The 49,574-nt window shown below is 50.1% G+C and carries 50 protein-coding genes, 1 tRNA gene and 1 CRISPR repeat array; of the genes, 25 read left to right on the top strand and 26 right to left on the bottom strand.

The window, feature by feature from the left end; genetic code table 11:
• Positions 1-6: 6 nt before the first annotated feature.
• Positions 7-1,323, bottom strand: coding sequence for a hypothetical protein (locus BP727_RS03915; RefSeq protein ID WP_048132615.1), 1,317 nt, complete (start codon positions 1,321-1,323; stop codon positions 7-9).
• A 124-nt stretch (positions 1,324-1,447) separates the two neighbouring features.
• Here BP727_RS03915 and BP727_RS03910 point away from each other — a divergent pair, with 124 nt between their 5' ends.
• Positions 1,448-2,164: an RNA-guided endonuclease InsQ/TnpB family protein gene (locus BP727_RS03910; protein ID WP_273278656.1), complete on the top strand. Its 717-nt coding sequence runs from the start codon at positions 1,448-1,450 to the stop codon at positions 2,162-2,164.
• 18 nt (positions 2,165-2,182) lie between these two features.
• Here BP727_RS03910 and BP727_RS03905 read toward each other — a convergent pair whose 3' ends face one another.
• Entirely contained in the window at positions 2,183-2,410 is a 228-nt protein-coding gene (locus tag BP727_RS03905; protein ID WP_013720598.1) for a TRAM domain-containing protein, read from the bottom strand.
• A gap of 24 nt (positions 2,411-2,434) precedes the next feature.
• Positions 2,435-2,662, bottom strand: a complete 228-nt coding sequence (locus BP727_RS03900; RefSeq protein WP_013720599.1) for a TRAM domain-containing protein — start codon at positions 2,660-2,662, stop codon at positions 2,435-2,437.
• Between the two features lie 128 nt (positions 2,663-2,790).
• Between BP727_RS03900 and BP727_RS03895 the strand changes: the two genes are divergently transcribed.
• The 3 genes from BP727_RS03895 (at position 2,791) to cofH (ending at position 5,318) form a co-directional block, all read left to right on the top strand.
• Positions 2,791-3,696 carry an NOL1/NOP2/sun family putative RNA methylase gene (locus tag BP727_RS03895; RefSeq protein ID WP_273278657.1) on the top strand — a complete coding sequence of 302 codons (906 nt, stop codon included), beginning with the start codon at positions 2,791-2,793 and terminating at the stop codon, positions 3,694-3,696.
• A complete protein-coding gene (locus BP727_RS03890; protein WP_286857489.1) occupies positions 3,659-4,195 on the top strand; it encodes a methyltransferase RsmF C-terminal domain-like protein in 537 nt (178 codons plus the stop codon). Before BP727_RS03895 ends, BP727_RS03890 begins: the two co-directional genes overlap by 38 nt.
• A 61-nt stretch (positions 4,196-4,256) precedes the next feature.
• Positions 4,257-5,318: a 5-amino-6-(D-ribitylamino)uracil--L-tyrosine 4-hydroxyphenyl transferase CofH gene (gene cofH, locus BP727_RS03885; RefSeq protein ID WP_273278658.1), complete on the top strand. Its 1,062-nt coding sequence runs from the start codon at positions 4,257-4,259 to the stop codon at positions 5,316-5,318.
• A 211-nt stretch (positions 5,319-5,529) separates the two neighbouring features.
• Here the strand turns inward: cofH and BP727_RS03880 are convergent, their stop codons facing one another.
• The 3 genes from BP727_RS03880 to BP727_RS03870 all read right to left on the bottom strand — a co-directional run bounded on the left by BP727_RS03880 (position 5,530) and on the right by BP727_RS03870 (position 7,709).
• Positions 5,530-6,375 carry a hypothetical protein gene (locus BP727_RS03880; RefSeq protein WP_273278659.1) on the bottom strand — a complete coding sequence of 282 codons (846 nt, stop codon included), beginning with the start codon at positions 6,373-6,375 and terminating at the stop codon, positions 5,530-5,532.
• Entirely contained in the window at positions 6,365-7,342 is a 978-nt protein-coding gene (locus BP727_RS03875) for a Vms1/Ankzf1 family peptidyl-tRNA hydrolase (protein WP_273270943.1), read from the bottom strand. Before BP727_RS03875 ends, BP727_RS03880 begins: the two co-directional genes overlap by 11 nt.
• Positions 7,343-7,619: 277 nt before the next feature.
• Positions 7,620-7,709, bottom strand: a tRNA-Arg gene (locus BP727_RS03870).
• Positions 7,710-7,883: 174 nt separating this feature from the next.
• Here BP727_RS03870 and BP727_RS03865 point away from each other — a divergent pair.
• From BP727_RS03865 to BP727_RS03850, 4 genes are all read left to right on the top strand, one after another.
• Positions 7,884-8,213 carry a hypothetical protein gene (locus BP727_RS03865; protein ID WP_157863843.1) on the top strand — a complete coding sequence of 110 codons (330 nt, stop codon included), beginning with the start codon at positions 7,884-7,886 and terminating at the stop codon, positions 8,211-8,213.
• Positions 8,214-8,289: 76 nt separating this feature from the next.
• Positions 8,290-8,451, top strand: a complete 162-nt coding sequence (locus BP727_RS03860; RefSeq protein WP_013720606.1) for a hypothetical protein — start codon at positions 8,290-8,292, stop codon at positions 8,449-8,451.
• A gap of 65 nt (positions 8,452-8,516) precedes the next feature.
• Positions 8,517-8,825 (top strand): DUF504 domain-containing protein, encoded by a 309-nt coding sequence (locus tag BP727_RS03855; protein WP_013720607.1) that lies wholly within the window; start codon positions 8,517-8,519, stop codon positions 8,823-8,825.
• Between the two features lie 9 nt (positions 8,826-8,834).
• Positions 8,835-9,575: an MBL fold metallo-hydrolase gene (locus tag BP727_RS03850; protein WP_013720608.1), complete on the top strand. Its 741-nt coding sequence runs from the start codon at positions 8,835-8,837 to the stop codon at positions 9,573-9,575.
• Between the two features lie 102 nt (positions 9,576-9,677).
• Here the strand turns inward: BP727_RS03850 and BP727_RS03845 are convergent, their stop codons facing one another.
• Together BP727_RS03845 and BP727_RS03840 are read right to left on the bottom strand one after the other, a co-directional pair.
• Positions 9,678-9,809, bottom strand: coding sequence for a CxxC-x17-CxxC domain-containing protein (locus BP727_RS03845; protein ID WP_273272316.1), 132 nt, complete (start codon positions 9,807-9,809; stop codon positions 9,678-9,680).
• Positions 9,810-10,007: 198 nt separating this feature from the next.
• A complete protein-coding gene (locus BP727_RS03840) occupies positions 10,008-12,296 on the bottom strand; it encodes a DEAD/DEAH box helicase (RefSeq protein WP_286857485.1) in 2,289 nt (762 codons plus the stop codon).
• A gap of 311 nt (positions 12,297-12,607) precedes the next feature.
• On the opposite strand from BP727_RS03840, the gene BP727_RS03835 reads away from it, so the two are divergent.
• The 3 genes from BP727_RS03835 (at position 12,608) to BP727_RS03825 (ending at position 14,342) form a co-directional block, all read left to right on the top strand.
• Complete coding sequence (locus BP727_RS03835; protein WP_013720611.1) at positions 12,608-13,408, top strand: hypothetical protein; 801 nt, start codon at positions 12,608-12,610, stop codon at positions 13,406-13,408.
• A 292-nt stretch (positions 13,409-13,700) separates the two neighbouring features.
• Positions 13,701-14,111 (top strand): hypothetical protein, encoded by a 411-nt coding sequence (locus BP727_RS03830; RefSeq protein WP_013720612.1) that lies wholly within the window; start codon positions 13,701-13,703, stop codon positions 14,109-14,111.
• A 78-nt stretch (positions 14,112-14,189) separates the two neighbouring features.
• Positions 14,190-14,342 carry a hypothetical protein gene (locus BP727_RS03825; protein ID WP_013720613.1) on the top strand — a complete coding sequence of 51 codons (153 nt, stop codon included), beginning with the start codon at positions 14,190-14,192 and terminating at the stop codon, positions 14,340-14,342.
• A gap of 17 nt (positions 14,343-14,359) precedes the next feature.
• Here the strand turns inward: BP727_RS03825 and BP727_RS03820 are convergent, their stop codons facing one another.
• Genes BP727_RS03820 through BP727_RS03805 form a run of 4 tightly spaced genes read right to left on the bottom strand, consistent with a single transcriptional unit; the run spans position 14,360 to position 16,954 of the window.
• Positions 14,360-14,776 carry a Zn-ribbon domain-containing protein gene (locus tag BP727_RS03820; protein WP_013720614.1) on the bottom strand — a complete coding sequence of 139 codons (417 nt, stop codon included), beginning with the start codon at positions 14,774-14,776 and terminating at the stop codon, positions 14,360-14,362.
• A complete protein-coding gene (locus BP727_RS03815) occupies positions 14,777-15,121 on the bottom strand; it encodes a DUF2073 domain-containing protein (protein WP_013720615.1) in 345 nt (114 codons plus the stop codon).
• A 20-nt stretch (positions 15,122-15,141) separates the two neighbouring features.
• Positions 15,142-15,780: an Era-like GTP-binding protein gene (locus BP727_RS03810; protein ID WP_013720616.1), complete on the bottom strand. Its 639-nt coding sequence runs from the start codon at positions 15,778-15,780 to the stop codon at positions 15,142-15,144.
• Between the two features lie 52 nt (positions 15,781-15,832).
• Complete coding sequence (locus BP727_RS03805; RefSeq protein WP_013720617.1) at positions 15,833-16,954, bottom strand: radical SAM/SPASM domain-containing protein; 1,122 nt, start codon at positions 16,952-16,954, stop codon at positions 15,833-15,835.
• Positions 16,955-17,094: 140 nt separating this feature from the next.
• Here BP727_RS03805 and BP727_RS03800 point away from each other — a divergent pair, with 140 nt between their 5' ends.
• From BP727_RS03800 to BP727_RS03780, 5 genes are all read left to right on the top strand, one after another.
• The gene (locus BP727_RS03800) at positions 17,095-18,270 is read left to right on the top strand and encodes an argininosuccinate synthase (RefSeq protein WP_013720618.1); all 1,176 of its coding nucleotides are present in this window, start codon (positions 17,095-17,097) and stop codon (positions 18,268-18,270) included.
• A 41-nt stretch (positions 18,271-18,311) separates the two neighbouring features.
• Positions 18,312-18,701, top strand: a complete 390-nt coding sequence (locus BP727_RS03795) for a DUF2111 domain-containing protein (RefSeq protein WP_048132620.1) — start codon at positions 18,312-18,314, stop codon at positions 18,699-18,701.
• The gene (locus BP727_RS03790) at positions 18,698-19,168 is read left to right on the top strand and encodes a GNAT family N-acetyltransferase (protein WP_286857476.1); all 471 of its coding nucleotides are present in this window, start codon (positions 18,698-18,700) and stop codon (positions 19,166-19,168) included. Before BP727_RS03795 ends, BP727_RS03790 begins: the two co-directional genes overlap by 4 nt.
• A gap of 419 nt (positions 19,169-19,587) precedes the next feature.
• Entirely contained in the window at positions 19,588-21,441 is a 1,854-nt protein-coding gene (locus BP727_RS03785) for a hypothetical protein (RefSeq protein WP_286857474.1), read from the top strand.
• Between the two features lie 416 nt (positions 21,442-21,857).
• The gene (locus BP727_RS03780; RefSeq protein ID WP_013720622.1) at positions 21,858-23,465 is read left to right on the top strand and encodes a helicase HerA domain-containing protein; all 1,608 of its coding nucleotides are present in this window, start codon (positions 21,858-21,860) and stop codon (positions 23,463-23,465) included.
• Positions 23,466-23,616: 151 nt separating this feature from the next.
• Here BP727_RS03780 and BP727_RS03775 read toward each other — a convergent pair whose 3' ends face one another.
• Entirely contained in the window at positions 23,617-23,835 is a 219-nt protein-coding gene (locus BP727_RS03775) for a dodecin family protein (protein ID WP_273278665.1), read from the bottom strand.
• 134 nt (positions 23,836-23,969) lie between these two features.
• Between BP727_RS03775 and BP727_RS03770 the strand changes: the two genes are divergently transcribed.
• Together BP727_RS03770 and BP727_RS03765 are read left to right on the top strand one after the other, a co-directional pair.
• Entirely contained in the window at positions 23,970-25,367 is a 1,398-nt protein-coding gene (locus BP727_RS03770) for a hydroxymethylglutaryl-CoA synthase family protein (protein ID WP_273278666.1), read from the top strand.
• Positions 25,368-25,526: 159 nt separating this feature from the next.
• Positions 25,527-25,778 (top strand): hypothetical protein, encoded by a 252-nt coding sequence (locus BP727_RS03765; protein WP_276619246.1) that lies wholly within the window; start codon positions 25,527-25,529, stop codon positions 25,776-25,778.
• 29 nt (positions 25,779-25,807) lie between these two features.
• Here BP727_RS03765 and BP727_RS03760 read toward each other — a convergent pair whose 3' ends face one another.
• The 3 genes from BP727_RS03760 to BP727_RS03750 form a co-directional block, all read right to left on the bottom strand.
• Positions 25,808-26,695 carry a sulfide/dihydroorotate dehydrogenase-like FAD/NAD-binding protein gene (locus BP727_RS03760; RefSeq protein WP_273278668.1) on the bottom strand — a complete coding sequence of 296 codons (888 nt, stop codon included), beginning with the start codon at positions 26,693-26,695 and terminating at the stop codon, positions 25,808-25,810.
• A gap of 196 nt (positions 26,696-26,891) precedes the next feature.
• Complete coding sequence (locus tag BP727_RS03755; protein WP_273278669.1) at positions 26,892-27,302, bottom strand: hypothetical protein; 411 nt, start codon at positions 27,300-27,302, stop codon at positions 26,892-26,894.
• A gap of 269 nt (positions 27,303-27,571) precedes the next feature.
• On the bottom strand, positions 27,572-29,281 hold the full coding sequence (locus BP727_RS03750) for an AMP-binding protein (RefSeq protein WP_013720628.1): 1,710 nt from the start codon (positions 29,279-29,281) through the stop codon (positions 27,572-27,574).
• A 347-nt stretch (positions 29,282-29,628) separates the two neighbouring features.
• On the opposite strand from BP727_RS03750, the gene BP727_RS03745 reads away from it, so the two are divergent.
• On the top strand, positions 29,629-29,799 hold the full coding sequence (locus BP727_RS03745; RefSeq protein WP_276621037.1) for a hypothetical protein: 171 nt from the start codon (positions 29,629-29,631) through the stop codon (positions 29,797-29,799).
• A gap of 72 nt (positions 29,800-29,871) precedes the next feature.
• Positions 29,872-31,479, top strand: coding sequence for an FMN-binding glutamate synthase family protein (locus BP727_RS03740; protein ID WP_013720629.1), 1,608 nt, complete (start codon positions 29,872-29,874; stop codon positions 31,477-31,479).
• Positions 31,480-31,605: 126 nt separating this feature from the next.
• Here the strand turns inward: BP727_RS03740 and uvrC are convergent, their stop codons facing one another.
• Positions 31,606-33,165 carry an excinuclease ABC subunit UvrC gene (uvrC, locus tag BP727_RS03735; protein ID WP_273278670.1) on the bottom strand — a complete coding sequence of 520 codons (1,560 nt, stop codon included), beginning with the start codon at positions 33,163-33,165 and terminating at the stop codon, positions 31,606-31,608.
• A 185-nt stretch (positions 33,166-33,350) separates the two neighbouring features.
• Here uvrC and BP727_RS03730 point away from each other — a divergent pair, with 185 nt between their 5' ends.
• A complete protein-coding gene (locus tag BP727_RS03730; protein WP_273278672.1) occupies positions 33,351-33,506 on the top strand; it encodes a hypothetical protein in 156 nt (51 codons plus the stop codon).
• A gap of 68 nt (positions 33,507-33,574) precedes the next feature.
• Here BP727_RS03730 and thiE read toward each other — a convergent pair whose 3' ends face one another.
• The 9 genes from thiE to cas1 form a co-directional block, all read right to left on the bottom strand.
• The gene (gene thiE, locus BP727_RS03725; protein WP_273278673.1) at positions 33,575-34,174 is read right to left on the bottom strand and encodes a thiamine phosphate synthase; all 600 of its coding nucleotides are present in this window, start codon (positions 34,172-34,174) and stop codon (positions 33,575-33,577) included.
• A gap of 40 nt (positions 34,175-34,214) precedes the next feature.
• On the bottom strand, positions 34,215-35,027 hold the full coding sequence (gene thiM / locus BP727_RS03720; protein ID WP_273271965.1) for a hydroxyethylthiazole kinase: 813 nt from the start codon (positions 35,025-35,027) through the stop codon (positions 34,215-34,217).
• 30 nt (positions 35,028-35,057) lie between these two features.
• Positions 35,058-36,635 (bottom strand): phosphoglycerate dehydrogenase, encoded by a 1,578-nt coding sequence (gene serA, locus BP727_RS03715; RefSeq protein ID WP_273466069.1) that lies wholly within the window; start codon positions 36,633-36,635, stop codon positions 35,058-35,060.
• 82 nt (positions 36,636-36,717) lie between these two features.
• Complete coding sequence (locus tag BP727_RS03710; protein WP_013720634.1) at positions 36,718-37,410, bottom strand: flavodoxin family protein; 693 nt, start codon at positions 37,408-37,410, stop codon at positions 36,718-36,720.
• 113 nt (positions 37,411-37,523) lie between these two features.
• Positions 37,524-38,078 carry an NYN domain-containing protein gene (locus BP727_RS03705; RefSeq protein ID WP_013720635.1) on the bottom strand — a complete coding sequence of 185 codons (555 nt, stop codon included), beginning with the start codon at positions 38,076-38,078 and terminating at the stop codon, positions 37,524-37,526.
• A 732-nt stretch (positions 38,079-38,810) separates the two neighbouring features.
• Entirely contained in the window at positions 38,811-39,752 is a 942-nt protein-coding gene (gene cas4a / locus BP727_RS03700) for a type I-A CRISPR-associated protein Cas4/Csa1 (RefSeq protein ID WP_013720636.1), read from the bottom strand.
• Positions 39,753-39,784: 32 nt separating this feature from the next.
• Complete coding sequence (cas4, locus tag BP727_RS03695; RefSeq protein ID WP_048132626.1) at positions 39,785-40,396, bottom strand: CRISPR-associated protein Cas4; 612 nt, start codon at positions 40,394-40,396, stop codon at positions 39,785-39,787.
• Between the two features lie 82 nt (positions 40,397-40,478).
• A complete protein-coding gene (cas2, locus tag BP727_RS03690) occupies positions 40,479-40,757 on the bottom strand; it encodes a CRISPR-associated endonuclease Cas2 (RefSeq protein ID WP_013720638.1) in 279 nt (92 codons plus the stop codon).
• A gap of 31 nt (positions 40,758-40,788) precedes the next feature.
• Complete coding sequence (cas1, locus tag BP727_RS03685; protein WP_013720639.1) at positions 40,789-41,802, bottom strand: CRISPR-associated endonuclease Cas1; 1,014 nt, start codon at positions 41,800-41,802, stop codon at positions 40,789-40,791.
• Positions 41,803-41,898: 96 nt separating this feature from the next.
• Here cas1 and cas3 point away from each other — a divergent pair, with 96 nt between their 5' ends.
• Genes cas3 through BP727_RS03665 form a run of 4 tightly spaced genes read left to right on the top strand, consistent with a single transcriptional unit; the run spans position 41,899 to position 47,717 of the window.
• Positions 41,899-44,301 (top strand): CRISPR-associated helicase Cas3', encoded by a 2,403-nt coding sequence (cas3, locus tag BP727_RS03680; RefSeq protein ID WP_286857452.1) that lies wholly within the window; start codon positions 41,899-41,901, stop codon positions 44,299-44,301.
• A gap of 1 nt (position 44,302) precedes the next feature.
• On the top strand, positions 44,303-46,021 hold the full coding sequence (locus BP727_RS03675) for a hypothetical protein (protein WP_013720641.1): 1,719 nt from the start codon (positions 44,303-44,305) through the stop codon (positions 46,019-46,021).
• Positions 46,018-46,977 carry a DevR family CRISPR-associated autoregulator gene (locus BP727_RS03670; RefSeq protein ID WP_273278678.1) on the top strand — a complete coding sequence of 320 codons (960 nt, stop codon included), beginning with the start codon at positions 46,018-46,020 and terminating at the stop codon, positions 46,975-46,977. Before BP727_RS03675 ends, BP727_RS03670 begins: the two co-directional genes overlap by 4 nt.
• The gene (locus BP727_RS03665; RefSeq protein WP_286857449.1) at positions 46,974-47,717 is read left to right on the top strand and encodes a hypothetical protein; all 744 of its coding nucleotides are present in this window, start codon (positions 46,974-46,976) and stop codon (positions 47,715-47,717) included. Before BP727_RS03670 ends, BP727_RS03665 begins: the two co-directional genes overlap by 4 nt.
• 104 nt (positions 47,718-47,821) lie before the next feature.
• A CRISPR array of direct repeats spans positions 47,822-49,518; the repeat unit is 37 nt; unit sequence GTTTCAATTCCCTTTTCATCGGGATAGGCTCTGCAAT.
• Positions 49,519-49,574 lie beyond the last annotated feature (56 nt).

The following is a 49,574-nucleotide window of genomic DNA, read 5'->3' as shown; positions in this document are numbered from 1 at the left end:
CGGTCTTTAGGCCGGAGTAGTTTGCTCTTCCACGCATTCAACTTCGAGGAATGCAGCACCCGCCTGCAAAACTACCTTTTTTCCAGACCAGACGCAATTCTCTGCGATGATGGTGCTCTGAACGGGATTTGGATCGGTCGTGCAGAAGCACCCACCAGGTGCTACTAGTCGGCAGTTCTTTGCCTCTACATGGGACCGCCCGACAGCATGGATTCCAAAAAATCCTTCCAGTTGGCAATCATCGAATAATACCCGCGAGGACTCATAGATATACGTCGCTCCTCCGGTCGAATCGGTCTTTGCCTTGTCATTTTTCAGGACTGATCTTCTCACCTGTCCGGTTCCGTCTCTGACCACGAGGCCATAGGCATCAGTCGCTGGTGTGCAATCCATATTTATTTCGCTGAGTGTGAAGTCGTTCACCTGCCAGACGGTTATCTGGCTATCGGTTTGGAACTTGGTTGCTGAGACCTGATCCTTTGATCTACTCTTCCAGTCGTTATTTCCATGCAGGCACAGCCCCTCTCTGCAATGCCAGGCTGCACAATCCAAAACATGGCTATTATGGCAGGTATCCAGCATGAAGCCTTCCGCTCCGCAGTTTTGGGCTACCACACTGAAAACCACCGCATCCCTCTCTCTGCCTGATCCATTATTTCCCAAATAGATACCTGAGCCATGCGAATTCACTAACTTGAGGCGATAGTATTTTCCATTGCTTCGCTTAGAGCCCGCCAAGATTAGGGCCTCTCCATCTTGTGGTTGGTCATCTTTTTGTTGCGCCCGGTTGCCGTCCAAAGTCAAATTGGCAACTGTAAAATCGCTATAACCTGGGGAAAGTGGCCCACTCCCCCTGATGATCATCATGGCAACGAGCCGCGAAAGATTGCGTTGATTCGGGGCTAGCTGGATGATAGTCTCATCCACTCCCGCGCCGTAGATGTGCATGGATTTGTCAATTACAGGGATGCAGCAATAGAGAATGTTGCTTCCATTGGGATATAGCGGGACGGCATAGGGCGCAGATAGGACGTAAAGGCCCTTGCCAATGTTCAAGCTGCCGCCATCAGGGACGGCATCGATGGCTGCTTTAAATAGACCCGATGCATCGGATTTGATGGAGGAAGTGGCTATCTGCCTGCCGTCGGCAGTTTCGGCGATGATGGATTGGCCTTGCTGGAAAACATATACATCTGAATTCTCAGTTTCTGGAAATTCAATAACGGGCATTCGACTGTCCAGCGTTTCGTTATACCGGAAATCCAGTCCCGAAGCACTATTGACCAGTGCAGCGAAAAGGATTAATCCAATTATTCGCTCCATTTCTAATCCATCCCGTTGCTTCTTTGGTTCGAGCCATGGCTCGCGAGATAGACTAGCAGGACACACTAGTTATAAATATTGTTATTCGGGACGTTGTTGTTATAGTCAAGAGAGAAGGCGAGAGATGGTTTGCCATAGTCCAGGCCAATCAAGAACCATAATTCTCAGTGTCTTTTGTGCCTTCTGTGGTGAACCGCTATGCTCTGACCCAACCACAGAGGCACAGAGGAACAAAAGGCCATATTCTCTGCCTGGACTCACCCACATAATTCAGCGAAGAGCCAATAATTATAAGTCCCTCAAGGATAAAATCGCTAAGCTACATAAGAGAATCAACTGCCAACGAGATGATTTCCTGTATAAGTTATCTCGGACCTATGTCAATAAATTTTATATCATCTGTGTTGAGGATCTTGATATCAAAGGTCTAAAAGAGAAAGGCCATAATAATGGCATGCATCGCAGCATCCATGATGCATCCTGGTCAAAGTTCATATTTATGCTTTTCTCCTGGACTTCGTCCAGGGGAGCAGCTGACGGAGTCCGCTGCACGTACAAGGCTCAAAGTGCTGATCGAAAGTTGATAAAAGTAGATCCCAGAGATACAACTCAAAGGTGTTCTGCTTGTGGAAGCATCGTAAAGAAAGATCTGTCGGTACGAGTGCATGAGTGCCCCTATTGCGGATTCTCATCTGATCGAGACTACAATGCTTCCAGGAACATACTCATCACAGGGATGGAACAGCCCCTAGCGCCCATAGAGCCAAAACCGCTACATCACATATCAGTGATGCAAGTTTTGGCGATGACGTGGGAAGCCGCGCCCTTCAGGACGCGGTAGTTCACTATTTATTTTCGGTTAGACCTTATGGCCGATGGCAAATCGCCTCATCACCTTATCGATCTGGATCCGGGCGTCGTCGCCTACTTTGGTGTCGGCCACGAAGATCACAAATCCCTCCACCCTGGCAATGCCGTCGCCTTCGCGAGCAATGTCCTCAATATGGACATCATACTCTCCCCCAACCTCTACTGGGGCTGGTGCGCTCAAAGAGGACCTATCTGTATCATAACCTGTCAATTGCATCACCAATCCTACTAGAAAAGCAATTCAGACCTTATGTCCGATGGCAAATCGCCTCATCACCTTATCGATCTGGACCCGGGCATCGTCGCCGACATTGGTATCAGCCACGAAGATCACAAATCCATCTACTCTGGCAATGCCGTCGCCCTCACGGGCAATGTCCTCGATCTTGACATCGTACTCTCCTCCCACTGCAACCGGTACAGCTGGAGCGGATCCGCCATTGGAAGATCCCGTTTCACCTCTGAACAAGCTTTCACCGTCCTTCGCGAAAACCAGAAAACAGTTTTGCGCTGGTCTTGGCCTCGACATCTGACTATTAAATTCTTTTGCTCAATTAGGCCAATTTATTTCTGCTAGAATGCTAGTCTTTCTGAAATATGGAATGGCTGGAGAGATACAGGGATTTGATACCGGACTTCGATGGTTTCCGGGCGGTGCAGAGCCAGGCGCTTCCCAGCTCCTGCCGGATCAATACCCTGAAGATCGAGAGATGTGCCCTGCTGGACCGATTTGCTGAGAATGGGATCGACTATCAGAGCTTCAACTGGTATCCTCTGGGCCTGAAGCTGGATATGGAGAGCCCGGGAAAGCTTGTCGAGAACCTCTCGGGCTTCATCCATATTCAAGAGGAGTTATCCATGGTCCCGCCCCTGGTTCTCGATCCCCAGCCAGGCGAGCTGGTCCTTGACCTGTGCGCCTCTCCCGGCAGCAAGACCTGCCAGATCTCTCAGATGATGAAAAACCTTGGAAGGGTGATCGCCAACGAGCCATCGCTGGCCAGAATCGCTCCATTGCGCTCGAACTGCGAACGGCTGGGGGTCATGAACGTCGCTATCACCCGTTATGATGGCCGCAGATTTCCCTCTCGCCCCGTTCAATTTGACCGGGTCCTGGTGGATGCCCCTTGTTCCAGCGAGGGCCGGGAGAGGAGAGGGCCGGGGGTCTTGTGCAAGAGCAGCAGCAAGAGGTCGATGGACCTGCACAGGCTCCAGGCCGACCTACTCCGGAACGCCATCAGGCTGACCAAGCCTGGAGGCATAGTGGTCTACTCCACCTGCACCTATGCTCCGGAGGAGAACGAGCTAGTGATAGAAAGCGTCCTCGAAACGGCCAGGTTGGAGAGGATATCGATTCCGGGTTTATTGGCCTGCCCGGGAATAACTGAATGGGGCGGCATTAACTTGAACCATGAGGTCGAGAAGACAGCCCGTTATTACCCCCATCTCAATGATACAGGAGGATTCTTTGTCGCCAAGCTCATCAAGAACCAGGAATATATTTGAGCCCCTGGATACGTCATTCGTGGCGGACCTTTGGGGGGAACGGTTTGGTATCCCCTCATCTGCCTTTGCGGGCTTTACCTTCTTTCGAAAGGCGAATAGCGTCTGGGCGGCCAACGAGGCCATCCTCCCCAGGCTCAGTTATGAGGCCATCGGAATGCGCATCATGAACCTGAAAGACCGGCCCTGGAAGCCGACTACCAGCGCCCTGCAGGTCTTCGGCCGGCATGCCACAAGGAACCTCATCCACCTGGATTCAGCGAATTCCAGAAGCTTCATGGAGGGCAAGACCCTGGCCATTGAATCGGACTCGGAATCCGGCTATGTGGTAGTATTTTATAGAGGAGAGGTGCTTGGATGCGGTCTGTACTCGCATGGAAAGCTGGTATCTCAGATTCCAAAAGAGCGGAGGATGGCGAGCTCTAAGAATGGCGCAGAAGAGAGCGCGGATCAGAACGCAAAAGATGAAGTGGCCAGTGAGATGCCGATCGATATGCGATAATTCCATATAGATCGCCATGCAGTTCCGTACTGATATTAACACCAGGGAAGTGTGAGAATCGTTGACCGTCTCAGATCTCTCGGAGATGGAAAGAGCCTGCCTCTCTCCAAAAAGCCCCAGCAATGATCATGATCTGCTGATGAGGCTCTGGTTCGAGCCTCTTAAGCTTTACCGCCTGGCCAATCTATTGCGTCAGAAGAGCGGCAAGGACGAGGTCACTTTTATAATAAACCGGAACATCAACTTCACTAACCATTGCATAGGAAGCTGCAAATTCTGCTCTTTTAAGCATAGCAAGAGATACCGCCTTTCAACTGAGGAGATCCTCAGCCGGGCGAGGGAGGCAGAGGAGCGGGGAGCTACAGAGATCTGCCTGCAGGGAGGACTCTCGCCCGGCATGCTCCTGGAGGACTACTGCGGCATCCTGGAGATCATCCACCGCAGCCATCCCCGGTTGCATCTTCATGCCTACTCTCCCATGGAGGTGTTGCATATGTCTCGCAACTCCAATGTGCCGGTGGAAGACTGCCTGAAGGAGCTGAAGAGGAGTGGTCTGGGATCAATGCCCGGCACCGCAGCTGAGATCCTGGTCGATTCCGTTCGCCAGAAGATCTGCCCAGAGAAGCTGAATACCGGGCAGTGGAAGGAGATCATAGTGGCCGCTCATCATCTTAAGATCCCCTCCACCTCTACCATTCTCTTCGGCCATGTGGAGAGCATGGAAGATCGGCTGGAGCACCTGGCGATCCTGAAGGGAATTCAAAATGAGACCGGAGGGTTCACTGAGCTGGTCCTTCTCCCTTTCATCCCGGAGAATAATCTGCTGGGAAGGACTGTTGCCGGGCCAGATCTCCTCGATCGGCTGAAGATGCATGCCCTGGCCAGGGTCGCCCTCTATCCCGCCGTCACCAACATCCAGGCTAGCTGGACCAAACTGGGGCGGGATGCGGCAAAAGCTGCCATCATGTGGGGGGCAAACGACCTGGGGGGAACGCTTATGGACGAGAGAATCGCCCGCAACTCCAAGGAGGAGCCAGGAATCTCGGCGGAGGAGATCAAAGAGCTGATCGAGAGCTGTGGACGAAAAGCTGTGCAGAGGACCACTCTGTATGAGCTGATTTGACATCCGATAAAGCTGGCAGGCTTCGAATGGTGGTGGAGGAAAAAGGCTTCCTGCTATTTGGTATGGGTGAACTTGAGTCGGAAAAACTCTGTGTCTCCGTATCTCGGTGGTGAACCGCTATGCTTTGACCCAGCCACAGATGCACAGAGGCTATATTCTCTGCTGGACCTCATCCACATAATTTAGCAAAGAGCCAGGAAAAAACGCTCCATCAATCTGCCCGACTCCTGGCCGCCTTCTGCACGCTCTGGTCGGGATCTGTGGCCAATCTCTCGAGCGTCTCAGCCAGTGTATTGGGATTTTTTGCCACCGCTTCCCTCACCATCCAGGACCAGTGGCTAGCGAGCTCATCCAGGAGCTTTCCATCAAGCTTGGGATTGCGGGCTGTTGCCTCTCTGATCTCCCAGCTCCTGTCCCTGGCAAGAGTGACCAGCGACTCTGCGGGAGTGCGGGGATTGAGGGCGGCAGTCGCTCTCACGTCCATGATCCTGTCCAAAGCTAGGTAGGCCAGTAGCTCTTCTGGTGTGGAAGGATTTCGGGCGATATTGTTTCTCACCAGCCAGCTCACATCCTTGACCATCCTCTTCATCAGCTCAGCCGTGAGCAGAGGATTGGATGCCGCGCAAGCCCGGACATGCTCATCGGAGTCGCGGGCGAGGAATTCCAGGGTCTGGGGGTTGATATTGGGGCTTTTTGCCACTGCCTCCTTTACAAGATAGCGATTCTTCTGCAGAGTGGAGTCGTAGTCAGTCATCTCGTCACCGGCCAGAGACTCCAGCATCTCGCTTGTGGCCTGGCGGTTCAGGGCCACAGCCGCTCTCACAAATCCCGAGCTGTCCTCTGCCAGCTGGGCCAGGGTCGAGGACGGGGTGCAGGCATTGCCCGCTACTGCCTCTCTCACCCACTGGACCTGGTCCCGGGCGAGATAGCTCAGGATATCCTCAGAGGTATCGGAATTCCAGGCCAGCTTTCGTCTCACATGCCAGTCCCAGGAGCGAGAGAGCTCTTCTGGATCTTCTTTTAGATCTAGATTGTTTTCGTCTTTCTCAGATAGCATTGCTCCTCTCTGCCTCTATCACATTTATATCAATTCGATAACATTTGAAGCCGTAAACCTCTCTTAAAAGCGAATCCGGATACTTTTCGTCATGCCGCTTCAGCCTCCTTTCCACCAGAGGCAGGCTTATTGAGGGCGCTATCTGTCTGATGAGCCCCTCCTCACCGCCCAGGACTGCATATTTCACTATGCTTCCGTATTTGCTCTGAAGACCGGCGAGCTTCTCCTGGACGGCATCGAGGTGGTTTTTTATGTCCTCCTCGCGCAACCTCTCAAACCTCTTCTGGCTCCATCCTCCCTTGGAATGCTTCTCCTTCACCTGGCTTTCTACCTTTTCATTTACTGCGAAGCCTTCCCTGCTCAAGGCCACTCCCAGGAAGGTGCTTCCCGCGTGTGCTGATACAACCAGGGCAGGAGTGTTCATCATCTCTTCAATCCAAGAGAGCTGAAATGAACTTCCTTCCCACGATATTCTCTCTTTGATGGGAAAGGGAGGAATGAACTGCAAGGCAAAAAGCTGGGGGCAATATATGATTATGCCGCCCCTCTGGGATTTGATCTCCATCGCTACTCTTCTGATCTGCGGCGGAATATCCGCGTCCTTGGGCAGAGAGCCAGGAAAAGCGTAAACCAGCAGATCTTCCCTGGGTGATCGGAATCCCTGGAGCCTCTGAATCAATAGGTCCAGTTCCCTATTGTCCGGCATCCAGGCTTCAGGGAGCCTTGCTTTGGGTCTTTCCGTCTCCGTCTTCTCTGGGGACGAAGCCACCATTGTGGCTGTTTTCTGCTCCATGGCCTTTAGAGCCAGGTTTGCCTCCTGGTTGGCGCTGGTAAGCCTCTTTATCTTCTCCTCGCGCTTCTGGAGAGTGCGCACCAGCTCTTCCTTCTCTCGCTCTTGAACCGCTATGGCTTCTTCCAGCTCGCTTATGCGATCTTCCAGCTTCTTCTTGCCGAAAAGGTCAACCAACTCACGCCCTCCAAGCTAATTTTTAGTTGGCTCCTCGCTATTTGGTATGGATGAACTCTAATCGTATATTCTCTGTGCCTCCGCGCCTCTGTGGTGAACCGCGATGCATTGACCCAACCACAGAGACGCTGAGGAACAGAGGCCATATTCTTTGCCTGAACTCACCCACATAATTCATTGAAGAGCCTTTTATTTCTTATCTGGTCATTTCGTCTCAACTTCCTCTTTAAAAATCCTTTTACAAAAAGAGTCTGTCGCCAATTCAAAGCAGAAATAACGGACTCGCTGGGACTCGAACCCAGGTCAGCGGGTATCTTCGACAAATAGCCACCGAAGCCCGCTAGGATATCCACTACCCTACGAGCCCATCAAATGAGGTAGTCACTGCTTCTAGGCTATTAAGCTTTCCCGCTAAGGTCGACTGTAAGGGCAAGATCCATGTTAAATAAAATTGAACAAAGCCAGGGAAAAAGCTAACATCTCAAAGCACGAATATACCATACAGTCATCTCAATTCAGCTTTCGGAATGGTGAACTGCAATTGTCTGCCCTTAATAAAGCCTGCCCTTTTGTGGATAGGGAATGCCTCGACGGGGGCTGCATGGCCTGGAGGCAGGGAGACTGCCGGCTGATTTCGAAATCTGGGATCTTGAGCCCCTTTGAACTGAAGCTCCAGGACGCTGCTCCTCTGATGTACCGATCTTTACTCGATCTGGTCAGAATCCTGGAGGAATCGTCTAAAGACTGCGGCAAATGCGGCCCCGATCTATGGAACTATGCCCAGCAGATCCGGGCAGGCCTTTTAAACGAGCTGATCCGAGCGGAGCTTGCCGGTGCAGGCATCAGGGCTGAGGATAGAGATGCTGAATAGAAAGAGAATCGTGCAGAATAAGCGTTGGTTGTAGATGCCAGATAGTGCTGAAAAAGAATAAGCCAAGGAGGATCTGATGCCAGGAACTCATTTTCTCACCAACTGCCCCAGATGTGGATATGTGGCGAACGCCCAGAGCATAGATGGACTGACGGTAAAGGTCTGCTGCAAGATGTGCGGCTATGAAGGCACGATCCCCCATCCTGATCTGAAGGATGGAGCCTGGCGGACAGGATAGCAAGCGGGCCAGCATAGATGACGCAGAAGGTAGCAGAAGGCATGCGAAGCAGATAGTGGATTGAGATGAGGACCAGTTACGCCCTTCTGCTCCGCCTCATTCATGATCCTGGGTATGATCTGTCCAAAGCCAGTATAGAGTATCTGGATCGGGGTGCTTCGGGAGACATATCCCTGGTCAAGGGGGAGGATATCATCAGCCTGGAGTCGGGGATCATGGAGATCAGGTCGGATCTGAAAACGAAATTCATACCCATTCACCGCATCAGGCGCATCTCTTATCAGGGAGAGCCGTTATGGGAGAAAAGGGATGCAGAAAATTTTGGGGCCAAAGAGAAGACCGCAAAGGCAAATGCTGACCTATTGACCCAATGAGGCAGATAGATGGAGATAATCTTTCTAGGAACAAACGGCTGGTATGACAGCGACACCGGGAACACCATATGTACCCTGATCAACTCCGAAAAGTATCACATAATCCTTGATGCGGGGAACGGCATCAGCAAGGCAGACCAGTACATCGATGACGATCTTCCTGTCTATCTCTTCTTGAGCCACTTTCACCTGGATCACATTGAGGGGCTGCATATATTAAACAAGTTTCACTTCTCTCAGGGGCTGAAGATATTCGGCCAGAAGGGCACCAGGGAGGTTCTGAACACTATAGTCAATGACCCTTTCACCGTTCCTCTGGAAAAGCTCCCTTATCCGGTTGAAGTTGGCGAGCTTCTGCCCGGGCCCTATAAGATGCCTTTCGCCCTGGAGTGTGAGTTTCTGCTTCATGCCTCTCCCACCCTCGGCTATCGCTTCGATCTGGAGGGAAAGATCATCGCCTACTGTCCAGATACGGGCATCTGCGAGGGCGCAGTTCATCTGGCAGGTGATTCAGACCTATTGATAGCTGAATGCTCCCATAAGCCTGGAGAGTCAAGTCCTGCCTGGCCACATCTCAATCCCCAGGATGCAGCCGATATCGCCCGGCGGGCAGGAGCCAAAAGGTTGGCCTTAACCCATTTCGATGCAGGCAGGTACAGAAGCATTCAGGAGCGTATGGATGCCGTGGCATCGGTAAAGGACTATCAGGACATAATCGTGGGAACGGATGGCTTGAATCTGCAAATTTGAAGATATCAAAAAATTCGAAAAAACTTTCTAAAAATTTGCCTTGCAGGGCTTAAAAAATAACCCCGCTTATACAGCAATCCCCAAAAGGGATGATTTCCCAGTTCAGTATCTTCTGGGTGGTCTGGCTGGTCTATGCTTCTGGTAGCAGTCGCTGCAATAAACTGGCCTGGAGCCATCGGGCTTGAAGGGAACCTGACATGCCTTTCCGCACTCTGCGCAAGTGGCATCGTGCATCTCTCTCGGGCCGCTGCTGTAGCCGCCTCTGCTTCCGCTTCCATATCTTTCCATTTAAACTCACTTACCTTTGGCATCGATTCCGTGAATCGATCCTACATACTACAAAACATCCCATCAAACTCAATTGAAGCGACGCTTATGCAGCATCATCAGAGTGGTTTAATTGCCTTATATACTTGTTGGTTAACACTAATCTCATCCCTTGTACTCAACTCCCACCAGCTCCCGGATGCGCTCAGCGATCTTAGGCCCGACCATGTCCACCTCTTGCAGCTCTTCTTTGCTGGCAGCGATCACTTTTTCAATTGACCCAAAGTGGCGGAGGAGTTTTCTTGCCACCGACGGCCCCACGCTGGGAATGGCGGATATGAGGTACTCCTGCTGCTCTTTTAGCGTTCTGGCGGTCTTGTGGCCATGCAGCTTGGGCTCATGCCCTGCCCTTCTTTCCCGAGCGGCGAGCATGGTGATGACAGATGCCGTATCCTCCTGGTCCTCCGTGGGAATGATGGGCACCCCATAATCAACAGCCACCGAAGTCAATGCTCCCTGAATGGAGCTTGCGCTCACCTGGCGGGAATACAGGTCCCTTCCCTCCAGGATCAAGACCGGCCGCTCGTAGCTCCGGGCAAGATCTGCTATTTGGCGGAAGAGGTTTCTCTCCGGATCGATGATCGAGGCCACGAAATCCTGGGCGGTCTTGCGTTCGATCGCCACTCGATCGCTTACCACATAGTCGCCCACCTCCAGGTTTTTCAGGGTGACCTCCAATCCTCTCCCCTCCAGAAGCCTGGCCATTCCACGCTCTCTGGGGTCGACATAGATCTTGTCCCGTTCCTCATATGCCTCTGTCCAATCCACCAGGCTCTCCTGCCCTTTCCTGTTCTGCCTTTCTGGATTATCTTCGGTTATCTCCAGCTGGCGGGGAAGGAAATCCTTGGAGCTGCTCGAGGGTGACTGGGAAGCCTGGCCGCTCAGAGTTCGCATCTGCTTGTTCATTGTCTTCTCTTTTCGGTCGCTAATCCAGTAGTAGGCTTCATCCCGAGTGCCCCTGGCCATCAGGACCACCACCCTTCCGCTCCTCGCCCTCCCCGTCCTGCCCTTGCGCTGAATGCTGCGAATCTCCGAAGGAACCGGCTCGTAGAAGAGGACCATATCAGTGGCCGGAATATCGATTCCCTCTTCTCCCACCGAGGTGGCGATGAGGACATTGTACTCCCCTGCCCTGAACCTTTGCAGGATCTCAGCCTGCTTCTTCTGGCTCAGGCCCTCATCATCTGCCCGGCTGGACTGGCCCACAAAGCGAACGGCCTTGATCTTGGGATCCTCTTTTAAAAATCGGATGAGGGCAGAGGCGGTGTCCCTGTAATTGGTGAATACCATGATCCGGGACTCGGGCTTGGCCTCGATCTGCTCGGTCAGTATCTTCCTGACCATGGCAGGCTTGGGATGCTCCACCTTCAGCTCCTCTAAGGCCTGCATGGCCTGGCGGAACTTGGAATCCTCCATAATCCGGCGAGAGGCCTTCGAGCCGCTGCGGGAGATGGCCTCACCCTGCAGCCGCTGGAAGTACTTGAGCAGAGCTTCTGTGCCCTGGGTCTCAGCCAGCTCTATGGCATGATAGAGCTTGAGAACTTCTGCCAGGATGGATATGCCCTTGAATGTGGCCTGATTGGCCTGTCTTTTAGCTGAGGACATGAGCATGGCCTGAAGGCCGAGGAGCTCCTTTTTTGTGGCTCTGGGGTCGATCTTCACCGGGCTGATCCCCAGGCGGTTTAGGTCATCTATTCGATCTCTCAGCACCTCCTCTATCGCCGTTCTGATATCAAGTAGCTCCTTGGGAACGGTCAGCTTCACCCATTCGATCTGCTTGGAGTGAACAAAAGGCGCTACATCAGAGTCCTTCTCCGAACGGGTCTGGATATTTTCTATAGAGAGGTTGGTGCAGATCTCGGCGATCTTCTCCTTCTCGCTGCCTGGGCTGGCGGTGATCCCCAGGACCAGAGGATTGGTCCCCTCTCGAGCATAGCGTTCTGCAATATAGACATAAGCATAGTTTCCCACCGCCCGGTGGGCCTCATCGAAGATTATCAGGGAGATATCCTCTAGATCGATCCTGCGGGAGAGAAGATCGTTCTCTATCACCTGGGGAGTGGATACTGTAATTCGCGCAGCTTCCCAGGCTGCTTTCCTCTTCTCTGGCATCATCTCGCCGGTCATCATAGTCACCTCACCTTCATCCTTGAGCACACGGCGTAAGAAGGCTGCATGCTGCTCCACCAGAGGCTTGGTGGGGGCAAGAAAGAGGACCCGTCCCTTGTCCAGCCGGGCGAGAAGAACCATGAGCGCGATGACCGTTTTGCCCAGACCCGTGGGAACCACTATCAAGCTGGAGGACTTAAGGGCGGAGGCAGCCAGGTCCATCTGGAAGAGCCTCTTTTCTACTGTATGCGGCTTCAGGAGTGGATGCTCCAGATAGGTGGACATAATAGATCTTTTAATGGTCATTGTATTAGATATTGTTGTATTGGATATTATTATATTAGATATGATTATTAGATATGATTATATTTAATTTTTTTAAAGATAGGTGGTAGACTAAATGGAGCAAGCCACTGAGATCATCAACTCATACAATTGTGCTTTGATCGTGTATCAAGTGCTTGCTTGGTTAGCCATAAAGTTCAAAGGTTAAATTTATATAATATAAAAGTTAGATACTTGAATTAAGCCAAATTAAACTATTTGGCTAAATAAGCTCAAAATAAAAGATTCAAGAATAGGGGGCGAAAAAAGAAATGAAGGGAGTAGTAATAGTAGCATTGGTGTTAGCAATTGCCCTTGCGGGTTGCGGCACGGTGCTTGCTAATCCTCCACTGGTACCACCAGTGCAGTATGAACAGTTCTGTGAGAGTCAAAAGGTCTCCGGATCGGGCATAATCGACGTCAGCACGTCAATAATTGATAAGAAAATAGCCCTGGAATACTACAATACCATGGCTGGAGATGGTGATCTGGAGCTTGATTCAGAGCATGCTTACTCACAAAATGCAGAGAAGCTGAAGAGAAATGTCTCCTCGGTCAACGGCGGCAACGCGTCAGCTTTCAATCTATTTGAGACCACAAAGATGACCTATCAAGGTGCCACTCCTCTTACCGGAGGCAAATATATTAACTCCAAGGCTTTCTACGGCGGCATTGGAGCTGATGTCCAGGAGATGTTCTCGGTAAATGAGATGGAGAAGGACGAGACAAGCTTCTTCGTCTCCACTACGCCTTATCAGCCCAAGGATAATGTCAGCCCAGAGGATCTGATCAAAAAGCTCAAGGCAGCAGGGAGAAACACTTCTGAGGTAGAAGCCCTCATGACCTCTGCTAGCGGCATATACGATCCGGCCCATCTGATCGGACTGGAGACCAAGAACAGCTTCAACGGCACATGGGGAACGGATGCCACATGGCACAGGATATTCTACAAGGACATAAAGGCCCACGAGATGTTCACAGGAACATTCGAGGCCGAGAAGCTCATCAAGTTCCATGAGAATCCCGTGCCCGAAAGGGACAGACATCCGCCTTGCGACGGCATAGACTGCTAGATAAGATCCAGCAGTCTTTATATTTTTTTTCAGTATCTAGTCATCGGACAGGATTTCATATTTTCTCTTTCCGTCATTTCCCTATAATAGTCTCATTTTCCAATTAGTATCGTCATTCTTAATTTTATATAATTATCATATTATGATTTATATTAGTGTTGTGTAACGGCAGCATACTGATAATGGATTAGAGGAGTGCAGCCTCTTATTGAATAGGCAAAAAGAATAAATGGTAAAAGCCCATGTACGAGAAATCATAGGGTATACACCCTTTCTGAAAGGAGGTTCATAAATGAAGTCAATTCTCACAATCTTCGCTGCCAGCGCTTTCCTATTGGGCATTATGGCCGCTGCCAGCGCTGCGGATGTCATCGAATTGAGTACATTAGGCAAAAAACCCCAGGTAGATGCTATCTCTCTGCCCCAGCTCTCTCCCACCATGCCCACGATTGCGCCTGCTGCTCTGGGAAGCGATATAACAAGCAATGTAATGGATCTCAGCACCCTTGGGAAGAAGGCGGTGTCCACGGTGCCCGCAACTGCCTTAATGGGCGCAACGCCTATCACCATCACGCCCATGTTCGCTGTTAGGAATACCAATACAAGCAATGTAGCAGGAAGCACTGTGTTCACTCTCCCCCAGGCAGTCTCATCCGGTAATTCCGTCTACACCCCTCCAATAGCCATATTCGGTGGAGCCTGAAAGATATAATTCTTATTGATATAATCTAACATCAAATAAAATTCAAAGGCTGAAGAAAGTCTAAGGAATGCGATTGAGATGACTGTAGAGCTGAAGGTGGACGGCAAAGAGATTCCATTGAGCGAGTTCCCTCAAGAGATCATAGGCAATACAGCAGCTGCCATGGCCCAGTCTCTGCGAGGAGTAGATGAGAACTGGAAGGTAATCGAGATCCGTATATCGCAGGATTGACCTGCAAAGATCATCTCTCAATCCTTTTTACTTTTTCTGAATACAGATGTAAGATCGATAAAATAAGTTCCTTCCTTGACTGCCATGATAAGCTCCTCCCTCTCGAATAGGGATGGCAGATTCAACTCATAGGTTCCTGGCGCTGTTATCTTTATGCTCTCTAGCTTTTCACCCTCCAGTTTTTCCCCGTCGCCAAACTCCCTTATCGATGGCTCATCCCTATCTATGGCCAGGGGCTTCTCTCTTTTTTTGGGAGGCATCCTTACCCCCATCGCCCTGGATATTATCCGATCCTGAGAGACGGAAGATATGTCCCCGCCCTGCGGCATCTTGCGCACGAACATGAACTTCTTCCAGCCGCAGGATGGGCAGCCTTTGAGGATATCCTCACCCGATTCGAATACGCTATTGCATCGGGTGCAGATGTGAGGCATTCAATCCCCCACAGAGACCTTTGTTCTGATCTGAAACTCATCCTTCTCAATGGTATGGATCTGATTTGCCGGGCCGATAACTGTCATCCTCCCCTTGAGGCCCTTTCCAAAGATCCGATCTAAAAACGATCCTCCCTTCTTGGATGGGTAGCTCTCTATCTCTATTCCTGAAAACTCATCCACCCTGATCTCAGTCATGGTCATCTCGATGAGTCGCACCTCCTCATCTGGAGTCAGGCCGCTCTCAAGGACCACGATCTTTCCCGTTTTGACCTTGTCCAGGATGAGCCTGATCTTCTCCATAGATGTCATATTCTCCAGTTTCTCCTCGGAGATTAGGTCCATATGCACTTCTCTCATCAAGATCACCCAAAGTGAGTCGCGATTGCCTGATAAAGGTCATCTATATTCGATCCCTCTAAAGCAGAGATTGGGACGATGGAATGCTGGGGAAAGGCAGCGCTGATTCTGGAGGGGGAAGCATTGGGCAGGTCCATCTTATTGGCCACAATAAGAAGAGGCAACTTTCTCGCTTCCATATTGCCTATCACTGTCACATTGACCTGGGTGTAGGGGTCTTCGGTCGAGTCCATAACCAACAATACACCATCCAGGTCGTCTAACCATTTGATGGCCTCTATAACCCCTTCCGTGGCCTCCTTGGCTCTTTTCTTGGATTCAGTCTCTGAGAGCCCAAAGGCCATAAACTCCTTAAAATCGATCTTTGTCGCCATCCCCGGCGTATCAACTATATCCAGCTCGATGCTAGATCCATTGGCATTGATGACAAGCCCTTCTCTCCTCATCGCCCTGCGGGTCTCGTGAGGAATCGGAGAGACCGTTCCAATAGCATCTCCTGTGCTCCAATCCTTTAGTATTCGATTGGCCAGAGTGGTCTTTCCGGCATTAGGCGGGCCATACAATCCGATCCTGGCCCTCTTCTTCTTGAAGATCTTTCTTATCCAGCCTCCAAGGTTCTCCCTGAAGCTGCTCATGAAACCCATATACTACCTCAGATCAGACTAGGACATATCTGTACTAATAATTTTCCATGTCTTATCTATATTTTTTGTCTGATGGAGAGATAGCATGGATGCCCTGGGCCGGACAGCAGGATACAAAGCCATCGAACTGGCCGCTGCTGCGCAACCTCTTCCAGGCGTCCTTAAGCGATACCTCGCGTATATCGTCATAGCTATCCTGCATGTATGGACAGGCCCTGACCCTGCCGTCAACTGCCACATGCATCCATCTCCTTCCCGCCATGCACCCCAGCATCTGGCCTTCGAAATAGGTATTTGCAAAAAGACGGGGACCACCTGGTGTGGAATTGATCTTGCGGTAGATGTTTATGATCTTCTCCCTCTCGATCTGGGTGAGAGCCTGCTCAGGGCTTTTTGGCATGCCCTCCCAAACGGAGAGCTCCTGGACCCCCAGCTCTGTGGCCAGCTCATAAAGCTCCATTATCCTGTCCACCTGGCCGGAGAGAATGTGGCAGGACATGGTTACCAACAGGCCGGTATCAAGAGCAATGCGAATCGCCTCCAGTGCTTTGGCATGAGCGCCTGCAACGCCCCTCACTCGATCGTGCTCCTCAGGATTGATGCTGTAGACCCCGATTATCAGATTATAGAGCCCTGCCTCTCGGAGTTTGACTGCCTTTTCCACTGTCATCTCCAGGCCTGGGGTGAACAGATTAACCACTGCCTTCTCCGGGTCCACATGCCTTATCAACTCAAAGATGTCCTCTCTGAGGAGAGGATCTCCCTCGGTAAAGGTTATGATACATGTTCCCATATCCAGGGCCTGGTCGATGACCCTCTTGATCTCTTCCGAGCTCAGTTCACCCTCGCCCTCTTTTATCAGACAGTGGTCGCATTTGGCGCCGCAGCTCCTGGTGACCTCAATGGAGACGGTCTGGGGTACAGGTCTTCCTATTGCGGTCTTGGCCTCATTTACCAGCAGCCTCTTGAATGGGCCGCTGGGAATGGGTGGAAGCCAGGTGCTGGCAACCAGATCCTTCAGCCTGACCTGGGCAGGCTTCTCCTCTTCTAGCCTCTGGTTTACCATATTCAAAACCGGCTGGATCATTCGCGCCAGGGCGCCCTGGGCTTGCAGGGCCCGAGCGTCCCTATCAAAGTCCACACAAAGAGCGGGCGTCTTGATAAGCTGGGTCATTGGAACCCCTTTTCTCAGTGCAGTTATAGAGTTATCGCCCAGAGGAAGGGCCTGGATGAAGCTATTTAGAGAGCCGGCTGGAATTATAAGAGATAAGATTAAATCGATCCATCCTCCTGTACCAAAATGGTGTTGACAAAGTGTCTGAAGTTGTACTGGCCTATTCCGGTGGCCTGGATACATCGGTTTGCATTCCTCTCCTCCGGGAGCGCTACGGATTTGATAAAATAGTTACCGTTCTGGTGGACGTCGGCCAACCAAGGTCGGATATAGAACGAGGGAACCTGAGGGCAAAGCAGCTGGCAGATGAGCATTATACTATAGATGCCAGGGAGGAGTTCGTGGAGAAATGCCTCTTCCCCCTGATCAAGGCCAACGGCTCATATGAGGGATACGTTCTAGGAACGGCCATTGCTCGTCCCCTCATCGCCAGCAAATCGGCGGAGATTGCTGATAAGCTGGGGATAAAGAACCTGGCCCACGGATGCACCGGCCGCGGCAACGATCAGCTCCGCTTCGAGGCCATATTCAGGGCCACGGATTGTCGGGTGATAGCTCCCATGAGAGAGCTGGACCTGGCTCGCGAGTGGGAGATAGACTATGCGCGCGAGCACGGCATCGATGTGCCTGTGACCAAAGATAAGCCCTGGTCTATCGATGAGAACATCTGGTCTCGGTCGATTGAAGGGGGAAAGCTCGAGGATCCCTACTTCGAGCCGCCGGAGGAGATCTATGGCTGGACGAAGACCCCTAGCTCTGACCGGTCCGCCCAGATAGTTGAGATCGGATTCAAAGAGGGCGTGCCCGTCTCATTGGATGGAAAGCAGATGAACGGCATGGAGCTGATCGAGAAGCTCAATCAGATCGGCGGCGAGCACGGCGTGGGCAGGACGGACATGATCGAGGACCGGGTTATGGGGCTGAAGGCGCGAGAGAATTATGAGCATCCTGCGGCCACCATCCTCCTGACGGCCCATAAGGATCTGGAGCGCCTGGTATTATCTCGCAATGAGCTCCGCTTCAAGGTCATGGTGGACGAATTCTGGTCTGAGCTGGCTTATATGGGCCTGGTGGAGGATCCCCTCTATGCCGACCTGAATGCCTTCGTTGACCAGTCCCAAAAGAGGGTGAACGGCTCGGTAAAGATAAAGCTCTTCTGCGGCAGCGCCATTTCAGTAGGCCGCCAGTCTCCGGATGCCCTTTATTCCCAGGATATGGTCTCCTTCGATTCCCAAACTTTAAGCCAAAAGGATGCAGAGGGCTTTGCCAAGTATCATGGCTTCCAAGCCAGGCTATTGAAGAGGAAGGGAAGGTAAAGGAGAGCATTTATTTGATATCGCCTCCATACAATACCGATATGTCCAAACTGGTGATATCTGAAGAGGCCAGATATGAGGATCTGGCAGATCTCGCAATAGCCCTCAATGAGATCGTTCGGCTTCCTGTAACCATGAGAGGATTGAAATATCCAGGCGTTCGGGTGGAGAACGGCAAGGTCGTGGATGGGAACTATACCGGCCCCATCCTGGAAGAGGTCATAAGAACCGGGAAGGCCATTCGAACCATTCCAAAGAGCGGTGCCTTTAAGGGCGTTCCAGTATCAGTTGCACCCATAGTGGTGGAGGGACGGACTGTTGCCGCCATCGGCATAGTGGATGTGATTGGAACGATCGATATCCCAGAAGTCTTCGGGGCCTATGCTGATGTAGTAGCTCAGGTTAGAGGGAAGGCTCCTGAGAAAAAATGAGGATTCGAAAAGCAGAGCCAAAGGATCTGCCACAGATGGTGCAGATCGAATCGCTCTGCTTTCCGGATGATACAGCCTTTCCGCCGGGGATGTTTGCCTACCTGATCCGTTATGCAGTGGCGATAGTCGCCTGTGAGCCTGAGGATCAGATATTGGGATTCATAATCGGATATAACAGCGGGAATGCAGGAGCGGTCTACACTCTGGATGTCTATACCGGCTACCGAAGGAGGGGAATTGGCAAAGAGCTATTGCTGTCCCTGGAGAAGAGGCTCGCTATGATGGGTGCCAGGGCTATTCGCCTGGAGGCCTCCCTGGAGAAGCCAGAGGCTATCGAGCTCTACCGCAAGGCAGGGTACAGGGAAAGGGAGATTGTCCGGAACTACTACGGCCGGGGATGCCATGCTGTGCGGATGTGGAAGATCCTGCAGCCTTTAAGCTCGCTGCCTGGAATTGATAGTGCATGACTTTTATCTCAAATGCCGCTTATTCTTTCTCTGGTGGGCTTAGCCCTAAATCTGAGACTCTATTAGTTTAATGGTAGTGCTTGCTGGCCTGGATTACCGATAAACTGGGTATCAGGATTCAGATCTGCTATTGAATCGTTTATATAGGTTCTTGAAAAGTATAGACATCGGAGAGAGCGAAAATTAGATATAAATGAGATTGAGAGCAAAAGAAGTTCGGGGTGTGAAGTGTGATAAAAGAATATACTAAAGGCAAGCTTTGCCAATATCTAATAACATTCATTCTCTGTGGGCTGCTGATTCCCAGTAGCGTCTCGGCCCAGTGCGGAGACTGTGACGACAGAAATCCCTGTACCAAGGACTTCTGCAATGGAACGAAATGCGAGCATACTCCTCAGAGCTGCTTTGAGGACTCATTCATGGAATATGATGATTCCGGTGAGACTCTCAATGGCAGCATGGGTAGGAATGCAAGTGGCTACAATGCCACCATGGGAGTGCAGTTCCAGGGGACCGGCGAGGTTCAGACTCCTGCTCCCATAATCTGCGAGGACTACAATCCCTGTACTATCGATTACAGCGGCCCCGCAGGCTGCACACATGATCCTGTGAGCTGCGACGATGGCAATCCCCTAACCACCGATTATTGCACAGCAACAGGTTGCATTAACGATCCAGTGAACTGTGATGATGGCAATCCCTGCACAAGCGATTACTCGAGTCTGGCGGGCTGCATGCACGATCCTGTAAGCTGCGACGACTCCAATCCATGCACTACCGATAGTTGTGGGGCAATGGGCTGCGTTAACGATCCGGTGAACTGTGATGATGCCAGTGAGGATGTTCGCTCATACTGCGGTTGCCCCTCTCAGCCGGACAGGTTTGATGCCGGCTTTCTAACGCCTCAGAATGAGACCCCTTTTGCCATTCAGCCGAATTTGGAGAATTATGCAGATGGCAATGCCACCCAAGAGGAGAATTTCACCCAAGAAGGGAATGAGAGTGGTAGCTTAGAGATGGATGTCAACACCACGGATGAGGGCAATGAAACCGAAATCATCTCCCTGTCCCCAATATGCGACTGCATCAATGACAGCGCTCAGGAATGCTGCAGTAGTGTTGGCTCAAATGGGAATGAAACCTCTGAGAATTCCAGCGCAGCCGATGGGCATCTGATGGCGGCTTCTAACTACACCCAAGCTTCAGACTGCGATGATGGCGATCCATGCACCGATGACCATTTCGTCAATGGCAAGTGCATGCATTATACGAAGACCTGTAACGACAATATACCCTCAAACTTCGATTATTGCTATCAGGGGGATTGCGTTCATTCTCCGATAAACTGCGATGACGGAGACAAATGCACCATCGATTCCTATAACGGGACGGCATGCGTGCATAGCCCAAGGAACTGCGACGATGGCAATCCCTGCACCGAGGACTCCTGCAATAAGCTCGCAGGATGCCAGAATATGGAGATAAATCATGATAACAACTACTGCACAGTGGAATGCGAAAATGGCAATCCGGTCTTCAAGCCGCTGATATGCGATGATGGCAATCCCTGGACCAAGGACTACTGCGATAAGTCCCGCGGTTGTGTTCATGTGCCGATATGCGGTCCATACCGCCATTACTGCAACCCATATAGCCACCATCTGCCTGCAGACTACCACTATCCCTACCTCGATTTCTATTATCCCGTCAACTACTATCCGTACAGGGTTGCACCTATCGTATCAGCACCAAAAGTTGCTGTACCGAGCGCGGCAATATCAAAAGCCGCGGCAACTAGTGCTGCCACTCCTCAGACAAAATCCTATAACATAAGCGCCGGGACGGTAATTACTCTCCCCTGGAATCATACAGTCACTGCCCTTGATGCACTGCAGGTAGAGAATGGTGTCGCCCTCTCAAGCGGATCGGGCATCCGGTTCTCAAGACAGATGGGCATGAGCAAGGTCTACCAGCTTCCGGACAGCCAGAATATCTTCGATCGGGCGGAGATGGTAGGTCTCTCCTGGCCTGCGAACAGCAGCCCATTCACTTTAACTCTAATTCAGCCCAATGGGACCACTCTATCTGTTCAGGATGGCGACGAGAATGCACTGCATCTCACCGGCTCCAACTACAACTACTACTTCCTGAGAAATCCGGCCGAGGGATACTGGACAGTTGTGGTCACGCCCACTCAAACCGCTCCCAATGGGACAGGATTTTCCCTGATCAGCGGGCTGGTGAAGGGAATAGTCCCTCCAAACAAGTCGTGAATAGCAGGCGAATACTATCGAGCGATGAAATAGAAGCTGGGTCATGATCTGGCCCAGTCGGTCTTTTTTCTCTTCCTTAAGGGGCTCTGCGGGCATCAATTCTCCTCTTGGAATCGCCGTATGCATATAGGCCGGCAAAGAGCAATCTTGGACCGGCGAAGAAGACCGCCGATCAGGCCATCCCTGCAATAAGAATACGCATCCTGTAGCCGATACGACTCTCATGTCGGAAGGAGAGGGATCGGTCCACATCTCCGTTTTATAATTATAGTATGCAAGACATGGGCATCAATGATCCGGACTAATCTTTTTATACTTCCAGATCTCTATTAAATCCTGGTTTATAGCAATGGGGGAAATGGAAAATTTTTGAAGAATGTGTTGCGCATGGAAGCGCACGAACGCGGTGATGGTCTTTGAGGTCGATAGTCAAGGGATCTGTGGGCACAATCGTTGGTGAGACCACACCTACTGCATTTAAGTTTCTCATAAGTAAAGAGGTTGGACGGGGCACATACATAAAAGCCAAAGGAGATGGCAGGGAGTGGATCTTAGCCCAGATTGAGGACATAAAAAGGTCTAACACTGCTTATACCGTAAACCAGCTCAATGATGCAGCCAGGAACTACGACTCCAGAGAGATGATGATCGCTGAGTCGAGGGTGATTGGCGTGGAAAGCAATGGCAAGCTGCGCCTCCCCACCAGCCCAGCCCGCCCTGGAGAGTCGGTATTCTTGGCCGATGAGAAGCTGATCAAGGCAACCCTCGGCCTATCTAAAGGCGACATGTACATAGGCATGCTGAAAGGCTACGATATCCGGGTGGAGATGGATGCCAATACCCTGGTGCAAAAGCACTGTAGCGTTCTGGCAAAGACCGGTTCGGGAAAATCCTATACAGCAGCTGTGATACTTGAAGAGCTCCTGGACAGGAAGGTGGCACTGCTGGTGATCGATCCTCATGGGGAGTACGCCTCCATGAAAGAGCCGAACAACGTGGGCGATTTCAGCAAATATAAGGTCAAGCCCCGGGGATATGATATCACTGTCTATACTCCAGGGGAGATGGCCATGAATCCCAGGGCGGACAGGCCATTTCGCTTCAATTCATTGAACCTCTCGGCAAGAGAGGTGGCGAAGATGATTCCCAATGAGAGCAGCAGCAGCGGCCAGCTGGGACTGCTCTATGAGGCCATCAGCGCCTTGAGAGCGGAGACGGATGCCTACACCCTGGAGGATATCATAGAGCAGGTGGTGAGGAGCAACTCCAAGGTGAAGTGGAATCTGGTGGGCCAGCTGGAGTCTCTCCTGGAGCTGGGGCTCTTCTCCGGTACGGCGACGCCATGCGACGAGTTGCTCAGGCCTGGGAGGGCGGCAGTTATCGATATGACTGGGATCATACCTGAGCTTCAGGCCATGATCGTCGCCCGTCTGCTGACCGATATCTTCGAGGCCCGAAAGCGCAGGCTGATCTCTCCTGGAATGGTGGTGGTGGAAGAGGCGCATAACTATATTCCCGAGCGGGGGACAGGAAATGCGGCATCCACCAATATCGTCCGCACCATTGCCGCTGAAGGGCGCAAGTTCGGCCTGGGACTGATGATCATCAGCCAGAGGCCGGCCAGGGTGGACAAGAACGTCATATCTCAGTGCAACACCCAGATCATTATGAGGGTAACCAATCCCAATGACCTCAAGGCGTTAAGCAAGGGCCTGGAGGGCATGACCACTGACCTGGAGGAAGAGATCAAGAGGTTGCCCGCTGGTGTGGCTATGCTGGTGAGCAATGAGATAGAAAGGCCGATCACTGTCAACATTCGACCGAGAAAATCGAGGCACGGCGGGGTCAGCACCGAGATAGTATCCCGGGAGAAGGCGAAAGCCTCCTCCGTCCAGCCAGCAAGAGCTCTGGAGAAGCGATCAAGGCCTCAATCCCCGGAAAGCTCTGGGAACGAGAAGCCAGTTCGAAGCAAGAAGAGCCAGAGCAGCGGTGGGCTGCTAAAAAAGGTCTTCGGCAGGGCTTGAGTCAATCGGTCATGTGCTGCAGAGGGGAGGGCCAGAGCCACCCATGAGGGTGAACTCCTACCAGCTTTCCCTATTCTCTCAAGCCATTTTCTTTGCTCTTTCTTGCCCAATTTTTGCCGGATTACAGTTCAATTGATAGACCTGGCCGGATCTAATCGCTCTCTCCCTCATACTTGAACGAGAGGCGGACCTTCGCCCTGTACTCGGCGATCTTCCCATTATCCAGCCTGACATCCAGCTCCTTGACCTCAGCGATGCGAAGGTCTCTGAGGGTCTTGGTTGCCCTGTCGACAACTGTCTTGACGGCATCTTCCCAGCTGGTGGTCGAGGTCCCAACTAGCTCTATTACTTTGTATACATCTCCGGACATATCCTTCACTCCTTAAATTTTAATCAATTATTGGCTCTTTTAGTTGATATATTTTCCTGATATTTCTCGATTAATAGCAGCAAAAGCCTGAAATAATATCCTTCCAACCTCTGGCCAAAAGGAGAGAGGCTATCTTGACCGGCATTTTTGGCAATTCTTCGAGAAGCAATTCAGTTTCAGACCATTCGCCATTCAAGCAGGCGGTGGGAATTGACGACCTGGCCGTCTATATTCCGCAGCTTTACCTTCCTTTAGAGGGGGAGTTCTCCCGCCGGCGAGAGATCGATCCGGGCAAGCTCACCCGAGGAATTGGAATAGAGAGGATGGCCATTCCCGATGCCCATGAGGACGCAGCCACCATGGCCGCCATGTCACTTCTCGAACTGATGCGCCGCTGCGACCTTTTGCCTGAGGATATCGGAAAAATTCATGTTGGCACAGAGTCTGCGGTCGACGAGGCCAAAGCGATTGGAACCTATGTCATCGGCATGCTGGAGAAGGTATATGGCCCTGGCTCATTTCAGCACTGCTCCACGGTGGAGTTCAAGTCGGCCTGCATCGGCACCACTCTGGCTCTGGAGAGCATCAGCTACTGGGTGGCTGCCGATGAGGGCGAAAGGGTCGGGGTGGTCATAGCCTCTGATGTGGCCAAATACCCACTGGGCTCCTCTGCAGAATACACTCAGGGGGCAGGAAGCGTCTCATTGCTGGTCAAGAAAAATCCGAGGATTGCCGCTTTAGAGCAGATCTATGGCTGCTTTACTCGGGATGAAAACGACTTCTTCCGCCCGACAGGCTGCACAATGGCCACGGTCAATGGCAAGCATAGCAACCAGTGTTACCTCGATGCCATGCAGGGAGCATTTGCATCATTTGCTACCAAGGCGGCTGGAAAAGGAATAATCAGTCCAAAGAATGGGGAGTGCACCACCGACTCAATCGACCACCTTCTCTTCCATATCCCCTATCCCAGAATGATCGAATATGCTTCCGCCGCCATATTCCGGCAGGACTGGAAGAACAGCAGCCGGTGGAGGGATGTTGAGGCGGAGATCGGACCGGAGCCCGAGGCTGGAAATTATGATGATCCCGAGAGCTATCAGCACGACCTGGCCAGCTATGCCCGGAGTTTTGCCCGGTCCAGGCAGTTTCTGCAGGCTTATAATGCCAGGGTTATTGATTCGGCAGCTCTCTCTCGTTCCATTGGGAATATCTATACTGGTTCGATCTATCTGGGCCTGGCCAGCCTCCTGGAGTTGCAGAAGCTCCGGGCGCATGAGAGGCTTTGCTTTGGGGCTTACGGAAGCGGATGCTCGGCCCTGGTCTTCTCGGCGCGGGTCAGCTCGGAGTTCTCTTCTGTACCGTCAAGGGGCCTTTTTGGGAGGCTGGAGAAGAGAAGGGAAATATCCCTGGAAGAGTATGAATTGCTGCATGAGGGAGTGAGAAAGGAGAGCCTGATCCGGCCTTCAGGGGAGTTCGCTCTGGCCCAGATCGACCACCAGGGATACCGGCATTATGAGTATGTGACATAATTGCCGCATTCTTTTTTTTATCTGGCATGAGGCCTGATCGGCAGCAATTCCATCATATCATCATTTGTATCTTATTCATACTTTCTATTATGTAAAAATGGTTTATAGATATTGTTTTTTGGCAAAAGTACTTAACCTTATACGTAGCAGTTGTTCTCCATGGAAGCACTGTCATCCATCATGGAAAAGCTGGCCCGCCCCCAGAAGTATCCCGTCGGCAGCAATTCCCGCCAGGCAGACCAGGCGGCTCTGGAGCTGGAGACGGCAAAGGAGATCCTGGCTGAGGTCTTCAGGATCAGGACGTCGGAGGTGGATGAGATGATTCTGGGCCGTTTAGAAGAGGCTCTAATCATCTCTGATCGCTCGAACGGAGATGGTCTTTGGCCGCGGGAGTTTCGGCTGGATGGCTGAGTGCTCTTTTTGCAGATTTATGTCACTCTTCAGTCCTTTTCCAGCTCCCTCTCCTTTTTCCGGATCACTTCTTCCATTCTGCAGCTGTGCAGCTCAGTTACTCCGTGAGCCTCCAGGGCCTGTACCTCCTCTTCTTGGAAGGACTGCAGCCTTTCCATGAGCAGATCGAAGTTCACTTTGTGGCCGTCGAACTCCGGGCCCTCCACACAGGCCAGCCTCATCTGGCCGTCAACCTCCACCCGGCAGCTGCCGCACATTCCCGTGCCGTCGATCATGATGGGGTTCAGGCTAACTATGGTCTTGATCCCGAGGGGCTTGGTGATCTCGCTAACCCTCTTCATCATGGGCACCGGTCCGATAGCCACCACCACATCCGGAGTCTCCCTATCCAGCACCTCCATCAATAGGTCGGTGACCAGAGCATTGCGTTCAATGGTGCCGGTATCTGTGCAGACCAGCAGCTCATCGGAGACTGTTTCCATCTCTCGTCTCAGGATGATCAGCTCCTCATTTCTTGCTCCGATGATGCTAATCACCCTGCTTCCTCTGCTTTTGAGCTTCCTGGCAATAGGATAGAGAACGGCAACGCCCGTGCCCCCGCCAACGCAAATTGCCGTGCCCGCTGCCTCCACCTCAGTAGGCCGGCCCAGGGGTCCAACCACATTCTGATAGGAGTCTCCCACCTGAAGGGTCTTGAAAAGGGCGGTGGACCAGCCCACAACGGAGAATATGATGGTAATGGTCCCAATCTCCGGATTGGCATCCGAGATCGTCATCGGCACCCTCTCCCCTAATTCATTTGCCCTGAGCATCACAAATTGGCCGGGCTGGGCCACACGGGCGATCTTTGGGGCCTCAATCTCATTGAGCACCATCCTCCCCCCTGCCATCTCCTCTCGCCGAACTATCCTGTTCATTCCGCCTCCTGACGACCTGTCATTCTAGTATCATTCTGTTTTTGCAGATAAATGAAATTGACTCGATTATTGAAAAGCAGTGTATCTTGTTATGAGATATAACAATTAGCTTATGATTCCAAACGGAAGGACGTAGCTTGAGGATCTTGTAGTGAAATTTGTAGAGGTATTATTGTCTGCAGAAAATATGTGCGGCCTAAATCTTAAAAGCCTTAATTCCTCCAATTGTACCTCTATTTTTGTATTCACTCAACTCATTCATCTCCTGCCTCTCCTTATAGAGGGCATAAATCATAAATATAAAGATCAATACATTGAATATCAGAATTAAGATTAACCAGCCGCCTTCGGAGATAATCCCTAATAAACTTGCTCTGCCCACGATAGAAATCAAGAGGCAGAATACCAGGAACATGAGGCATTGGGTGGCTTCTTTTTTAGCCGCCCTAAGAGCGCATTCCAGATGATCGCACTCCTCCTTTTGCTCTGGACAATTTGGCCAGAGCTTGCCACATTCTGTATGATAGGAAGGGTTCTCTCCCCAGCTTGGATAGCTGGTTCTATATGTTCTGATTTCCCCCGTAGCCAAGCGAAGAGATAGTGCCATCCTTTTTCACCCTGATGTTAACTCTGCAATGCTGCAGAGTTCTTCAAGCACTGCCTGCAGTTAAGTCCTCTACATAATTATAAGTACGTTTTGCAGATTCAAGGCATCGAATATAGATATTGAAATATAAACGCTAGAATGATGATGGAACGGATGATATATTCTATGATTTAGGTGAATTGATGAGATGAATGATGTCGAGAAGAGAAATAGATATGGGCCACCGAGGGCTCAAAAATTGAGGAGTAAAAGAGCGTCCACCCCCCCGCTCAGGCCGTCTTCATCTCCGCCGCCTCCTCCAGACCCAGCTCCTTGATCGAATCCTCTCTCATCTTGTACTTCTGAATCTTTCCGCTGACCGTCATGGGGAAATCGTCCACGAACTTGATGTACCTGGGAATCTTGAAGTGCGCGATTCTGCCCTTGCAGAAGGCTTTGATCTCCTCCTGGTTGGCAGATGCGCCATTCTTAAGCTTGATCCAGGCCATCAGCTCCTCGCCATACTTCTTGTCCGGAACGCCGATCACCTGCACATCGCTGATGGCGGGGTGAGTATAGAGGAACTCCTCGATCTCTCGGGGATAGATGTTCTCTCCTCCTCGAATCACCATGTCCTTGAGCCTGCCGGTTATCTTGCAGTAATCGTTCTCGTCCAGCGTCCCCAGGTCTCCGGTATGCAGCCAGCCTTCTTCGTCTATGCACTGCTCCGTAGCCACGGGATTGTTATAGTATTCCCTCATGATCATATAGCCTCGGGCACAGATCTCGCCCGTCTCCCCACGGGGAACGATCTTTCCCGTCTTCGGATCCACGATCTTCATCTCTGTATGGGGCATGGGCTTTCCCACAGTCGAGACCCTCAGGTCCAGGGAGTCATCGGTGGATGACATGGTGATCCCTGGGGAGGACTCGGTCTGGCCGTAGGTTATCACCACTTCACGCATGTTCATCAGGGTGCTCACCTTTTTCATGAACTCAATGGGACAGGGCGATCCGGCCATGATTCCCGTGCGCAGGCTGCTAAGATCGAACTTGCTGAAATCGGGGTGCTCAAGCTCAGCCACGAACATGGTGGGAACTCCATGCACCGCGGTACAGCGCTCCTTTTCTACCGCGGAAAGGGTGGATACGGGGTCGAAGTGCTCTGCCGGCAGGACCATGGCGGTCCCGTGAGTCACAGAGGCCATATTGGAGAGAACCATGCCAAAGCAATGATAGAATGGGACCGGTATACATAGCCGGTCTTCTTCCGTGAATTTCATGCACTCTCCGATGAAGTAGCCGTTGTTCAGTATGTTATGGTGGGTCAGGACCACGCCCTTGGGAAATCCTGTCGTGCCCGATGTATACTGAATGTTGATGGGATCGTCGAAGTCAAGGCTCGCCTGCCTCTCCGCCAGAACCTCATCTGGAATCTCCTCTCCCATGCGGAGCACTTCCTCCCAGGTGTACATGCTGGATTGCTTCTCTCCCCTGATCAGGACAGCTGTTCTCAGGAAGGGCAGCTTCTCGGAGTGGATCTCTCCCGGTTTGCTGGTTTGGGCCTCAGGGCATACCTCATAGAACATCTTGACGTAATCCGAGCTCTTGAACCGGTCCATGAGGAGGAGGACCTGAGCCTCGGACTGGCGGAGGGAATACTCCAGCTCATGGGTCCTGTAGGCGGGGTTGATGTTCACCATAATGATTCCCGCTTTGGCAGTGGCATACTGGGTGATGATCCATTCTGCTATGTTCGTCGCCCATATGGCCAGGCGGTCGCCCTTCTTCAGCCCCAGAGCTATGAATCCCTTTGCCGTCCGGTTTAGCTCCTTTTGCAGCTCGCGATAGGTGTATCTCTTTCCCTGGTGAATGGAGACAAGTGCATCATTATCCGGATATTTCTCAGCAATCTCGTCGAACATATCCCCAATGGTCTTTCCAATAAGCGGTTTTTCTGAGCCGCGAAATGCATAGCTGTGGGAGATTTTGCCTGGCATGGAGCTTTTCTCAATCCCTCAGGGAATATAATTGTATCTGCTCTTTTTCGCTTTTTTCATTTATGAGTCCAGTCCGCTAGCATATGCTCATCCCCGCCCTCGTTATCCCCGTGCCTTTGATTTCTCGGGCATCTTACATATACCAATTTTTTATTATGATGTTTTACGAAATATTCATAAGATTTATGATATGAATAATTATGATCAATTCTCAAAAATAACTAAGTAAAGGCCAGAGAGAGATTTGCTCAGGTGAATGGATCATGAGAGCAAGAGGCTGGACCACATGGGCAGGTTATTCGCCAAAAGCAAGCGCAATGATGAATACGAATATTTTCAGGCTGTGCATGAAGCCCTGGGATCTGATTTTGCCGGAAGAGGGAATTGATGAGAGGCTGAGGAGCCCGGAGCCCTTCTGGAGGCTTCATGAGATGCATCTATCTGAGAAAGATGCAGCAAATAACAGCTTGCTGCCAGTGAGATCCAGAATAGAAAGGCCGGATAAAGTGTTTGTTTGAGCGCCAATAAATTTTATTTTTTTTAATGAATAAGCCAAGCAGTCTGCATATTTATAATCAGAGGTATCAAGGATGAATCTAAGAAGACCGAATGCCAATGAAGCAACAGGAACATTCAACCGATCAAGAAATGTGGTGCCGATGTCAGGAATCTGCACCAGATGCATAGATGGCTGCAAAGGTGGCTGCGAGACCTGGCTGGCCTCTTTCAGGGGAAGAGAGGTGCTGTATCCAGGACCATTCGGAGATATGACCGCTGGAGCGGACAAGAACTACCCCCTCGACTATTCCCACCTCAACATCCAGGGTTATGCCGTGGGAGCCTTCGGCCTTCCCGAGGGGGTGGAACCGGGACCGGACACGTCCATCTTTCCCAATGTGGATGTCTCCACCGAATATGGCTGGTCTGACAAGGTTTCGATGAAGCTTCCCATATTCACCGGTGCTCTGGGGTCTACGGATATCGCCCGGAAGAACTGGGAGCACTTCGCCATCGGTGCCGCTATATCCGGCATCACCATCGTCTGCGGGGAGAACGTCTGCGGAGTGGACCCCGAGCTGGTGCTGGATGGTCATGGTCAGGTGCAGAGGTCTCCGGAGATGGACCGGAGGATCGAGACCTACAGGCGCTTCCATGAGGGCTGGGGAGAGATCCTGGTGCAGATGAATGTAGAGGACACCCGCCTGGGGGTGGCAGAGTATGTCTCTTCCCGGCACGGCCTGGAGACAATAGAGCTGAAGTGGGGCCAGGGAGCTAAGTGCATCGGCGGGGAGATCAAGGTGGACCGCCTGGAAAGAGCCCTGGAACTGAAGTCCAGGGGTTATATGGTTCAGCCCGATCCAGGGAACCTGGAGGTGCAGATGGCCTACAAGTCCGGAGCGATAAAGGAGTTCGAGAGGCACTCTCGCCTGGGCTTCGTCTCCAGGGATGGCTTTTTCGATGAGGTTGACCGGCTTCGCGGCCTGGGATTCAAGCGCATCACCCTGAAGACAGGGGCCTACAGCATGGCTGAGCTGGCCATGGCCATCCGTTATGGAGCTGAGGCCAAGATCGACCTTCTCACCATCGATGGTGCCCCTGGAGGTACGGGCATGAGCCCCTGGCCGATGATGAACGAATGGGGCATTCCCACCTTCTACCTGCAGGCGCTGGTCTATGAGTTTGCCACCAAGCTATCCCGTCGGGGGAAGAAGGTGCCAGATATCGCTATGGCCGGCGGCTTTTCCACTGAGGATGGTGTCTTCAAGTCCATTGCCATGGGCGCGCCCTTCGTAAAAGCGATATGCATGGGCCGGGCGCTGATGATTCCGGGAATGGTAGGAAAGAACATCGGCAAATGGCTCGAGAAAGGAGAGCTGCCGGCCAGCGTCTCCAAGTACGGCAGCCGGCCGGAGGAGATATTCGTCTCCTACGAGGATCTTCATGCCAAGTATGGCAATGATATGAAGGATATCCCCTGTGGAGCAGTGGCCCTTTACACCTATTGCCAGAAGTTCAAGACGGGAATGCAGCAGCTTATGGCCGGATCGAGGAACTTCCGTCTCTCTACCGTCTCCCGAAAGGATCTGATGGCGCTCACTGAGGAGGCGGCCCGGGTCTCAGGAATAGATTATGTGATGAATGCCTACCGCGACGAGGCAGAGGCAATCCTCGACGCCTGGATAACGATAAGCGAATGAGGTGGGATTCATGATCTATGCTGTGATTGCAGTTCGATGAAGGAGGTTGCCACGGATGGCTCTCCTTTATCTATCCTCCTTTTCGGACTGCGGGATAGAGGGAACCTGGGGCCGGGCTAACCCTCTTCACTCTGTCAATGCCTTCTTCCTAAGCAATCTGTTATAAGCGATGGCAAACCTGTGGGCTTCATCTCTGATCTCCTGCAGATAGAGCGATGCTTTTTCATTCTTCTTTATATCCAGTGGCCCTTCCAGCCCGGGCACATAGATCTCCTCCTCTCTTTTGGCCAAAGATATGATGGGGACCTTAACCCTCATCTCCCGCAGCTCCTTTAAGGCTGAGCTGAGCTGGCCTGCGCCTCCATCGATGACAATCAGATCCGGAAGCTCCTTGTTCTCCTCCTTCAGCCGGGAGTAACGCCTGCGCACCACCTCGGCGATGGAGGCGAAGTCGTCTCCACCCTGAACATCCCTGATCTTAAAGCGGCGATAGTTGCTTTTATCCGGCTTGCCGCTCCGGAACTGAACCATCGAGCCCACGGCGAATGAGCCGGCCAGGTGGGAGATATCAAAGCACTCTATGACCTCGGGCTTTTTGGGCAGGTGCAATGCCTCTTGCAGAGCTACTAGCTTTGCCCGATCGCCGAAGACGCTGATCTCCAGGTTCTTTTGGGCGAGCAAGAGAAGCTCCTTTTTCTCCCCCTGCTTGGGGACGGTGACCCGAACCTTCTTACCCTTCAGGTGAGCCAGAAATTCCTCCAGAGAATCATCGAATGGCTCCGGGGCGATCAGCTCCTCTGGAGGCTCGTTTTCCGAGTAGTACTGCACAACGAACTCCTCCAGAAAGTCCTCGCTGGAGGGAAACTGGTATTCCTCTTTTCCCGCCAGTGTGCCCCGATAGACCTTGAAGAGCATGAGATAGACGATTTCTTTATCCATCAAGTAGCTGATGACGTCCTGGTCGTACTTGCGGTTCTGCTCTACCCTCTGCCGCTCCGAAAGCCGCTCAAGGGCATTGATCTCATCCCTCAACTCTATGGCCCGTTCGAAATCCTGCCGATTGGCCCGGCCCGTCATCTCCTCTTTCATAGAGCTGATCAGCTCAGCTGTTCTGCCGCTCAGGGCGGATTTAGCTCTCTGGACCCTTGCCTGGTAGTCCTTCTTCGTAATCTTGCCTATGCAGGGGCCTGAGCAGTGGCCGAGATGATAGCGAAGACACGCCCTCTTGGGTAGGCGCTTGCAGGTGCGCAGGCCGAAGGCTTTGCGAACTATCTGATAGACAAATCCCCTCTCTTTGGCGGATACAAAGGGACCATAAAATGAGCCCGGGCCCTGGGCTTTGCGGGAGATTCTGATCCGGGGGAACTCTTCGTCGGTCAGATGAATTGAGGCATAACGAGAGGAGTCCTTGAGCTTGATATTATAGCGGGGCTGGTGCTTTTTGATGAGGGTGTTCTCCAAGAGAAGCGCCTCGACCTCAGTATTTGTGACTATGAAGTCCACCCCTTTTATGGCTGCCACCAGGGCCGCCGTCCTTGGGCTGTGGTTCTGCTTCTGAAAATAATTGGCAACCCTTTTTTTGATGTCTCTGGCTTTGCCCACGTATATGATATTACCCCTGTCTTCAGGGCTGTCCCGGAATATGTAGCAGCCGGGAAGATGAGGAAGTGAATCTAAGGATACCATTTTTTTTGACCCGGATGGATGTATTTGACTTACCAGGAATTCGGATGCCTATAAGGGCTTTGCCTTTCAACCCTCGCGCATAGTTGGATCGCGGTCAAATTGTCGAATGCTCCAATAAACAACCAGGATATATAGGATTAAAAGTACCAATATCTATATAAACTAAAAAACTAATAAACAATTTAATGCCAAAGACCACATTGACATTATCTGAGCCGGTGGCCAAGACCTTGAAGCTCTTCACGGTAAAAGCCAAAGGCAATATGCATGCTCAAAGCCAGGTGGTGGAAGAGGCATTGATTGAGTTTTTCCAGAGACATGGAATAGAGATCGAGAACTGAAAGCTCCAAAGTGGTAATTCATCCTAAGAGGGTTAAGCCAGGGTATTAAGAATCGAGCAACAAATCGCTCAAAACAGATCCTGGAACCTCTTGATCTGGGCAGTCGCATCATCGCTGGCGACGACGCAGGATATCGCGCACAGGCCGTCTGCTCCCGCCCTGATGACTGCAGGAGCATTGGAATGGTTGATTCCTCCAATGGCGATGAGAGGGATGTCAACCTTCCGCCGGATCTCCTCGATGAGAGCGATTCCGGCAGGCTTTCCTGCATCGGATTTCGTCGCCGTCTGGAATATCGGGGAGACCCCCAGATAGTCAGCCCCAGCCTTCTCTGCTTCCACTGCTTCTTTCAGGTTATGGACTGTCACCCCTATGACCTTCTCCTGCCCCAGCAGCTTGCGGGCAGTGGTGCAGGGCATGTCCGACTGGCCCAGATGGACGCCATCTGCGCCCACGGCAAGAGCGATGTCTATTCGGTCGTTTATCAGGAAGGTCAGATCCCGGCAGATCTTTCTCAGATGCAGGGCCTCCTCATACATCACCCGGGTTTCAGCATTCTTATTCCTGTACTGCACTGCCTCAACCTTGCAGGCAGCAGCCTCCATCACATCGCTGATGTTCCCCGCCCGGCTCAATCTCGAATCGGTAATGAAATAGTATCCCTTCACCCTTCAATCCTCTGCTCATTGATTCATCTAATCTGCCAAATTATGCAATGCGATCTTCTCCCAACTCGATCTTCTGCATTCTCCTTATGGTCTCGGAATCCAGGTTGTAGACTGCATCATAAAGGTTCTCCTTGAACGATCCCGGTCCCGCCGCAACCAGGGCCGCGATCTCTGCTGCCACCTCATAGCAGATCAGCCCGGAGACGGAAGCAACGACATGATCAGTTTCGACGGCCGCAAATGCTCCAATCACCGATGTGGCCATGCACCCTGTGCCCACTACATTGGCCATCATGGGGTGGCCGTTATGCACCCATATCGCTCTCTTCATATCGGCCACGATATCATCCTTGCCGGTGATGACCACAGTGCAACCTCGCTCCCCGGCAAGAGAATGGGCCACCCCCAGCAGGTTTGATTCGATATCTGCGGCATCAACTCCCCTGGTTTTGACATCCTCTCCTGCGATGCGGGCGACCTCGGACGAGTTGCCTTTGATGATGCTTACTTCGACTGCATCTAAGATCTCCTGGCATTTTTCGTCCCGGAACCTCGTCGCTCCGGCGCCGCAGACATCAAGGACCACGGGTATCTTTTTCTCATTAGCGCTAATTCCGGCAAGCAGCATGGCATCAACGAATTCCGTGGTGAGGGTGCCGATATTCAGGACCAGAGAAGAGGCTATCTTTGCCATATCGGCTACCTCTTCCCTGGCATGTGCCATTACCGGAGAGGCCCCAAAGACTTTGACGATATTGGCGCAATCGTAAATGGTGACGAAGTTCGTCAGGTGGCATACCAGGGGCTTATCCCTTCTCACTCTCTCAAGAACCTCTGCTGCATCTAATATCATCCGACATCTCCTTTCTTGCTTTCGTCGGCTTTACAGCTCCACCATCTTGGCGTTCTTCACCCCTGGAACCTGCAATAGCCTTTTCATCAAATCATCGGGTACCATCTGGTCGACGCTCAGTACCATGAGCTGAGGTTGACCCTCGTCCATACGCCCCACATGCATTGAGCCGATGTTGATATTGCCCTCACCCAAAACCACGCAGCAAGGCCCAATGATATTCGGCTTGTCATCTATGACTGCTATCACCATGTCACCCTCTGTGGGGATATAGGTCCGGTAGAGATCAAGCTGCACAATGCGCTTCTCCTTGTTTCCTGAGACCGTGCCCTGAACCATGTTGATCACGCCATTCTTGGTGAGCTTCATGGTTATGGCATTGCTGTATCCATTGATAGACTCGGTCTTGCTCTCCAGAAGTTTCACGCCCATCTCTTTGAGCGTCGTGGTGGCATTGACAAAGTTGATGCTGTCTTTTCCCATCAGGCAGCCCAAAAGACCCCTGATGGCTGATATGGTCACGGGTCTTGTATCCTTCTCGGCAATGGTTCCGCTATAGATCAACTCCAAGCTCTCAAAACCGCTGCCAACCATCTGTCCGAGCAGCGATCCCATCCTCTCGGCCAGCATCATATAAGGCTCCATGACCGCCAGCGTTTCCGGTGATATGGCAGGCATGTTGATGGCATTGGTGGGCAGTCCGCCTTTAGCTATGGCCAGGATCTGGTCTGCCACTGCTAAGGCGACATTGACCTGGGCCTCGGCGGTAGAAGCTCCCAAATGGGGAGTGGTTATGATTCTCTCCTGCCCGAGCAGGGGATTTCCGGTGGGAGGTTCCTTGGTGAAGACATCGACCGCCGCTCCGGCAACCTTTCCTTCAGCCACAGCTTTGGCAAGAGCGGCCTCGTTGATGATCCCGCCTCGAGCGCAGTTCACAATGCGAACCCCGTCCTTCATGATCTTGAACTCGTCATCGTCGATCAGGTTGCGGGTCTCATTGGTAAGGGGAGTATGGACGGTGATGAAGTCGCCCTCACGCAGAACGGTCTCCAGGTTCGCCAGGGTCAGCCCCATCTGCTGGGCCTTTTCTTCAGTCACAAAGGGGTCATAGGCTAAGATTCGCATGCCAAAGGACTTCATGCGGGTGGCAACCTCTGCTCCCACCCGGCCCAGACCGACGACGCCCAGGGTCTTGTTGAAGAACTCGACGCCTGTGTACTTCTTGCGATTCCATTCGCCCTGGTGCAGGGCGGAGTTTGCCTGGGGTATGTTCCTGGCCAGGGCCAGCATCATGGCGATGGTGTGCTCGGCTGCGGAGATGGTATTTCCGCCGGGGGTATTGAGAACGATGATCCCCTTTTTGGTCGCGGCCTCTACATCCACATTGTCTATGCCCACACCGGCTCTGCCTATTACCTTGAGCCTTTTCGCGGCATTGATGACATCAGCCGTTACCTTGGTTCCGCTACGGATTACCAGGGCATCGTAGTCTGGGATCTTCTGGATGAGCTCCTCTGGAGAGAGGTTGGTGATAACATCGACATCAGCACCCGACTGCAGTCTCTTCACGCCGTCCTCTGCTAATGAATCACTGACAAGAACCTTCATGATCATACCTTCTTCCTCGGGGGCTAAAGACGTACAAGGATTTGATCCTTTCGAGAGCACACTTCAGAAGGGTATTAGCAATCTATTGGCTGGTCCTCATCTGTTCGATCATCTCTTGAGCAGCTCTGTAGTAAGCATCCCTGGGCATCAGCTCTCTGCTCACCGCCTTCTCCATATCCTCTGAGATCCTGCCGTCTTTTATCAGCTGGTGGCCAGCCTGCTTTGCTGCCTTGAAGATGCCTTCGATCAGTGCTGTCTCACCGGCTTTTATCATTTCATTCATGCCCTCTGCCATGGGCCTGAGAAGCGCGCCGGCAAACTCGCAGCCATCTTGTGGGTTGTCGTAGATGGCCTTCATCTGCACAAGAAGCGGATCGAACATGGAAATCTCCCAGGCGGAGCAGGTGGAGACGAGAACCGCTTTTTGCATCTTTGATCTGGGTTGGCCCATCACATAGGCCGGTAGCTGTCTGTCCATCAGAGTCTTAAGAGGGCCGGTAATTCCCGAATAATAGACCGGACTGGCCCAGACGATGACATCTGCATTTTTGATCTTTGGGAGGATGGTCTTCATGTCATCGTCTTTGGCGCAGGTGCCGGGATTCACAAACCAGCAGCTCATGTCTCCGCTGCAGGGCTCTATGTTCAGCTTCCAGGAATAGATCAGCTCAACATTTGCTCCCGCTTCCTTCAAGCCTTCCAGGAATGGATTCAAGATCTTCGCCGTATTTCCCTCGTTCATGTGAGGGCTTCCGTTTATGGCCAGGATGTCCATTTTATATCACACTGATATTTGTATTGGCCAATTGCTTATGTACATATCTTTTCACATAAATGGAATTTGGCTCTCTATCCAGACATCAGAGCAAATCATACTGCTCGATTCCTCTATCGAGCCACCAGATCTATCAGATCCTGATCGATGGGAGTTCTCTCGTCCACTGCGGACAGGAGCTCATCGTGAATAGAGCTCTCTGAGTAAAATAGGGTCACCAGGACGCCTGCATCCTTTGCCGCCTCGATGGCGGGGAGAAAATCGCTGTCCCCAGTGACGATAACCGCTTTTCCGATCATCCGCCCGCAGCTCAGCCGGACCAGGTCCGCGGCCAGGGCGATGTCCACCCTCTTTTGCACAAACTCTCCTCCCACCCGGCCCAGCCGCCCCAGCTTAACCTCGAATCTGGGGAGCTTTCGCAGAGTATAGACGAACTTGTCCATGGAGGCAAACCTGCGGCTCTCCTCGTCAGTGGAGGGACAGCTCTGGTAAGGCATGCAATTATAATAATAGGTCCGAAGACGCTCATAGTTGCCACAAAGAATGTCAGAAAAACGGGCGAGGTCGATCTTCGGCTTCCCGAAATCAACATCCAAAATCTTAGTCAGATACGCACCATCGATGAAGACTGCTGCACGATCAGCCAAACTGTTCACATCCAAGTCCATAATTACTGCCATCCTGGAAGAACGGCAGTGATCATTATCTCTGCTTGCTAACTCATTCCAACGTATATCTAATTTGCGTTTAGGGACAGCCTTTTCCCTTTTGATCGTTGCCACTTTTTACAATTTTGGTATAGTAACAGATTTTCGGCTCTTTGCTGAATTATGTGTGCTGGCCTGGCAGATATTGCAGCCTCTGTCTCTCTGCGCCTCTCAAGTTGGGTCAGAGGATCGCGGTTCACCTCATAAGCGCAGAGACAGAGAATTTGTGATTTAAGTTCACCAATAATAAATAGCGAGGAGCCAAATCTATTTCCGTCTCCTCCGGGCACCTGCCATCCCCAGACTGATCATGGCTAGAACCAGCAGTGCTCCAAAGCCTGGAGTAGTCTGTGCTGCGGATTCTACCGCCTCTTGGAACTCGCTGATTTCCATCGCTGCCTCAGCCAACGCCTCTTCTACCGCAAATCCGCCGGTCCTTGTCCCTCTGGTTGCTATCCTCTCCTTTTCTTTGGGGAAATCGTGTCAGAATATGCAGTTGATTTCCAAAGTCCGATCTGTATTGTGGACGATATGACTGGAGAAGGCTGTTTTTCAGTGGCGTCGCGCGCGAAAAAAAACGCGCGGTAGTGCCCTGGCCCCCTCAACGCCGGGGTGGCTTGGATAACAACAATTGACGAGGTTAAACTACAAACCCATAGCCAGGACGAAGTGCCATAGTTGCTCTGTTTACTGCTAAAAGCAGAATTCTCTGTACCTGCAGCTTCCTGGATTTGGGCACCTTCCAGGATCGCGCTCATAAAATATAAGGTCTTGTTTGCTGTCCCTTTCCTCAATGAACCACTGACGGACCTCATCGCTGATGATGAAGAAATCCCTCTCGATATGAGGTGTGGGGTGATTTTTTGGGAAGCTCAGGTAGACTGTGCAGCCGATGTTGATGGGAACCTCATAAAGGCTCTCGTAGACCAAGGCATAGCCGGTGGCAGAGAGCCGATGAAAGTCCCTCTTCTGCCCGGTCTTCAGATCGCATATCAGCATCCCGCCCATATTGATGGCATCAGCAGAGAGGTTGCGGCTTAAGCCCAAGTACTTACCATCGAGCTTGTGCTCTACAACAAAAGGCAGAGCATGATTGATCAGAGAATCATCGCTGAGGTATTTATATTTGGCAAGATAGGCAAAGATGGAAGAAACTATTCTGCTCACCTCGAATGACCAGAGCTTTCTCAGGTTATCGCTGACGCTTTGGCCGGCCTCTGCAGAGGGTGAGAATTTTGTTTGCGAGAGCTGCTCATTAGCTTCAACTATGGCGTCATCAAGCCGTTCCATCAAGATACCTGGCAGCTCGGCACAGATGCTCATGCCTTCTTTGTAGATGAGCCTCTTGGCAGTGGGATAAAGCTCTGCCATAGCCTGATGGTAGATGCGCCCTGCCACCATCTCCTCGCTGGCCGGGACGCTGACCTTCTGCACATGTCTCAGATAAGTGTCCCGACCGGTCTCGCAGTACCTGTCAGAGACCTCCCAGACGGGCATCAGTATATCATGTGGCGGCGATAGCTCAGAGCAGTGCCAGTTCCAGCCCCTGAGGTCCTCTGCTATTCCTCTCTCTCGTGTGCTCGGAATAAGCTTTTTTAAGAGATATTTGCGTTCTTCTTCGGAAAAGAAATACATGCACCCTCCAATAATGTATTGGAATAATTATATTATTTCTCTGTATGTGGTTTGGGCAAAATATTTCCAACACAGTACTTTCTATATTCGCAGTCTATGCATCGAGCGGAATTCCTGGTTCCTGCTGGCTCAATCTCATCCTCAATTATCTGAGCTATTTTTTCGATCATCTTCAGAGTGCGTCTGCGGATCTCATCGCCAAAGTCAATCTGCACATTTTTCTGATCCCTACTGTAATGGATGAAGCCCCGTCGGACGATGGTCTTAAAGCTCTCTTCTACCAGAAGGGCATAGGCGGCAAGCTGATACTTGTGGTTCAGGTGGATGCTTCCCTTATGGGATTGGCCGAACTTGTAGTCTACAGGTATGAATTCCCGGTTGGTTCTCACCAGGTAGTCTAAGACCCCTCTCAGGCCGAGGGTGCTGCTTTCCATTTCCACCCTGAACATTTTCTCTGCCTGGTCCAGCTCCGGATCGTAGAAGATCGCTCCCTTGCGGCGCTTCTCTTTGGCGGTGATTGAATCGTGCATCTCTATGCCCGTTTGCAGCTTCTGGTCAGGAGGTTTGGGAATGTGAAGGACATGGTCGAAGTAGATTATCTTTGGACAGTAAAGGTACTGCTTCACGTCGCTTACTGTGATCATCTCTCATATCCTTCCTTCACGATTCTTCACTTGCCATCACTTGCCTTCACTTGTCTCTGCTTGTCTTCGCTTTCTCTCATGGCTAAAAGACGGACACGTCCTCCTCCTCGACCTCATAGATCTCGCCGATGCTATCTTTGAGGGAGAAACATTTGCTGCACATCGGATAGAACTGAATGTTTCCCTCCTTTTCGTGCATCATTCTCTCCAGCCGCAGGCGAAGCTTTTCTCTGGTGTTGTGGTTCATGATGCCCCAAAAGGCGCTCTTCTGGATGCGGATGCAGCCGAAGTCCAGCAGAACTTTGGCCACCCTGGCTCTCAGGCTGTTATCACTGATATCGTAGATGATTATGGTATCCACTGGCACCTCCCAGGAATCATCACGAACTCCATCACCATCTTGGGGTGAATGGCTCGTAACATGGCCTCTCTCCGCGGAGGAAGGTAGCAACAGATGATGCCTGAGAACGGATGATGTTTCTCAGGATCTGGCTCTTCTCTCGGTAGGTTATTCTCTCGTCCAGTCGGCCATAGAATGCCTTGGAGGCAATCTTTATGCCGTCCTTAGTCATGCGGCAGTCATCCTGAAAGTGGCCTTGCCGCATCTCCCTGGCTAGGCTCACCACCACCCTGTCCACCACCAGGGGCCTGAACTCCTCCATCATGTCGTAGACCAGCTTTTCTTTGCCTGGCCGGTCGGCATGAAGAAAGCCGGCGTAGGGGTCCAGTCCTGCATAAAGGATTGCTGCCCAGACCTCCTGCTCCAGGAGATAGTAGCCGAAGTTCAAGAGAGAGTTGATCTGGTCCCTGGCTGCAGGGTAGTCTCGGCCGGGGAAGCTCCAGTCATCTGGGATCAGCTTGGCCCAGGTCCTCCAGTAGATCTCCGCCCCTATTCCCTCCACTCCCATGATCTCTCCCCGGACATCATCCACCTTCCCTTTTATGAGATTGAGCCTGGGGATGAGCTCCTCTATCTGATTAGAATTATTGCGGAACTCTCCCCAAAGGTCCTGCCTTTCGCCCTTCCACTTTTTTGCGAATGATTTTAAGAGGGAGGCCTGATTTTTCAATTTGCCGCGGACGAAGGATCTGGCCAGGTTGGTTCCGCGGGAGTCGTTATAGGCATTGTACTGCTCCCTTCTGGTCTTCACTGTTCCTCCCAGGCTTGCCGGGATGAGCCTGGCCATGGGCTTGCCATAGTAGCTGGCGAAGACCACCTCGACACCCAGCTCGTCTGCCATCTGAATGGCATCGGAGGAGACAGAGATTCCGCTGCCCAGCACCAATATCTGCTCCACTCCCCGAGCAGGCACGAGCACATCGGGCAGATCCTTTCTAGTGATGCGAAACTGCTCGCTGGATTTGCCCAAGAATGTCCCCCGGTCAGAGAGGATGATGCGAGACATTTGAGAAATATTGGTTTCATAGGGGATATTACTTTCGGATGGCAAGGAAAAAGTTTAAAGTGCTATGGGTTCATTTGAGGCCAGGATTGGAGTGCAATGCTGAAACCATCAATGATTGACGGATACGCTTCCTTCTTCAAGGAAATCACAAGTTATTGCCCATATCCATATCAAGAGAAGGTCTTCTCATTGCTTGATCGTGGAAAATCCGTAGTTCTTCGAGCCCCCACTGGCTCAGGAAAAACTCTATCAGTTATTATGCCTTATCTATATCTCAGAAAAAATAATGAGAAAATGGCGGATAGAATAATCTACGCTTTACCTATGCGTGCTTTGGCTTTTGACCTTTATAATTCGACAATACAGACAGCCGAAAAGGCCGGATTTTGTGTAGTAGAAGATCCTGAGAAAAGGAGCGGCGAAGACAGAGATTCGGAGATTTGCATAACAATACAGACGGGAGAACTCCAAAACGATCACTTTTTTGAAGGAGATATAATTTTCACAACTATTGATCAACTGCTATCTGGTTATCTAACATTGCCCGTATCGCTTCCAGATAGACTCGGAAATATAAATATAGGTGCAATAATTGGGTCGTTAATTGTATTTGATGAAGTACATCTGATGGAGTTTCAAAGATCATTCTTAACTGCAACAGAGATGATGAATAGATTCGAGGGCTTGGCCCAGTTTTTTGTTATGACTGCCACTTTGACTGAGCCCACGCAGAAATGGCTGGCAAAGCAAATAAAGGCTGAACCCATAACCTGTAGCATAAATGAGTTAAAGAGCGTACCCGGCTATGAGAAAAGGAGCAGAGTTTATTCATTTGAAAATAGTCCGATATCCTCAGACACAGTAATCAAGAATCACAGACAAAAGACGTTGGTCATATGTAATAGAGTAGATAAAGCCCAACAAATCTATTCAGAGCTCAAGGAAAAGCTCATAAATGCAGATACGAAAATAGCTCTTCTGCACAGTCGCTTTTTTAAGAGGGATAGGAGCGAGATAGAGAAGAATCTGCAGCTTTGGTTTGGTAAAAGATCTGAGGATGTAAATGCAATACTGGTTTCAACCCAAGTTGTTGAAGCAGGAATTGATATTTCGTGCAATACGATGCATACCGAGTTAGCTCCCGCAAATTCTCTTATCCAGCGTGCTGGGCGATGTGCAAGGTATTCAGGAACGGGTAATGTATTCATTCATGAAATAGAGGATCCATCTAATCCACTTCCTTACCCTAAAAATGAAGTTGATGCTACCAGAAAAGAGATAAAGAATTTCAGAGAAAAAGAGCTTGATCCAGATTTTGAGAAGGATTTGGTTGAACGAGTTCATGCTCCTCTTGATGATTCAAGGCTAATTGATTCTCTTCAGAATCGTCGCGGTGAAGTGAATGAGGCAATGGATCACGGTCATTCTTCCAGCATTCAAAAGCTGATAAGAGAGGTGGACAGCGTTAATATTATTCTCACTCCAAATCCTCATAGCGAAAATTTGGAGATTTCATGGCCCGAGATGCTATCTGTTCCGAGATCAACATTATACAAGTTGAAAAAGAAGGGTGCAGATGATTGGATCTTCAAGATTCCTATCTTCAGCGATGATGAAGAGTTCAAAGGCGTAAAATGGGAAAAGGTGGAATCTGTCCGAGATATTTCCTGGCTGGTTGCATTGAATCCCAAATTTGCCAGGTATTCTCAGGAAGTTGGCCTGATATTTGGTGAAGAGGGGACGAGGTGCATTATCCTAAATAAAAAATCCCCGTATAAAAGCTATAAATATTCTTGCGAATCCTTCCAGGAACATACCCATCGCGTCATCGCAGAGGCAAGATCTTTAATTCCTCTCTCTGATAAAGGAATAATGAAACTCTCCAAAAAGATGAGGCTGGACAGAAATCATTCCATTGAGAAGATGATCCTTCTTGCTTGTGCTCTTCATGATACTGGAAAATTAAGCGTCAGGTGGCAGGGCGCTATGAACAGATGGCAAGGAATTTCAAATCCAAATGCAGAGCAATTTATCAAAGGATTGCCCTTAGCCCATACGACTTACGATCCAGTCAAAGATTGGATAAGAATGCAGGAGCTGAAGATACAGAAAGGTCCGCATGCTGCAGAGGGAGCATATGCAGTTTTTACAATGATATTTAAAGGAAGTCAAACTATGCTTGGCGACGGCGACGATACACAAAATATGGCAATTGGCATCATGGCAGCTATAGCCAGGCATCATGGGCCTAGGACATCTAATCTTCAACCGTTTGAGCTGATTCCGCAAGCGAAAAACGTATTAAATGATGCTATGAAGACGTTGGAGATTGACTTAGGGGATATGGAAATTAGCGAAACACCAAACAAGGATGTAATCGATTCATTCAGGCAGTATTTAAAAATTAGCGAAATAGATAATGGAATTTTCCTATACTGGTTATCAGTAAGAATCATTCGATTAGCTGACCAAAGAGCAACATCTAAGATTGGAGCCTGAAATGAGCCAGAGACTTTGTTTTAAAATCCCAAGGGAGACCAATACTTATGCCGATGTCCTTATGGCCTTGGGTACGGCGAGCCTACTGAATGAGATTTATGGAGATGAGGCCAGAACTACGATAGAGGATAGAGGTGATAATCTTTCCATCGAAGTCTCGAGCGATAAAGGTTTAGAGTTTTTAGATACTTTTACGCGACTTGACATAGGATATCCTTTTGTAAAACAAAAGAATGATGAGATAATACCTAACGGCGTAGACGATGTTTTTGATTATGAAAAGAATAAAGAAATTGAAGAGGCATATAATAAATTCATTAAGACATCTGGAAAAAGGAAAAATAAAATCAGCAATAAAATGATTGATTCTGGATTTGATAAGCCTTATGAACCCGATCCTAATCTCAAGCTTCACAAAATTTTGGCATCTATGCGCAAAGGTTGGAAAAGCGACAAAGAGTTTCATGAGTACTTTATTAACAATAGAGAGAAGATATCAAAATTAGCGATGATCAACCTTAGGCACCTGTCAGATCCATGCTTTGAGAAATGCAGTTCTGATGATCTTGACAAAATCGTATCTGGATCTCAGGTTCTTCTACCAATTGGCGGTAAAGGTGTCAATAGGTCAAAGCCAGATTCTACAGGCAAGTCTGGACTGCCGTCTGATTTCATCGATTGGTTTTCAGAATGGATGAAGTATCGTGGCATGTTTAAGTTCCTGCTTCCATATAGGAATGGAGATGATTTTAAGTTTTTAGTTATAGTTCCTAAGGATATCTCATATAATTCCGTGGTATCGATACATAATGATCTCTTTAAAATGAATTTATGGGGCGGAATAAAACTGGATATTCAGGCTACGCTCAGTCTTGCTAAAATTCTAGTCAATCATTCAGAAGAATACGATAAAGAAAAAGGTTCTTTCAAGATGCTAAATAGGCGTCCCAACCAGGTAATCGAAGGATTATATCAGGCCTATTTTAAAAGCATGGGAACGGCTGCTTCACTGATGAACTATTCATTCATCGGGTTGCCTGGATGGTTCACAATCGATGATAATAAAACCGCGCATGAATTTATGGATATTTTAGATGAGCACGGAAAATGCATTGGTGCTCTTCAAGAAGAGATCTCCAGTGATATTCCCCTTCTCCAGGATTATCGTAATTTTCTATCCTCAGGAGATTATAGGCATTTTCTGGAGTTTTTATCACTTTTTGGAACATATGTCATGCAGAGGAGAGAGAAAAACAAATGGGTAATGCAATTTACAGTTCAAAACCTAAGGAGGATTTTTATGGTCGATAAGGATTACTCTGAGATAATATCTGATGAAGGATTTTTGAATTTGGCATCCGCTATACGAAGAGCCACTGTTAATGCACAATATCGTAAAGCACAAGGCAGGCGAGATTGGGATATCAAGTATGGATTAGCCCAGGATTGGAAGCGAGTAGCAGAGCAGCCTGACAAGCTGGTTATTGCTATATCGGAATTTGTCCAACAATATAACGCAGAAAATGCAAGACATGCAGAAGAGAATAAAGAAAGAAGAAAAAATATAACAACAAGAGATCTGGACCAAGTTCTAAACTTAATCAAGAATTACGGCTCATTCCTGGTTGGAATGCTTCTCTTAGCCTACGGATATGCAAGAGATGTCAAAGAAACGGATGAATCAAATAGTACTGAAATTAAAGAAGGTGAAATCAAATGAAAATAAACTCTATAAGCATATCTGGACTATTAACCCTTAATATGCATGCATTAAATAATGAGGGCAGTGAAGGAAACTATCTCCAGACAAGGATGGTTGAAATAGTAGATGAAAAAGGAATCGCTCATTCGGTGAATGCCATCTCGGGAGACATGTTTAAACATATTCAGGCCGATCATCTATATTCCCTTGCACGTGAAGAAAACATATCCCTTTGCGATGGCTGCTCGAAGGACAATCCAAATAGAATAAATGTTGATAGTGGCTTTGTCCAAGGATTTTCCGAAGGAGCAAAAGATGCAGAAATTCTTGATAAATTATTGGAAAAATGTGCAGGAGATGACATCGAGGGAATTCTCATCACGCAGGAGATAGGAAAGAAAAAAAGAGCCATCGGCAGGAAATCGATAATAGAGTTCGGTTGGGCGGTTGGTGAGCCGGAGAAAACAAAAACCGAGTCTTATTTTCATGTCAAGTTTGATCAGACCGAGAGAGCCAGTGGAAGAGGAGATGAGAGTACTGGCGCCAACATAGGGCAAAATATTTTTCACAGGCCCGCGTCAAGCGGCAGATATGCAATAATCTTAAATGCCGATTTATGTCGAATAGGTTTCAATGATATCACTTGCACCTACTCAATAGACACCGAAGAGCGCAAGAGAAGGACCGCAATTGCCCTTAAAAGCATACTTGCAGCCATCCTCAAGCCAGCTGGAGCGCACCGAAACACGCAAAATCCGCATATCGTCAATTTCCAGGGCTGCATTACTGCAAGCTCTTCGATGCTTCCCGCTCCAACGGTGAGCGCCCTTAATGAGAATTACCTGGGAGAAATAGATGGCATATGCATTACATTGAATGAACTAAGCCCAAACTCAATAACCAAATGGGATTTTAATAGCCTTAATGAATTCGCATCAAAGATTAAAGAAATAATAGAATCAATTGAGATATGAGCATGACTCTGAGCAATCAAGAGTGGCTGGTCTTGGAATATTTGCCTACTAGCTTATTCACTCTTAAAATTTCAACGGCCACAAATAAAGGAGGGAAAACGCTTTTCGTTCCCACACCTTATTCAATTAAGCTATCATTCATAAATGCAGCTTTCCGTATCGGCGGAGAGGGCTTAGCCAGGGAGATATTCGGAGATATCAAGGGTTGTGATATTCGCTTATCTCCTCCAGAGAGGTTATATGTTCTTAACACCTTTATAAAAATTCTTGATGAGAGCAGGGATAAAAATTCAGATCCCTATCAATCCACGATCGCCTACCGAGAGTTTTGCTATTTCCAGGGAATGCTTAATATAGCTTTATCTCTGACCAATTACCCTAACATAAATATTGAAAAAATAAAAGAATTAGCAGCTCATATAAATTATTTTGGAAAACGTGGAAGTTTTTTCCAATATACGAATAGTAGAACGATTCCAGATTTGCCACCTGGCTTCACAGTGAAATCAACAGATCCAGAAGGAAATATTAAGGGATATGAGATAGTTCAACCGCTAGATGATATTGGGGAGACAGACTCAAAAGACTTATTTGATCATATAAATACATTTTCGAATAAGAAGATTGAAAGAGGCAAACATAGAATATTTGTCCTTACATATATACCCTATAAAATGGAGAAAAGCTCTAACAGATACACTGCATATGTGAATCCATACAGATGTCAAGATGCTGAATAGTCCCCAACTCAGCTGATGTCTTGCAAGAAGAAAGCAATCGGGAAAATGTAAACCAAGCCCTGCAATCAGTTTGTCTTTCGCCTATTATTGGATCATAATGCTTGGTTTCAATTCCCTTTTCATCGGGATAGGCTCTGCAATTCGAAAATATCCCAATCGAGATGTGGAACGGCACCGAATGTTTCAATTCCCTTTTCATCGGGATAGGCTCTGCAATGAAGCGGAAGGTATCACCATTGGAGAAATCCAAGCGGGGTTTCAATTCCCTTTTCATCGGGATAGGCTCTGCAATACACAGAATATGCTGGCGGGGGCCTGGGTCACACTCACACGTTTCAATTCCCTTTTCATCGGGATAGGCTCTGCAATGCCAGATCTTATCACCATGGCTATCGGCCTGGTGATGTTTCAATTCCCTTTTCATCGGGATAGGCTCTGCAATCGGACAAAACGGATCTGGTTGCTCTGGCGGATGTGAAACGTTTCAATTCCCTTTTCATCGGGATAGGCTCTGCAATGAGATCGAAAATGAAAGAACATTCACATTTGCAATTGGGAGTTTCAATTCCCTTTTCATCGGGATAGGCTCTGCAATCTCGAACCACGCGCGGCCAAGTCTGCCTCCTTGAGAGAATATGTTTCAATTCCCTTTTCATCGGGATAGGCTCTGCAATTTGGGAATCGTAGGATTCGAGAAAGATAATGTTTAACGTGTTTCAATTCCCTTTTCATCGGGATAGGCTCTGCAATTTTGAACCACCTTGCACCGGACACCGCCAAATGCGTACAGTTTCAATTCCCTTTTCATCGGGATAGGCTCTGCAATATCATGCATCTCTATGCGGGCCGTTCGGAGATCCTCGTGTTTCAATTCCCTTTTCATCGGGATAGGCTCTGCAATATATTCCCTCGGTACATCTCATACCTTGCGGACGCTCCAAGTTTCAATTCCCTTTTCATCGGGATAGGCTCTGCAATTTTTGCTCCGGCGGCTATCTCTTCTGCGGTCTTCTCTGTTTCAATTCCCTTTTCATCGGGATAGGCTCTGCAATAAAATATGCATACTGGATGAATGTGATGCATTAACTTCGGGTTTCAATTCCCTTTTCATCGGGATAGGCTCTGCAATGTTGGTAAAAAAAATAAGAAGAGCAAGGACGGAAACCCGTTTCAATTCCCTTTTCATCGGGATAGGCTCTGCAATTTTCTTTGATCTTATTGGTTCGTGCCCACAAGAACTGTTTCAATTCCCTTTTCATCGGGATAGGCTCTGCAATGGAGGTTGGCTCCCCGGAGGTCGGCTCCCCAGAGGTGTTTCAATTCCCTTTTCATCGGGATAGGCTCTGCAATGCTTCCAGCCATGCTGCTTCAAAGGCAGTGGACGTCTAGTTTCAATTCCCTTTTCATCGGGATAGGCTCTGCAATAATTCACCAACGCGGTCTTCTCCGCCAGATGCGACTTCCGTTTCAATTCCCTTTTCATCGGGATAGGCTCTGCAATCGGGAACCAATAGTTCTTGGCGTCCTGGCAAATGCCGTCAGTTTCAATTCCCTTTTCATCGGGATAGGCTCTGCAATGAAGACCTACTATCAACATTAGATACAGAAATTACAAGAGTTTCAATTCCCTTTTCATCGGGATAGGCTCTGCAATATATTTGGAAAAATCCATAGCAGATCTAGCGTTGCGTTTCAATTCCCTTTTCATCGGGATAGGCTCTGCAATGGAATCCGGCCTTTGGTGGTCCGGCAAAGTGCGAACGCGTTTCAATTCCCTTTTCATCGGGATAGGCTCTGCAATATATAGACGAACTCCAGGATTTTGCTAACCAGGCATCGGTTTCAATTCCCTTTTCA

The sequence above is a fragment of the Methanosaeta sp. UBA356 genome, from assembly GCF_002496465.1.
Classification (GTDB): Archaea; Halobacteriota; Methanosarcinia; order Methanotrichales; family Methanotrichaceae; genus Methanothrix; species Methanothrix soehngenii.
The sequence above is the reverse complement of the archived record's forward strand: the minus strand, read 5'-3'. Positions and strand labels throughout refer to the sequence as shown.

What these genes read in the sequence shown, in the direction of transcription:
- BP727_RS03915 (WP_048132615.1), bottom strand. Translation starts at nt 1,323, where the DNA reads ATGGAGCGAATAATTGGATTAATCCTTTTCGCTGCACTGGTCAATAGT.
- BP727_RS03910 (WP_273278656.1), top strand. Translation starts at nt 1,448, where the DNA reads ATGGTTTGCCATAGTCCAGGCCAATCAAGAACCATAATTCTCAGTGTC.
- BP727_RS03905 (WP_013720598.1), bottom strand. Translation starts at nt 2,410, where the DNA reads ATGCAATTGACAGGTTATGATACAGATAGGTCCTCTTTGAGCGCACCA.
- BP727_RS03895 (WP_273278657.1), top strand. Translation starts at nt 2,791, where the DNA reads ATGGAATGGCTGGAGAGATACAGGGATTTGATACCGGACTTCGATGGT.
- BP727_RS03880 (WP_273278659.1), bottom strand. Translation starts at nt 6,375, where the DNA reads ATGCTATCTGAGAAAGACGAAAACAATCTAGATCTAAAAGAAGATCCA.
- BP727_RS03860 (WP_013720606.1), top strand. Translation starts at nt 8,290, where the DNA reads ATGCCAGGAACTCATTTTCTCACCAACTGCCCCAGATGTGGATATGTG.
- BP727_RS03855 (WP_013720607.1), top strand. Translation starts at nt 8,517, where the DNA reads ATGAGGACCAGTTACGCCCTTCTGCTCCGCCTCATTCATGATCCTGGG.
- BP727_RS03850 (WP_013720608.1), top strand. Translation starts at nt 8,835, where the DNA reads ATGGAGATAATCTTTCTAGGAACAAACGGCTGGTATGACAGCGACACC.
- BP727_RS03845 (WP_273272316.1), bottom strand. Translation starts at nt 9,809, where the DNA reads ATGCACGATGCCACTTGCGCAGAGTGCGGAAAGGCATGTCAGGTTCCC.
- BP727_RS03840 (WP_286857485.1), bottom strand. Translation starts at nt 12,296, where the DNA reads ATGTCCACCTATCTGGAGCATCCACTCCTGAAGCCGCATACAGTAGAA.
- BP727_RS03835 (WP_013720611.1), top strand. Translation starts at nt 12,608, where the DNA reads ATGAAGGGAGTAGTAATAGTAGCATTGGTGTTAGCAATTGCCCTTGCG.
- BP727_RS03830 (WP_013720612.1), top strand. Translation starts at nt 13,701, where the DNA reads ATGAAGTCAATTCTCACAATCTTCGCTGCCAGCGCTTTCCTATTGGGC.
- BP727_RS03825 (WP_013720613.1), top strand. Translation starts at nt 14,190, where the DNA reads ATGACTGTAGAGCTGAAGGTGGACGGCAAAGAGATTCCATTGAGCGAG.
- BP727_RS03820 (WP_013720614.1), bottom strand. Translation starts at nt 14,776, where the DNA reads ATGCCTCACATCTGCACCCGATGCAATAGCGTATTCGAATCGGGTGAG.
- BP727_RS03815 (WP_013720615.1), bottom strand. Translation starts at nt 15,121, where the DNA reads ATGGACCTAATCTCCGAGGAGAAACTGGAGAATATGACATCTATGGAG.
- BP727_RS03810 (WP_013720616.1), bottom strand. Translation starts at nt 15,780, where the DNA reads ATGGGTTTCATGAGCAGCTTCAGGGAGAACCTTGGAGGCTGGATAAGA.
- BP727_RS03805 (WP_013720617.1), bottom strand. Translation starts at nt 16,954, where the DNA reads ATGACCCAGCTTATCAAGACGCCCGCTCTTTGTGTGGACTTTGATAGG.
- BP727_RS03795 (WP_048132620.1), top strand. Translation starts at nt 18,312, where the DNA reads ATGTCCAAACTGGTGATATCTGAAGAGGCCAGATATGAGGATCTGGCA.
- BP727_RS03790 (WP_286857476.1), top strand. Translation starts at nt 18,698, where the DNA reads ATGAGGATTCGAAAAGCAGAGCCAAAGGATCTGCCACAGATGGTGCAG.
- BP727_RS03785 (WP_286857474.1), top strand. Translation starts at nt 19,588, where the DNA reads ATGGAATATGATGATTCCGGTGAGACTCTCAATGGCAGCATGGGTAGG.
- BP727_RS03775 (WP_273278665.1), bottom strand. Translation starts at nt 23,835, where the DNA reads ATGTCCGGAGATGTATACAAAGTAATAGAGCTAGTTGGGACCTCGACC.
- BP727_RS03765 (WP_276619246.1), top strand. Translation starts at nt 25,527, where the DNA reads ATGGAAGCACTGTCATCCATCATGGAAAAGCTGGCCCGCCCCCAGAAG.
- BP727_RS03760 (WP_273278668.1), bottom strand. Translation starts at nt 26,695, where the DNA reads ATGAACAGGATAGTTCGGCGAGAGGAGATGGCAGGGGGGAGGATGGTG.
- BP727_RS03755 (WP_273278669.1), bottom strand. Translation starts at nt 27,302, where the DNA reads ATGGCACTATCTCTTCGCTTGGCTACGGGGGAAATCAGAACATATAGA.
- BP727_RS03750 (WP_013720628.1), bottom strand. Translation starts at nt 29,281, where the DNA reads ATGCCAGGCAAAATCTCCCACAGCTATGCATTTCGCGGCTCAGAAAAA.
- BP727_RS03745 (WP_276621037.1), top strand. Translation starts at nt 29,629, where the DNA reads ATGAAGCCCTGGGATCTGATTTTGCCGGAAGAGGGAATTGATGAGAGG.
- BP727_RS03740 (WP_013720629.1), top strand. Translation starts at nt 29,872, where the DNA reads ATGAATCTAAGAAGACCGAATGCCAATGAAGCAACAGGAACATTCAAC.
- uvrC (WP_273278670.1), bottom strand. Translation starts at nt 33,165, where the DNA reads ATGGTATCCTTAGATTCACTTCCTCATCTTCCCGGCTGCTACATATTC.
- BP727_RS03730 (WP_273278672.1), top strand. Translation starts at nt 33,351, where the DNA reads ATGCCAAAGACCACATTGACATTATCTGAGCCGGTGGCCAAGACCTTG.
- thiM (WP_273271965.1), bottom strand. Translation starts at nt 35,027, where the DNA reads ATGATATTAGATGCAGCAGAGGTTCTTGAGAGAGTGAGAAGGGATAAG.
- serA (WP_273466069.1), bottom strand. Translation starts at nt 36,635, where the DNA reads ATGAAGGTTCTTGTCAGTGATTCATTAGCAGAGGACGGCGTGAAGAGA.
- BP727_RS03710 (WP_013720634.1), bottom strand. Translation starts at nt 37,410, where the DNA reads ATGGACATCCTGGCCATAAACGGAAGCCCTCACATGAACGAGGGAAAT.
- BP727_RS03705 (WP_013720635.1), bottom strand. Translation starts at nt 38,078, where the DNA reads ATGGACTTGGATGTGAACAGTTTGGCTGATCGTGCAGCAGTCTTCATC.
- cas4a (WP_013720636.1), bottom strand. Translation starts at nt 39,752, where the DNA reads ATGTATTTCTTTTCCGAAGAAGAACGCAAATATCTCTTAAAAAAGCTT.
- cas4 (WP_048132626.1), bottom strand. Translation starts at nt 40,396, where the DNA reads ATGATCACAGTAAGCGACGTGAAGCAGTACCTTTACTGTCCAAAGATA.
- cas1 (WP_013720639.1), bottom strand. Translation starts at nt 41,802, where the DNA reads ATGTCTCGCATCATCCTCTCTGACCGGGGGACATTCTTGGGCAAATCC.
- cas3 (WP_286857452.1), top strand. Translation starts at nt 41,899, where the DNA reads ATGCTGAAACCATCAATGATTGACGGATACGCTTCCTTCTTCAAGGAA.
- BP727_RS03675 (WP_013720641.1), top strand. Translation starts at nt 44,303, where the DNA reads ATGAGCCAGAGACTTTGTTTTAAAATCCCAAGGGAGACCAATACTTAT.
- BP727_RS03670 (WP_273278678.1), top strand. Translation starts at nt 46,018, where the DNA reads ATGAAAATAAACTCTATAAGCATATCTGGACTATTAACCCTTAATATG.
- BP727_RS03665 (WP_286857449.1), top strand. Translation starts at nt 46,974, where the DNA reads ATGAGCATGACTCTGAGCAATCAAGAGTGGCTGGTCTTGGAATATTTG.